Raw genomic sequence first — 55,409 nt, 5'->3', positions numbered from 1 at the left:
GCACAGATTTTAGCCGACGTGAGTTCACGTTGACCGGTCGAGATGTGCACTTCACCACGGCCAATAGCAGCTCGCAGGCGGGTGGGGATGCAGATGCGGACGACGTAGATACCGCTGGGGCGGCGGTAGAGATATCCGGGCTTGGCGGCCATACGGGCTACGCTTTCGTAGTAGCCTTGCGTGCCGTTGCCCCGGTGGCAGCCAAGTTCCTTGCGGAATCAGGCGCTTAGATGCAGTTTGGAGCGGGCGATGGGAATCGAACCCACGTCTTTAGCTTGGGAAGCTAAGGTAATAGCCATTATACGACGCCCGCCATGGCTTACTGGGGGCGGATTGTAGCATGGTTGTGCGGTGGAACTCGCCCGGTGGCCACGCCGCCCCAACCGGCGCACAATACCTGGTCCCAACACGAGACGCCCCCGCCCGTGCACCCCGTTCCCGCCCAACGATTCAATTCCGACCTGTTGCCGCGCATTGTCGAGCGTGTGCAGCGCCTGTCCCGTGGCACCTTGCATGCGGAAATCCAGACGCCGGCCGCGTCGGACCTACCCGCCTGCCTGCGCGTCTGGGCGGAGTCCAGGCCGAACGGCGGCCGCTATGCCTATCCGATCGACATCACGCTGTCGTGGGACAGCTTCGAGGTCGATCGCCTGTTTGCCTCGGGCGGCGTCGAGCGGTTCGACGCGTATCTGGATGCCTTGCCGGCCAAGCTCGATGCCTGGCAGGAACCCCGGCAGATCGACTTCCACTCGCGCACGCAGGCCGAGGCCACGGTGCTGATCGGCGGGCTCGATTTCGAACATCTGGTGCGATGAGCGCCGTGTGAGCGTGGCCGACGGCTACCGGACGGTCAGCCGGCACGTGGCGGTGTCTTCCGCCCCGCCCGGTATCCATCGCAATCCCTGCCCATGGTGGATGGCATTTGGCAGGCCGAGCCAAGGCTCGACACAGTAGAAGTCGGAATCGTCGCGCTCGGTCCAGGTGGTCACGGCGTACCAGGGCGCCGTGTTGGCGGCATCGAGTCCGATTTCGATGGTACGCGTCGGCAGTTCGACGCAGACAGACCAGGCATCGCCATTCCCGCGGGCTTGCAGCACATGGAAGGTGTCCTGCAGCCGCGGATCGTCCAGGCGATAGGCGGGCTCGCCCGGCTCGGGCGCCGTCAGGCCGCCATCGGCCTGCTGCCGAACACGGGATGCCGGCGGCATGACGATGCGGCTCTGCGCGCGCGCCGGATGGGGCAGGGCGAAGTAGAAGTGATGGCCGGCGTAATACGGCAACGGGGGCAGCGCGGCGTCGCCGGTATTGCGCGTGCGCAGCGTGACCGCGATGCCATCCGGCACCAGCCGATAGGTGGCCGTGAACACGAATTCATACGGATAGCCGGGCCGGGTCTGGGCCGATGATGCCAGCGACAGGCTGACCGCGTCGGCCGACAGTTCGCAGACGGAAAACGGCAGGTCACGGGCAAAGCCATGCTGGGGCAGTTCGTGGATCGCGCCCGCACTGTCGCGCCAGCGGCCCGCTTCGCCGTCGACGAAATGCCGGCCGATAAACGGAAATAGCAGCGGATTGCCGCCACGTATCTTGGCGACGCGGGTCCAGTCGGCATCGTCCGGCCAGTACAGGATGTCCTGCCCGCGATGCACCCAGCGCACCAGCCGCCCGCCGTGCGCGGGCGCCAGCAGCAGGTAGTTGTCGTCGTGGCCGACCCGGAGCAGGTCCTGGCCCTGGAATCGTTGAGTCGTGGTCATCGTCGGCATCCGTGGCGCGTCGAAAACCGCAAGCGTAGCGCATGTGGGCCGTCGGGCTTGTGCGGCAGGACGCGCGCGGGCGTCTTACCGTCGCATCTCGTCGCTCGTGTAGATGGTTTCGCGCACCAGCGGATACACCTGCGCCTCCCAGTGCTTGCCGTTGAATACGCCATAGTGGCCGACCCCGGTCTGGATGTGATGCATGCGCAGGTACGGGCGCAGGCTCGAACACAGGTCCTGTGCCGCCATGGTCTGCCCGATGGCGCAGATGTCGTCGCGCTCGCCTTCGATGGTCAGCAGCGCCGTGCGGCGGATGGCACGCGTCGACACCCGCCGCCCGCCCACGTCCAGCAGGCCCTGCGCCAGCAGGAACCGCTGGAATATCAGGCTGACCGTTTCCAGGTAAAACTCGGCCGTCAGGTCCATCGTGGCGAAGTACTCGGTGTAGAACGCCTGGATGGCATCGGCCTTGGCGTGTTCGCCACGGGTGCGCAGTGCGTACAGGTCGCGCAGTGCCTGCTCGTGCCGCTCGCGGTTCATGCTCATGAAGGCAATCAGCTGCACGAAGCCCGGATACACGCGCCGCATGGCGCCCGCAAACCGCCACGGCACATAGCCGATCAGCGTGTTTTCGAACCACTCGATGGGGCGGCTGGTGGCCAGTTCGTTGACGCGGGTGGGGTTCACGCGGGCGTCGATCGGGCCGGCCATCAGCGTCAGGCTGGGCGGCTGCATCGGGTCGCCGTCCTCGGCCATCAGCGCGGCGGCCGCCAGTGCGGCCACTGTCGGCTGGCAGACGGCTACCACGTGGGTGTTGCCGCCCAGTGCGTGCAGGAAGGTGACCAGGTGCTGCACGAATTCGTCGAAGCCGAAGCGGCCGCGTGACAGCGGGACGTCTCGCGGGTTGTGCCAGTCGGTAATGTAGACGTCATGGTCGCGGAGCATCGTTTCCGCGGTGCCGCGCAACAGCGTGGCAAAGTGGCCGGACATCGGCGCCACCAGCAGTACGCGCGGCTGCGGCGGCACGCCTTCGCGGCGAAAGCGCAGCAGCGTGCAGAACGGCGTGCGCGTGACCACTTCCTCGACCACCGGCACGTCCTGGCCACGAATGCGCACGCTGTCGATGCCGAAGGGCGGGCGGTAGTGGGTCAGTCGGGCCAGCGCCAGCACTTCGCAGGCGCCGCGCAGAGAGCGCAGCGGCTCGGATTGGTCGCCGTGGCGCCATGCGCTCAGCAGCGTGGCCGTGATGTCGGCGAGCGAGCATGCTGGCTGCATCAAGTCTGCGTATGTCTGGTAGGCCTGGTAAAGCATCGCTCGATCTCCCCACTTCCGAGCCTTGGCACCGCAATTTATGTGCCATCGTGGTTCATGTTGGCACGCAGGTTGCGAATCGGGAATCGGTTCGGTGCGCCGGATCACACGCGGTGCACCGAGTGGCGCAAACACCGCGCGCCCATCGTGCGCGAAGCAGCGGGCGCTTCGGACTGGTGCCGGACGTGCCCGCCGGCCGCACCGCCCGGGTGCGTACTGGCGGAACGCGTCCCGGGCACCGATACTGCAAGCGGACGTCACGCCCCGGGGGCGGAGGAGGCAAGATGGCCAAGACAACGCTGACGATCAGCAGCAAGACCTATTCATCGTGGTCGCTCCGGGGCTGGCTGCTGGCGCGCTTTGCCGGGCTGGAGTTCGAGGAGGTGCTGGTGCCGCCCGACGATCCCGCCGTGCGCGCCGAAATCCTGCTGCTCTCGCCGTCGATCCTGGTGCCGTGCCTGCGGCATCAGGGCGTCACGGTATGGGACACGATGGCGATTGCCGAATACCTCAACGAGATCAAGCCGAAAGCCAGGCTGCTGCCCGAGGAACTGGCCGCGCGTGCACACTGCCGCGCCATCTGCGGCGAAATGCACTCGGGGTTTGCCGCCCTGCGCGCGGCGTTGCCGATGAACCTCAAGGGCCATTTCCCCGGCCTGAAGGTCTGGTCCCGGGCGCAGGCCGACATCGATCGCATCACCGCGATCTGGACCGAATGCCTGGAACGCTACGGCGGCCCATACCTGTTCGGCAAGCATCGCACCGTGGCCGATGCGATGTATGCGCCCGTGGTCACGCGCTTTGTCACCTATGGCGTGAAGCTTGACGCGCCGCTGGTGGAATTCTGCAAGACCATCCTGGCCATGCCCGAAATGCAGGAATGGATTGGCGCGGCGCGCGAGGAACCCGACGAAATCAGCGAACTCGACGTGGAGTTCTGACGCCGGGCGCCCCTGGCTGGCATCACCGTTCAGGCCTCGCGCGGCTGGCGCGCCAGATAGTCGGCGGCGTAGGCGAAGTACCACGCCAGGCAGTCCGGATTCGCCATCGCGTCGGGATTGGCGATCCGGTCCGGCGCGTGGCCCAGCAGCAGCTTCTTGATCGGGACTTCCATCTTCTTGCCCGACAGCGTGCGCGGCACGCCGGGCACCTGCACGATCTCGTTCGGCACGTGGCGCGACGACAGCGCCGCGCGAATGCGCGCGCGCATGGTGTCGCGCAGGGCATCGTCCAGCGCCATGCCGTCGCGCAGCACCACGAACAGCGGCATGTACGATTCGCGGCCCAGGTATTCGAGATCGACCACCATGCTGTCGAGCACTTCGGGCAGTTCCTCCACCACGCGGTACAGCTCGCTGGTGCCCATGCGGATGCCGTGGCGATTGATCGTGGCGTCCGAGCGCCCGTAGATGATGGCCCCGCCGCGCGGCGTGATGCGGATCCAGTCGCCATGGCGCCAGGCGTTCGGGTACACGTCGAAATAGCTGTCGCGGTAGCGGCTGCCATCGGCATCGCCCCACAGGAACAGCGGCATCGATGGCATCGGCTCGGTGCAGACCAGCTCGCCCACTTCGTCGATCACGGCATGGCCGTGCTCGTCGAACGCTTCCACCTTGGCGCCCAGGCAGCGGCATTGCATCTCGCCGGCGTAGACCGGCAGCACCGGGCAGCCGCCCACGAACGACCCGGCAAAGTCGGTGCCGCCCGACATCGGCGCCAGCCAGACGTCTTCGCGGACGTGGGCGTAGATCCATGCGTAGGCATCTTCGGATAACGGCGAGCCGGTCGAGCCGATGCCGCGCAGCCGCGAGACATCGGCAATCCGCGCCGGCTCGACGCCCGCCTTCATGCAGCTGGTGAAGAACGCGGCGCCGGCGCCGAACATCGTCACGCGGGCATCGTCGACGAAACGCCAGAGCACGCCGGCGTCTGGCCAGGCGGGGTTGCCGTCGTACAGCGCGATGGTCGTGCCCAGCAGCAGCCCGGCCACCTGGGCATTCCACATGATCCAGCCGCTACTGCTGTACCAGTGGAAGACGTCGTCGGCGCCCAGGTTGTTGTGGAACGCCATGAGCTTGAGCTGCTCGATCACGATGCCGCCATGGCCATGCACGATGGGCTTGGGCATGCCCGTGGTGCCGGACGAGTAGACGATCCACAGCGGATGGTCGAACGGCACCGGCTCCACCTGGAGCGGCACATCGTGCGCCAGCACATCGGCCCAGGCGTGGCGCCGCAGGCTCGCGCGGCGGCCGGCCACTGCGCCGTCGAGGGCAGCCTCGACCTGGCTGCCCAGCGTGGGCACGATCACGATATCGGTCAGCGAGGGCAGGGCGGCCACCAGATCGGCGATGACCGGCGCGCGGTCGTACGACTTGCCGCCATAGCGGTAGCCGTCCACCGCGATCAGCGCCTTGGGCTCGATCTGCCGGAAGCGGTCGATCACCGCCACCTGGCCCATGTCGGGCGCGCAGCCGGACCAGATGGCGCCCACGCTGGCGGTGGCCAGAAAGGCCACGATGGTCGCCGGGATGTTCGGCAGATAGCCCGCCACGCGGTCGCCGCGTGTCACGCCCATCTGACGCAGCGCGTGCGCCAGCGAGGCCACCTGGGCCTCCAGGGTATCCCAGCTGATATCGGCCAGCGGTTGCGCCTCGCCGGCATGGCGGATGGCGGTGCGTGCGCGGGCCGGGCCCGTGCCGGCGTGGCGGAAGACCTGCTGCACGTAGTTGAGCGTGGCGCCCGGGAACCAGCGCGCGCCGGGCATGGTGCGCTGGGCCAGCACGGCACTGGCCGGTGTGTCGAAGCGCACGTCGAAATAATCGACGATGGCTTGCCAGAACGCTTCGATATCGGCGACCGACCACTGCCACAGGCTGGCGTAGTCGCGGAAATCCAGCGCGCGCTCGCGGCGCAGCCATTGCATGAAGGCGGCCAGCTGGCTGCCGTCGGCGAACGCCTGCGTGGGCGTCCACATCAGTTTCCCTGCAAGGGTCATGTGTCTCCTCCGCGGCCCGTCTGACGCGGGCCCTTGGCGTGATGGGCGGTCCGCAAATGATAGCGGACCGCCGCGCCGTGGGTGCGCGGCTGGCTGAACGGCTACTTCGGGGACGCGAAGAGGGTGCCCCACATCTCGTCGACACGCGTCTTCACGGCCGGGTCCATCCTGATCGGGGTGCCCCATTCGCGGGTGGTTTCGCCGGGCCACTTGTCGGTGGCGTCGATGCCCATCTTGGAGCCCAGGCCCGACACGGGCGACGCAAAGTCGAGATAGTCGATGGGTGTGTTGTCGACCATCACCGTGTCGCGGCTCGGGTCCACGCGCGTGGTGATGGCCCAGATCACTTCCTTCCAGTCGCGCGCGTCGATGTCGTCGTCCACCACGATGATGAACTTGGTGTACATGAACTGGCGCAGGAAGCTCCACACGCCGAACATCACGCGCTTGGCGTGGCCGGCGTACTGCTTCTTCATGCGCACCACCGCCATGCGGTAGCTGCAGCCTTCGGGCGGCAGGTAGAAGTCGGTGATCTCCGGAAACTGCTTCTGCAGCAGCGGCACGAACACTTCGTTCAGGGCCACGCCCAGCACGGCCGGCTCGTCGGGCGGCTTGCCGGTGTAGGTGGAGTGGTAGATCGGATCGCGCCGCATGGTGATGCGGTCGATCGTGAAGACCGGAAACCAGTCCTGCTCGTTGTAATAGCCGGTATGGTCGCCGTACGGACCCTCCAGCGCGTGCTGGTAGCCGGACGGGTGGTTCGGATCGGGCTGGATATGGCCTTCGAGCACGAACTCGGCGGACGCCGGCACCGACAGTTCGGACAGCGTCGGCGTGATGCAGCTGGCCAGCGCGGTGCGGCTGCCGCGCAGCAGGCCGGCAAACTGGTACTCGGACAGCGTATCGGGCACCGGTGTGACGGCGCCCAGGATCGTGGCCGGGTCGGCGCCCAGTGCCACGGCGATCGGGAACGGCTTGCCCGGGTTGGCCAGCGCGTGCTCGCGGAAATCGAGAGCCCCGCCGCGATGCGCCAGCCAGCGCATGATCACCTGATTGCGGCTGATGACCTGCTGGCGGTAGATGCCCAGGTTCTGGCGCTTCTTGTGCGGACCCTTGGTCACCACCAGGCCCCAGGTAATCAGCGGCGCGGCGTCGCCGGGCCAGCAGGTCTGGATCGGCAGGCGCGCCAGATCGACATCGTTGCCTTCCCAGACGATCTCCTGGCAGGCGGGGCTGCTGACGCGCTTGGGCGCCATGTCCCACACCGACTTGGCCAGCGTGAACAGCTTGCCGGCCTCGCGCAGCCCGCGTGGCGGCTCGGGCTCCTTGAGCGCCGACAGCACGCGGCCAATATCGCGCAAATCTTCCAGGTTCGACGCGCCCATGCCAAGGGCGACTCTTTGTGGCGTCCCGAACAGATTTGCCAGGACCGGTATTTTATAGATATCCCCGTCGTCCCGGCGCGGCTGCTCGAACATGACTGCCGGGCCTTCCGCGCGCAGGAGGCGGTCGCAGATCTCGGTCATTTCGAGGTTCGGCGATACCGGCGCGGTCACGCGCTTGAGGTCTCCGCGCTGCTCCAGCTGACCGATGAAATCGCGCAAATCTTTGTATTGCATAGTGAATTTGGTTCAGGGATGTGGCATCGCGCCATGCCCGGGCGCGCTGCTTCGATGTGTGTGACGATACACACGCCACCTCAAAGGCGCAAAAAAATCGTGCCTGCGGACGCAGCGAAATTGTAAGTAACTGATGACTTGAGTCATTTGTTCAGACAATTGCGAGGCTAGGCGTGGCTTGCGATTGAAGGACAGTGGTCGGCCCCGGAGTGGCGTAAAAGGCGTTGTTACATATTGCTGAAAGTATTGATATTTTGCTTTCTTATGCTTGACGGGTTATAAAAGCGTTCCTACAATCCGGTCTGCTCTAAGGAGTGTTGCGTTGCAACATGGCTTCCACCCTGGTGTCAAGTGGGTGTGGCGAAAAAAGCAACGCCGACATTTCCGAATCGACTGTCCATCAAGCGGCCCCAGGGAGGAGCCCGGTGCGCAGTCCTCTGGCGGGATGCCGGAGTCGATGAGTGATCTTAGTGGCAGGGTGCGGCTCCCCAGGCGGTGCCCTGTTTCTCGTTGGGCGCATGGGGAGCGCCCGCCAACAGATGCTGGACACCCCTGCTAGGTGGCGCAGCATCCTTACTTGAATACGTTGAGATCGGGCACGCGCAGTTGTCGGGCGCGCGCAGCGGGCGACGGATGGAGGTAAGCATGAGCGGTTGGAAAACCCTTCATCTTCCCGGCATCGGGCGGGCATTGCAGGTCCGCCTCAGACAGCCGGTACCCGGTGTGAGCCGCGCACTGCAAGTGCGACTGGCCCATCCGGTGGCAGGTCGCGCGTTGCTGCGCGGCGGCCGCACAACCTTGAAGTACACCCTGAACAGTCTCGGGGTGCTGTCGGTGGCCGCAGCGGTCACCCTCACCGTCAGCCAGCAATGGCGGACGTCGCTTGCCGGGGCACTGGCGGGCAATGAAGCGCCCGCCGTGCTGGTGGACGCTGCCGTGGCCAACGCCGAAGCTGCCAACACGGTTCACGCCGTGGCCAGCGCGTCGGTACCGGCGATCTCGGCCGACGCGGCCGCAGCAAGGCTGCTGGCTACCGCGACGCCCAAGGCCAAGGGCCTGCCGACCGTGTCGGGCGTCGACGAATGGAGCCAGACCCCTGCGGGCAAGGTTCCGTCAGTGGCGCACCTGGCTGCCCAGATTCCGGTGCAGCGCGTGGCGCTGGACGCGCGCAACACCAGCGCGCTGGGATCGGCGCGCGAGCAGGCCGCCGTGGCGGAGTACATTGCACGCAAGTACCGCGTCGCGAGCCAGGCTACCGCCCAGCTGGTCAAGGCTGCCTACATGACCGGCCGCGAGGTCGGTATCGATCCGCTGCTGATCCTGGGCGTGATCGCCATCGAGTCCAGCTTCAATCCGTACGCCGAAAGCGGCGTCGGGGCGCAGGGCCTGATGCAGGTGATGACCAAGGTCCACCAGGACAAGTACGAAGCCGTGGGCGGCGTGACCGCCGCGCTGAACCCGTACGCCAACATCAAGATCGGTGCGCTGGTGCTGAAGGACTGCATCGCCCGCGCCGGTTCGATCGAGGGCGGCCTGAAGTACTACGTGGGTGCCACGACCAACACGGACGGCGGCTATGGCGCCAAGGTGCTGGCCGAGCGTGGACGGCTGCGTGCCCTGCTGGGCCTGCCGGCCGCCGACAAGGCGGGCGACGCCAAGACGCAGGCCGAGCATCACCAGAACGGCGAAAAGCTGGAAGCCTCCGGCAATACCGCGCAGGCGGCCTGACCTTCGGGACGGGTTCGACCAGCACGAAGAAAGGCACCCCTCGGGGTGCCTTTTCTTTTTCGTTTTCCGTTTCCGGCTGTCGGGCCGACGCCCGTGTCGCCTTGGCGCCTAGCGCAGGAAGTGGTGCATGCGATCCATGGCCTCTTCGATATTGGCCATCGACGTCGCGTACGAGATGCGGATGTAGTCATTTGCCGTGTGCGGGCCGAAATCCGTGCCGGGCACCATGACCACGCCGGCATCGTGCAGGATCGCCTGGGTCAGTTTGTCGGCGTTGCCGGCGGCCGGGTGGTTCACGTGCCGGCAGTCGGCATAGACATAGAACGCGCCGTCGGGCTTGACCGGTACGCGCAGCCCCAACGCTTCCAGCGCGGGCAGGATCGCGTCGCGGCGGCGATGGAACTCGGCCTTGCGCTCGTCGTAGATCGCCAGCGCCTCCGGCGAGAAGCAGGCCACGGCCGCATGCTGGGCCACGGCCGACGCGCAGATGAACAGGTTCTGCGCCACCTTTTCGAACGCCGGCACCAGCGCATCGGGCACTACCAGCCAGCCCAGCCGCCAGCCGGTCATGTTGAAGTACTTCGAGAAGCTGTTGACGGTGATCACGTTGTCGTCGAGCGCCAGCGCCGAGACGGGCGGGGCATCGTATGACAGCCCCTGGTAGATCTCGTCAAGGATGGCAAAGCCGCGGCGCTCGCGCACTTCGGCCAGGATCGCCTTCAGTTCGTCAGGAAGGATCGACGTGCCGGTCGGGTTCGATGGCGACGCCAGCAGTACGCCGCGCGTCTTTTCGCCCCAATGGGCCGCCACCTGGGCCGCCGTCAGCTGGAATCGCTCCGCCGGGCCGCTCGGGATCATTTTCTCCTGCCCGTCGAACGCCGCCACGAAATGGCGGTTGCACGGGTAGCTCGGGTCCGGCATCAGCACTTCGGCACCGATTTCCACCAGCACCGCGCAGGCCAGCAGCAGCGCGCCGGAGGCACCGGCCGTGACGATCACGCGCCGCTCGGGAATGTCCAGCCCGTAGGCGGTCTTGTAGTAACCGGCAATGGCTTCGCGCAGGGCGTGGATGCCCAGGGCGCCGGTGTACTGGGTGACGCCGCGTCGCATCGCGGCTTCGGCCGCATGGATGACCGGCGCCGCGGCGGTGAAATCGGGCTCGCCAATACCCATGTGGATGATGTGCCGGCCGGCACGTTCGAGTTCGGCGGCCTGCTTGGCCAGTTCCATCACGTGGAAGGCCTCGATGTTGGCAAGTCGGGAAGCGGTGGCGATACGCTGGTAGTCCATGGCGATGGGGACAAAAGCACGGGGTGGAAACAAAAACACCCGCCGGAGCGGGTGTCATGCCGGTGACTGGCATCATGGGATGCCGGACGCCGGATTGCAACATCCAGTCAGTGGATGCGGGTCAGCGGCGCGCGGCGACCTCGGGTGCGCGCACCTGGGCGGCCAGCTTGTCGAGCACGCCGTTCACGTACTTGTAGCCTTCCACGCCGCCGAAGGTCTTGGTCAGTTCCACGGCTTCGTTGATGACGACCTTGTACGGAATGTCCAGGCAATGCACCAGCTCATAGCTGCCCACCAGCAGCGCGGCGCGCTCCACGGGCGACAGTTCGTCGACGGTGCGGTCCAGGAACGGCTCGAACGCGGCGGTCAGGCGCGCTTCCTCGCGCACGGCACCGCCCAGCAGCGCGTCGAAATGTTCGCGATCGGCCTTGTTGAAGCCTTGCGCGTCGTGCAGGTGGGCCTGAATTGCACCGATATCGTTGCGATTCAGCAGCCACTGATACAGGCCTTGCAGGGCCAGTTCCCGGGACCGGCGGCGCGCGCTCTTGGGCGGAGCCTTGGGTTCGGTGCGCGCCTTGGCGCCGGCCGGCTTGCCGGCGGCGTCTTGCGCGTCGCCGTTGTCGGGGGCATTACTCATCATCTTCCTCGTCATCTTCATCGCGGCCGTCGTTCTCGCGCAGGGAATCCAGCGCGACGACCAGGTTGGCCATTTCCACTGCGGTGCGGGCGCAGTCACGGCCCTTTTCGCGGGTGCGGGCATGGGCCTGCGCGTCGGTGTCGACCGTCAGGATGCCGTTGGCGATGGGCACGTTGAAGTCCAGGCCCACGCGCGTGATGCCGGCTCCCGATTCGTTCGAGACCAGCTCGAAATGGTAGGTCTCGCCGCGCACCACGGCGCCCAGCGCGATCAGTGCGTCGAACTGGCCGCTTTCGGCCATCTTCTGCAGGGCCAGCGGCACTTCCAGTGCGCCGGGCACGGTCACGAGCAGCGTGTCTTCGCCCTCGACGCCGAGCTTTTCCAGTTCTGCCGTGCAGGCTTCGCGCAGCTCGTCGCATACGGGCTCGTTGAAACGGGCTTGCACAATACCGATGCGCAGGCCTTCACCGTCCAGGTTGCTCTCGTAGAAGCCGTGATCCATTGTCAGTTCTCCATTCATTCGGTCAGGCACCGGCAGGAATGCCGGCGCCGTGTGATGCCGTACCGCAGGCGGGTGCCTGGTTCAATCCCGTTCCAATCGCATCAATCGCAGTTCGGCTCGCCGTCCATGGGCTGGCAGCCGACGATTTCCAGATCGTAGCCGGTCATGCTCGGCATCTTGCGCGGCGAGCCCAGCACGCGCATCTTGCCCACGCCGATATCGCGCAGGATCTGGGCGCCCACGCCGTAGGTGCGCAGGTCGGGCTTGCGGCGGGGGCGGTCCTGCGGGGCGTCCAGTGCGGCAAACTGTTCGAAAATCTGTTCCGGCGCGTCGCCGCAGTTCAGCAGCACCATCACGCCTTGTTCGGCGCCGTGCAGCACTTCCAGGGCGGCCGGCAGGCTCCACGAGTGCGTCGTGCGGCCGGCTTCCAGCAGGTCCAGTACCGACAGCGGTTCATGCACGCGCACCAGCGTGGCGGTATCCGGACGCGGCTGGCCCTTGACCAGCGCCAGATGCGCGCGGCCCGACGGCTTGTCGCGGTACATCACGCTGTGGAACTTGCCCCACGGCGTCTGCATGTCGCGCTCGCCCGTGCGTTCGATGATGCTCTCGGTGCGGCTGCGGTAGTGGATCAGGTCGGCGATCGTGCCGATCTTCAGGTCGTGCTCGCGTGCGAATTCGATCAGGTCGGGCAGGCGGGCCATCGTGCCGTCGTCCTTCATGATCTCGCAGATCACCGCCGCCGGGGTCAGGCCGGCCAGCGCACCCAGGTCGCAGCCGGCTTCGGTGTGGCCGGCGCGGATCAGCACGCCGCCGGGCTGGGCCGTCAGCGGGAAGATATGGCCCGGCTGCACCAGGTCCGAAGCCTTGGCGTCGCGGGCCACGGCGGCCTGCACGGTGCGCGAGCGGTCGGCGGCCGAGATGCCCGTGGTCACGCCCTCGGCAGCCTCGATCGATACCGTGAAGTTGGTGCCATGCACGGTGCCGTTGCGCGACACCATCGGATACAGCTCCAGCTGGCGGCAGCGTTCGGCCGTCAGCGTCAGGCAGATCAGGCCGCGGCCATACCTGGCCATGAAATTGATGGCTTCGGGCGTCACGAAGTCGGCCGCCAGCACCAGATCGCCTTCGTTCTCGCGATCTTCCTCGTCAACGAGGATGACCATGCGGCCGGCGCGGATGTCGGCAATGATGTCTTCAGTACGGGCGATAGTCATGGCTTGGAACGGCGTTCAATGAGGGCGGGCGCGGGATGCGAGCAATCGGACAGGCAATCAGGCGGGCAGGGCCGGCGCGGATGTCGCGAGACCGGCGAAATCAAGGCCGCTATTGTACGCCATGCCGTTCGACGATGCCCCGAGTTCGGGGCCGGACCGCGCGGCCGCCGACAGGGCCCGGGTTCGCCCGGGTTGCGAGAATGTGAATGAGGCGGCATATCGGAACCGTTGCGTTGCCATACGCCGCTTCCGCCGGGACAGCCGGCCAGACCACGGAGAGATATCAGATGCATCCCCCTCTGCAGGGCATCCGTATTGTCGAGTTCGAGGGCCTTGGTCCCGGGCCGCTGGCCGGCCGGATGCTGGCCGACATGGGCGCCGAGGTCACGGTCATCGCCCGGCGCCAGCGTACGGCCGTGGCCGACCGGCTGGGTGGCAGCAAGCCCAGCCCGCTTCAGCGCGGCAAGACGACCGTCCCGCTGGACCTCAAGCACCCGGCCGACCTGGCCGAGGCCTTGCGCCTGGTTGCCACGGCCGATGGGCTGATCGAAGGGAACCGCCCCGGCGTCATGGAGCGGCTGGGGCTGGGCCCGGCCGACTGCGCCGCCCGCAATCCCGCCTTGGTCTACGGGAGGATGACTGGCTGGGGCCAGACCGGACCGCTGGCGCAGACTGCTGGCCATGACCTGAACTATGTGGCGCTCACCGGCATGCTGTCGCTGTCCGCCCGGCCGGGACAGGCGCCAATCACGCCGCCCACGGTGCTGGGCGATGCCGGCGGCGCACTGGGCCTGGCCTTCGGCATGGTCTGCGCCATGCTCGACGCCCGCGCCACGGGGCGGGGCCGCGTGGTGGATGGCGCCATCGTCGACATGGTCGGCATGCTTGGCAGCATCGCGCTCTGGGTCCGTAACAACGGCCAGCTGGACGGAGACGAGCCAAGCCCGTTCCACCAGTCACCGTTTTATGACGTCTATGCCTGCGCTGATGGCGGTTTCATCACGATTGGCGCGCTGGAGCCGCAGTTCTATGCGCTGCTGCTGACGAAGCTGGGCCTAGACGATGTCGATCCCGCCAGCCAGTATGACCGCACCGCGTGGCCGTCCCTGAAAGCGCGCTTCACGGCGCTGTTCCTGAGCCAGCCACGCGCCCACTGGGACAGCCTGCTAGGCGGTACGGACGTGTGCTATGCGCCGGTGCTCAGCATCGCCGAGGCGGCCCACCATCCGCACAACGTGGCGCGGGGCCTGTTCGTCGAGCGGGAGGATGGCACGCTCGATACCGCTGGCGCGCCCAGGTTTCTGGCGCCCGACGCCTGACGCTGCGTTTGTCGATCGGACTGTCGATCAAAACCAAGAAAAATACGTCGAGGAGGGGACTTATGCTGCGTGCCATCCGATATGCCCTGGCCATGGCTGGTCTGGCGCAACTCTGCCTGGCGCAAGCGGCAACCGCGAGGAGGCGGCCCTGGACGAGGGCATCGCCACCGTCAGCCTGCCGCGTGGCACGGAACTCAATCTCGTGCTCAGCAAGAAGCCCGCGTCGAAGCCGCTGCATCAGGCCCGGAGGGGCTGCCGGAGCGTCAGCCGGCGCAGCGGCCCGCGCTGGCGGCGACGCGCACCGGTCAGAGCGCCGGTCTGGCCACGCCGTCGGACGCCGACAGCATCCGCTCCACGTACCGCGCGATCAGGTCGATTTCCAGGTTCACGCGCTTGCCCGGAGCCAGTTCGTTGAGCGTGGTCACTTCCACGGTATGCGGAATCAGGTTGATCGAGAATACGCAGCCGTCGGCTTCGTCGCTGACGGTGTTGACGGTCAGCGATACGCCATTCACCACCACCGACCCCTTGTAAGCCAGGTAGCGGCCCAGCTCGCGCGGGGCACGGATGCGCAGTTCGTGCGACTCGCCCACCGGGGCGAAACGGACCACTTCGCCCAGGCCATCGACATGACCGGACACCAGATGGCCACCCAGGCGGTCGGCCAGGCGCAGTGCCTTTTCCAGATTGACGCGGCCCGGCTGGTCCAGCCCGACGGTCTTGTCGAGCGATTCGCGTGAGACATCCACGTCGAAGTGGCCCGCTTCCAGCGTGACCACGGTCATGCAGGCGCCCTGGATGGCGATACTGTCACCGATGCCCACGTCGGACAGGTCCAGGTCGCCGGCGGCCACGCGCAGGCGCACGCCCGCATCGGCATCGCCCAGCGGCGAAACGGTTTCGATGCGGCCCACGGCCGCCACAATGCCTGTAAACATGCTTGCCTCTGTCTGAATACGATAAATACGGTTGTCAGTCCTTGCTGTCGGCGCGGCGGGCGATCAGGCGCAGGTCGTCGCCGATCTGCCGCACCTCGTGCCAGCGGAATTGCGCGGCGTCTTCCAGCCGGGTCAATGGCGGCAGGTTGAACATGCCCTGCGCGTCCCCCAGCAGCCGGGGCGCCATGTAGACCAGCAGTTCGTCGGCACAGCCTTCGCGAATCAGCGATCCGTTGAGCTTGTAGCCGGCTTCCACATGCAGTTCATTGATGCCGCGCTGGCCCAGCGCTTCGAGCATGCGGCGCAGTTCCACCTTGCCGTGCCGGTTGGGCAGCACCACGACTTCGACGCCCCGGTCTTCCAGCGCGCGCTGGCGGGCCTTGTCCTCGACGGCGCAGAACACCAGAACCGGTTTGGCGAAATCGCCCGTGTCGCGATGCAGGATCTGCGCGTCGAGCGGCACTTCGAGCCGCGAGTCGACCAGTACGCGTTGGGGTTGGCGCGGCGTGTCCACGGCCCGCACGGTCAGCGCGGGGTTGTCGTCCCGCACGGTGCCGATGCCGGTCAGGATGGCGCACGCGCGGGCGCGCCACGCATGGCCGTCGTCACGCGCGGCCTGGCTCGTGATCCATTGGCTGGTGCCGTCGTGCAAGGCCGTGCCGCCATCGAGCGAGGCCGCCACCTTGACGCGCACCCACGGCAGCCCGCGCGTCATGCGCGAGACAAAGCCGATATTGAGGTCGCGGGCTTCCTTTTCGAGCAGCCCGCAGCGCACGTCGATGCCCGCGTCGCGCAGCCGCTGCAGGCCCCGGCCCGACACGCTCGGGTTCGGGTCTTCCATGGCGGCCACCACGCGGGCGATGCGCGCGCGTACCAGCGCGTCGGCACACGGCGGCGTGCGGCCAAAGTGGCTGCACGGTTCCAGCGTGACATAGGCGGTGGCACCCGCCGGGTCATGACCGTGCGCAATCGCGTCCTTCATGGCCTGGATTTCGGCATGATCCTGGCCGGCCGGCTGCGTATAGCCCTGTCCGATGACCTGTCCGTCCTTCATCAGGACACAACCGACGCGAGGATTTGGCGTGGTGGTGTACATGCCCCGTGCGGCGAGTGCCAGGGCCTGCGCCATGGCGGTGTGGTCGGAATCGGAAAACATGGTGTGGCGAGTCGGGCCTGAAGTGGTATGTCCGGTCAATCGAAAAGCGGGGAAATCAGGAGCGTCGGACCGGTGCCCTGGCGCCTGCGGCATGGTCAGTCGCACTCGGCATCGGTGCCGGGCCGGCAGATCCGGATGCGTCCCTGGGCGCCAAGCCGTACCTGGCGTTGCGCCTGGTGGCAACGCACCAGGAAAGTGGCGGCCAGAAAGCCGCCACGCTCCGACCGTGAGTATCCCACAGGTGTCAAGCGCAGGCTTTGGGTGGCTGCAGTGCCGGCCGTGGCGCGCAGCGTGATGCGCAAGCAGCGTTCATGCAATGCCACCACCGAAAACGGCGGGGTTTGCTCGCCAGCGGTGTCTCCCAGGGCCGTCAACTGCCAGCCGCGATCCAGCGTGTCTGCGCCGTGGATCGGCGCCAGCCGCACGTCGGCCCGCCGCGCCGACGCCGTTGTGCGTGCCAGCGCCAGCGACGCCGCCAGGCGGTCTGCGGCGTGGCTGGCGCTCTGTTCGGCGACAAGCGTGCCGATGGCGGGCCATGCGACCACCGCAAGCACGGCCGATACGGCCAGCGATACCAGCAGTTCGGTCAGCGTCACGCCATGCTGCTGCAACCGCTTTCGCCTCGGCATGATGTTCAGCATTCCGGCGGCAACCGCTTTGCGCCACCATCGGGCGTGGGCAGAAAGAGCCACTCCCCGCTGCTGCGAAGCACCAGGGTGCCGCAAAGCGGGTCGGGCCGTACCGGGACGGCGCGCACTTCCACGCAGCGTGACAGCGAGATGCCGTCGCAGCTGGTGGCGGTAAGCCAGTGACGGGTACGCGCCGGTGGCGGTGGGACGGCTTTCGGCCAGTCGCCGGCCGGTGTCGCGTCATCGGTTGCGCTGGCGAACGTCAGGTTCACCAATGCATGGCGCTCTAGTGCGAGCATGGCCGCGACCAGTTCCGCACGTGCCTGCATGCGCCAGCCGCGCTCGGCCTGACGCTGCCAGGCCGGCACGGCCAGCATCGTCAGTATGGTGACGATGACCACCACGACCAGCAGTTCGGCCAGGCTGAAGCCAGCGGTCCGGGGCGCGCGATTGGGTCGATGTGACATCATTGCGGCGACCTCACCAGTTCCCGCCAGCCCAGGCGTCCTCGCCGCCTGTGCCAGCGTGCCTGCTGCAACAGCGCGGCCGTGTCGCCGTCCACCTGCCAGAGATCGAGTCCGAATGTGTCACGCGTGGCGGTAGCAGGGGTGGTCGGCTGGCCGGTGGCGAGTGTCGACGTGATGCCGATGGGTGCCGGCATGCCGCCGGCCCATGGCAGGCCGGTCACGGCGTGGACCGGCTTGCCGTCGCCGTCCAGGGTGGTCACCGACTCGCCGCGGGCGGCATCGACAAGATAGCTGCGCCATGTTCCCGCCTCGTCCACGGTGGTAAATCCCAGGTGGACCGGGCTGGCGCTGTAGAGCGTGTCCACGCGTTCGCCGGGGCGGGGCAGGGTCAGCGTCCAGCCGTTTGCCGAAGCGGCGTCGGGTTGTGCCGACCGGAGGACGACGCCTTCGCCCTTCGCCAATGCCGCGATGCTGGCCGGTGCCTGCGAGCTGCCGGGGGAATCTGGTATCGCGGACACTTCGTTGCCGGTGCCGTAGACGATGAGCGGCGTTGTGCCCGTCTGCACGACCACCGGGGCGTCAGTGTTGTCACCGGCGATGCCTCGCTGCCGATGCATGCAGGTGGCCGACCGCGCCGGGGCACCGGTGGACAAGTGGCCAAGGTCGAAGCGCCAGAGCCTGCCGGCCGCATCGGTGGCATACGCCGCCTGCGCCATGCCGCTGGCCGTGCTACGGATGGCCACGGCCAGCAAGGGGATCGATGCGGTGGTCGCCGCGCAGCCCGCATCGGGCAACGTGATGCGTGGGACGTCTGCGGATGCCGACCAGTTCTGCGCGGGCCGGTCGAGCGGCAGCAGCGCCAGCGCCGCGCGCGCATGCGTGCCGGTGTCGGGGGAAACGATTGCGGCTGCCGCCCAGCGGCGCTCGCCGCGTGCCATCCACATGGCCGCGCCGATGGGGCCGCTGCCCGACAGCCGTAGCATGTTGTTCGCTTGTACTTCCCACACCAGGCGGATTGGCGTTGGCGCGTCGGGCGCCGAGACATCGAGCACGAATACCGCGCCGGGTTGGACAAACGACGACGTCTGGCGCGCCGGCATTCCACACAGCAGCAGCGTGCGCCATGTGCCCGACGGGTCGGCGTCGATGCTGACGGGGCGCGGACATGGCGCGGATGGCATAGTCCCGATGGGTCGGGTCAGCAAGGCGGCGCCTGCGAGGGCGGCGCGCGGCAGGTAGCCGACCCGTTCCTGCCCGGTTACGGCGTCGAAGCCATGCAACAGGCCGTCACGGGTGCCCAGCCAGACCATGGTCGGCCGCTTGGCATGGCGTTGACGGAAATCCGTGTGGCCCGGCTGCATCGGTAACCAGGCCGGCGGCGCCACGACATGCACGCGCGCGCCCGCAGCATTGCCCAGACGGGTATCGCGCTGCCGCAGGGCAGCATTCCGCAGGTCGCCTTGCAGCCATGCCAGCCGCGCTTGCCCGGCGCCCTCGGGTGTGACGCCATCGAGTACGGACCGGGCCTCGTCATCGATGGCTGACCAGCGCAACGGAACGATCTGGCTGCCGCTCAGGTAAAGCCGCCGCGCGTGCAATTCCTGGCGATCGAGCTGATCGCCGGCTTCCCAGGGCATCTGTACGGGCGCGGCAGGAAGTGCCGCCGTCCGGAACGCCAGGGCATGCAGCCGGCCTGTCCAGGGATAGTTGCCACTGGAGACGCGATATCCCAGCGGAAGCTGACCGGGCGTTGCGAAGCTTGCGGGGATCGAGCATGCCGCCAGGACCAGGGTGAGAAGCAATCGAACGACACGATAGGCGATGCTCATGGCTGAAACTCCGTCTGCAGCAGCACGCGGACTTCCGTGTCCCGTCCCATGCCCAGCGCAACGATGCGCATGCGTGGCCACATGCCGGCCGCCGGCGGGTCGTCGCGGATCTCTATCAGGTAGCGGGGCAATGTCGTGGCGCCGATCACGGCTGCCGGCAGTACCGGCAGTTGTGCGCCCGTGAAGGTGCCCAGCGCGACACCGATGATGGCAGCCGCACCGCCCACGTCGCCGTCCAGCCATGCCTGCCACACGCGGTGATCCCCGTCGGCCATGCAGATCCCACCCTGCGCGCCATCCGCGCAGGTACCCGGCGCGGGCCAGCTGGCCAGACGCGCGCTGCCCGATGCGATGGCGGCGATCAGGTCGGCTTCGGCATCGTGCAATGCCGCTTCGGCGGCGCGGAAGGCGATCTCGCGGTCGAGCGGCTGGCTTGCCAGTTGCCGGCCTGCCAGCAGAAAGTGTGTGGCAGCGGCGCAGATGCCACCCATCAGCAGCATCAGCGTGGCGACGAACGCGAGTAGCGCGGCACCTGTAGGCCTGCGACGACTTAGCATATGATCCCCTGGCACGGTGACGGGTTGCGAAGCCGAACCGTGGTGGCGAACACCCGGCGCCTCAGGCGCGGATGTCTGGCCGGCATGAAGACCTGGTCGTCGGCGTGGCTGGCGCCGTCGCCTGGAAACAGCGTGAGCCGTTGCGTGGTGCCAGGCGCGAGCGTAGGGCGCTCGCCACGTATGACCACGGCGATCTGCACTGCATGCACGCGATGCCAGCCGGCGGAGCCCTGTGTGGGCAATTCACGCGCCGGCACGAATCGGTCGATCCGTCCATCGCCGTCAGAGTCGATGCCGTAGCGCAGCTGCAGCATCTCCACGCCACGCACCAGCGTGCCGGCCGTGTGGGCGCCCGCCAGCAGGCGGCTGCCCTGGCGGGTCGGATAGCGACACAGCAGCTGTGGCACGCCGTCACCGCCCGTGCCCACGTAAAACAGGTTGGTCGAGGCGTGGTGAGGCAGGGCCGCTCCGCTGGCCCGGACGATGGCGCGGGCCGGCAGTGCATAGCCGCCGCAGTCGCTCATGGTGCCGTCAGGCAAGGTGGGGTCGGCGGCAAGGCCGCTGCCGGATACGCGCACAAGCAGCGCATCGCTGCCGTTCACACCGCCCCGCGCGCACTGCATCGGGGATTGCGTCCGCGATGGTGTCTGCGTTTGCGTGTGGAGCGATGGCTGCGCGCAGTCGTCGCGGCCTTCGATGGGCGGCACCGGCGCCGGATGCGCCGGCGCGAGCGCGACATGCGCGGGAATCCATCCCGCCTGTCGAATGGAGTGGGCCAGGATGAACAATGCGCGCTGCCCCCGTTCCTCGATCAAAACGCCGTCAACCACGGTGGCGTACGCGGTGCGCATGACCTGGAAGGTGGCCAGTGCGGCAAAGGTGGCGATCAGGCCCAGGGAAATGCCTACCATCAGGCTCGCGAGCGTGAAGCCTCGTGCGTTCCCATGTGTCAGGCGGCGGCACGTCATGGCCGCACCCACAGGGCAATGTGCGTCACGGACATTGCCCGGTCCTGCGGGCGCGTCAGCGCATCAGGCGGCAAGGTGGCCAGTGCGATGCGGTCGCCGTGCAGGCAGCCACCATCGGCGAAGGTGGCCCCGCACAGCGCAGCACGGTCTGCATCGCCGCTGACCAGCCGCCAACCTTCGTCGCGCGCCTCAGCCTGTTCCGCCGCCAGCCGCAGCGTGGCGCCGAGCCGCTCGTGCTGGCCGCCCCAGCGCAACCAGGCACTGCCCAGCGTGGCCAGCGGTACCGCGCCCAGGCCCACGATGGCCAGGCAGACCAGTGATTCGACAAGAACGTCGCCCCGGGCCCGATGACGCGAAACGCCAAGGACCGCAGGGGGGCGGTGGATCAGTCGAAACGGAAAACAGGAAGCCGAGGAAGGCATGGCGCATCGGTTCGTCGGGAACGGATGGCCACGATAGCGGCAGGAAGGGGGTTAAAACGTGTCCGGATGTGACGGAGTTGCGTCAATGTGTGTCCGAGCGGCTCTCCGAAATCTCCGACGCCGCCCGGCAGCCTTGCTGCCAGTCCGCTACCAGCAGGTGCCGGCTGCACCCGTGCCCGTCGACGTCTTGACGTTCAGGTTGTCGACCGTGAAATTGCCGCACACGGGGTCCTGGCGATTGGCCACTGGTGTGGCGGTCAGTTGGAAACCGGTGGCGATGGAGCCGCCGGATGGCGCGATGGTGATGATGTAGTTGGTGGATTCGCAGGTGTCGCCAGACGGCGTCTTGGCGTCATCGCACTTCGTCAGTTTGAGCGCCGACGGATCGACGGTGTAGGTGTTGTTGACCGTGAAGTACCGTTCCAGCGCCCCCTGCACGCGGGCCAGGCCGGCCTTGGCCTCGGCGCGCCGCGACTTGGTCACGAACTGCTGGTATTGCGGGATGGCGACCGCCGCCAGAATGCCGACGATCATCACCGTGATCATCAGCTCTATCAGCGTGAAGCCCCGGGCGCCGGCGTGGCGCCCGCCCCTGGTCTTCTCAAATTTCATCATCGCAGTTCTCCTGTCATCCTCGTCCTGCCCAGGCATCAGCGCTGGATCTGCCGCCATGACACGCGGCCGGTCGGATAGCCGGTGTTGATGGTGTTCTTGCTGATACCACCGCCGGCGCTGCTGTTGGATCCGCTTCCGCTGGTGTACGAATTGTTGCCGATGACGGTCGAATTGGTCAGGATGCCGTTGTTCGATTTTTTGCCGTTCACTACCTGGCCAGCGGTGTTACCGCTGCCGCCAACGGCATCCGATCCGTCGAACTTGCCGTCGCCATTGGCGTCGAACATCGCGACCGTCTGACCGCCGGTCAGGCCGTCGATGAGCATTTCCCAGCCTGTCCCGCCGTATTCGCAAAGATCGGTCGAAGGTATCAGCGTGGAGAACAGCAGTCGCGTACCGCTAATCTGCGGGTCGTAGGCCACACGCTCGCCCTGCGAGTCCGCGTTGGGGGATGCCAGGTTCAGGTACCAGCCCATGGCGCCGCCGCTGTAGTTCACCGGATTCTTGCTGAGCACCCGATACCAGTCACCGCCCTTGTACTGGGCTTCCATCATGATGGACTGCTGTACCAGCTGGGAGCGCGTGATTGTGGGCTGCGCACTGCTGTTCTTGTCCCAGATGCCGTAGACCGCCTGCATGCCCGTGCTTGCGGGATCACTGACATCCACGTACCGGCCGGTGCCGAACATCATGATGTAGCCGCCCCAGCGATTGCGCACGCCGCCGAACGACGTTGTGATGGGCTGGGCATTGCCGCTGGCATCGGTCGCCTTGAACAGCAGTTGCCGGGTACCCTGATAGGCCGACGGGGTCTTGCCACTGACGTCGAACTTCCAGACGTTGCCGAGCAAATCACCCGCGTAGATGGCGTCGGCCACATAGTCGCCATTGGTATCGGTGACGTACACCTGCATGATGCCGTTGGACTTGGTCTGGGCGTCGGTGGCGTCGTCGACCGTCAGCTTGAGGTAGTCTGTGCCGAGGCGCCAGGTCTTGCTGCCAGCTGGGCGGTCCAGGAAGACGACGAAAATCGAGCCGCGTGCCGCAGTACTGTTCAGGCCGTTGCCGAAGACCGCAGCCCATTTGCCGTTGCCCAGCCGCACGATCTTCGGCCGGCCATAGGTGTAGCCCAGGTCCGCGTCATTGGCGCTGGTGAATTCCCAGAGTGCGGTTGACGCCGCGGTGGACTCGTTGATTGCCGTCGGGTTGGTCACATCGAGTGCATAGATGCCCTTCCCGCCGCCGCCCAGCCCGCCCACCAGCACGGTCTTCCAGGCGTTGTTGACGTAGGCATCGGTGATCGTCGGCGTGCTGTCGACGTAGTAGCTATGGGCATATTTGGGGCCCGTCAGGTCGGCCAGCTTGCCATACAGGGCTGATGGCACGTAGGCGAACAGTTCCTTGCCGCCGTCGCTGGCCGGGTCGCTGCTCATGTCCGCCGAGAACGCGTGCAGCATGCCGTCATTGGCGCCGACATAGATCATCGGCTTGCGCTTGCTCTGGGCGGCGACGAAATCCACATAGGTGGCATCGCCATAACCGGCGCCGGGCGCTCCCACGTACTGCGGACTGGAGTTCACGATATCGCCCAACGCTGTGGACCGGGGTCGGAACAACGTTTTTTCATTACTCTTGTCACCGCGCAGCCAGAGCAGCCGCTGGCTGCCCAGCTTGTCGCTGCCATTCAGTGCTGTCTGATACGCCGTCGGCAGGCTGTTCCAACGGAACGGAATGCCGGCGCTGTTCGCATCCGCGGTGTTGTAGGTCAGGATTGCACGGCTGTCCGGGTCGATGTTCTTGAGCTTGGCGCCCGCATCCCACTTTTCCGGGGTGGCGAGGTTGCCATTCTTGTCCAGGCTGTAGGCCAGCACCTGACCCGACCAGTCAGAACCATTGAAACGAGCCTGGAAGATGCTGGAATCGATTTTCAGCGATGCGGTGCTTGCTGCCACCGCTGCCGCCGACGACGTCTTCAGAATTGACAGGAAGGCGTTTTTCAGCGCCGCGGCGAGGGCGACGGGATTGGTGGCGTAGAAGTAATTGTCGGGTACGCCATCCGAGCCTGCATTGCCGTTCGACAGGATCACATCCCATTCGGCCGTCTGGTCAGGGGTGCCGCTACCGTTCTGATCGGTGAAGCCGCCCCACTTGGCGGCATACAACAGCGGATCCTGGAACTGAGAGCCGGCCTTGCCGTTGGCCGTGTAGACGACGCTGGTTTCCGGATCGCCGAAATTGCACTTGTTGCAGCCACCGGTGGAATTGATGGGTGCGCTACTCGGTGTCACCTTGATATTGGTGGGATCGGCATACTGGAAATCGTAGATCCCCGAGTGGAAGTGCGGGCCGTCCTGCGAGGTGCCCGAGATCGTATAGCCGAAACCCTGGCCGTTGGCCGATGAGCCCGACACGACGCGCGTGGACACCGTGATGGTGTCGCCGCTGACGTTGTAGCTCAGGATGCCCCAGACGTCCTGGTCATAGTCGCCGCCGGCAATCGAATCTTCCCAGTTCACGTAGAACTTGCCGCTGGTGGCGGTCTGCGAGATGACCTTGAAGTCCACCAGCGTACCCGTGCTGGCATCGGCGGTCACACTATTGGGCGACTGCGGATGCAGCTGGTACGCCGGCATGATCGTCACGGTCTTGCCGTTTACGTTAACGCTGATCTTGGGCGTGTTCGTCGCCAGTTGCACCGCGTAGGTGCTCATCTTCAGCGACGTGGTGTCCTGCGCCGGAACACCCAGCGTGTTTGCGTCGTCATCCGATCGCAGACGGTTGAGCCTGGCGAACAATGCCGCCCCTGCAATCTGGAACGTACCCTTTTGCGAAGGGCCTTCCGGGCAGATTCCCAGTACATCGCTGAGGTTGTTGACCGCCTTGGCCGAGCACAGGTTGTCGATCGTCTTGCCGTAGATGCCGCCCGCGAACCAGGAGTTGCCGGATATGTTCTCTCCAACGCCGACCTTGTTTGTATAGGTGCTGATATCCGGCGAGCCTTTCAGCGCGCTCATGCCGCTGAGCTGGTCGTTGTCGTACGAGGACACGCTCGAATTGAAGACCAGTGCATTGAGGGGCGAGCAGTACGGCGCGCGATTCGGATTCGACTTGGGCAGGTCCATCGGGTTGGCCCAGGCCGGCTGTGTCAGACCCAGTGTGGCGTCCTTGCCGTTACTGGCGGGCTGGAAGGAGGCCGTTGCAGTCTTGCCCCCGAAATAGCGTAGTGTTTCGACGAAAATTTCGGATATCGGATTGCCCCAGGTGGAGCAGTTGCCTTCCGACGCCGGCTTGTTCTGGGCGTTTGTACCCCCGCTCGGCTGAATGCCGGTCTGCTGGTAGTTGCACTGGTCAGCATTCAGGTAGGTGCCGTCACTGTAGCTGTAGCCGTAGGGGCGCAGCTTGTCGATGTTCCAGACGATGCCTTTTACCGGGTTGGTGGCGGCCGAGTAGGTGAATATGCCGGTATCGGGATTGAATTCCGACGCGAAGTTGGTCACGTTGCGTCGCAGAACACCGCCGGAGATATTTTTGTCATAGCTGCCGGTCATCAGGCCGAACAGCATCTGGCCAGGGCCGCCGAACTGCTGCAGGAGCCCGGTCGGCTTGTTGTTGTTCTGATCGCAGGTCTCGGAGCCGATCAGGCCAGGCACGCAGACTTGCACGCGCGCGTTGTAGACGCCGACGTCCTGGCCCATGCCTAGGCCCCGTGCCGATTGCAGAGGATTTTCGGCCGACGAGTTGATGCCCGAGAGCGCGGCGCGGTTGCCGTTCGACGAACCCGACACCGTGGTGCCATTGATCTTGGGCAGGAATGACCCTTGCGTATTGTTGGCTTCGGTATACCAATTGCACTGCCATTTCTCGGAGGCACCCCACGTGGCGTAGTTGCCTGCTACCACGCGGATCTGCGGCGCCTGCTGATTGGTCTGCGAGTTAAGGTTGCTGGAGTCCTTCGGCGTGACGTTGCACAAGGTCAGGCCGCCGCGCGTCAGATTGGTGACCTTCCACGACGAGAACTGTGTGCTGGTGTTGCCCGGGTTCGACACGCCATCGGCATAGAACGCCATGTTGACCGAACTGGTGTTGACCTTCATTACCCAGCCTGTCATCGAACTGCCAGCCGTGGCGCCAGAGGTCGGCTCGAACCGCAGTTGGTCGCCGATCTGCACCTTGCTCACGTCATTGAGCGCGATATTCGATGCCGCGGCTGCGGCCAGCGCCATTTTGGTGTTCGACGTTAGCGTGCCGATGGCCGAGGCTACTTCCACGGACACCGGCACAAGTTTCGCGACGTCGGCGCCGTTGTAGAACTTGGCCCAGGCGTGCGCGTCCATCGGCAGGAAAGCACGTTCCAGCACCGTGGTGGTCGTGGTATCCGTCGAGCGCATGCCACCGTAGAGGATCTTGCGAACCTCGTCGATGCGGCTCATCGTGGCCCAGTTCAGGAAGTTGCCGCTCCAGGTCGAGCCATCGCAGTACTTGTCCTTGTCCACAAGGGCCTTTGGTACGAAACCCTTGATCGTCGTCTTGTCGTACGTGTAACACTTGGCTGAATCGAAGTAGCCGGCGTACTCGATGCTGTTTGTGTACGTCGTATCGAGCTTGCCGTCGCCGTCCAGATCCGTATAGTCGTTGTACGCCTTCTGGTGCAGCGTGTGATCCTTGGTCAGGTCGATCATGACCATCGGCGGTACATTGCCACCGGCGAAGAGCGGCCGCTGGGTCAGGGTGAGCTGGGGGCCGGCGGCCGAGGCCGTGGCGATAGCGAGCATGCTCGACACAGCCAGCAGGGCAGCCTGCACGCGGCTCGCGAAGCGTCGGGAAGAGTGGGGATAGGTCATGGTGCGCCTGACAGTAAGGGTTTGCGCAAGACAGTGCTGAGTCGTCAAAGGGTCGTCGTCAGAAGCGGACGACTTCCTGCACCATTACCTTGGTGCCAGGGTTCACGCCGTAGCCAATCGCCGTGATGCGGTACACATACTTGTTGGAGCCGAACTCAATGTCGCCGGGCTCCTTGAGTGGCTCGATCAGGTAGCGCGGCTGCTTTGATACGCCATTGGCGCCAGCGGTATCCACCGTGGCCATCTTCTGGGTGGCCGTCAGGCCGGTCATCTCGCCCAGTTCCACCGATCGCTTGGGATCCTCGATGTAGAGTTCCCAGACCTGCTGGCCGGACGTGGCGTACTGGCAGTAGCCCTTGTATCCCTCGATGTCGCAGGTCGGCGACGAGCCCGTCAGGCCGTTCAGCTTGCGGGACGTGGTGATGTCCATGCGCGCATCGCGCAGTGCGGATTCCGCCGCCTGGAGGGCCACGCTCTCGTCCCGGGTGTTACGGGCCAGGCGCTCGGAGTTCAGGCTCATGGTGCTGGCGGCCAGCGCGGCAAGTGTCAGGATGACCAGGAGCAGCAGGACCAGGATCAGCGACATGCCACGCTGCCCGGTGCGGTGGGACGTTGGGTGAATGCGGTGTTTCATGGCCGGCCTATGTCAGTCGGTTGCGAAGGGCGATGTAGAACGTGAAATGCCTGTGAAGACGGCCGTCGGCGGCCAGTTGCATCACGCTGCCAGCATCCCCGTTGGGCGCCAGGTCACCGGGTGCGTACGTGGTGCCGAAATGGTTGATCTTCGTCTTGACCATGTCGGGGTTGGTGGTGCTGTTGCCGCGCAGCACGACGGACACGCGTACGGCCAGCACGTTGTCCATGTTTGCGGCCGCTCCAGGCCGCACAAAGCGGTTCACCACCATGTCGTTGTCGGTGTCCTCGCCCAGCAGGATCTGGAGCGCCTCGACATTGCGGAAGAGAGGCGTGGGGGTGCCATTTACCTCGCACTGCAGCCATGGAACACCGTCCGCGTCCTTGACGATCGAATAGATCTCGGTGGTCTGCACGTTGCCGTTCACGTCGTTGCCGCTGCAATCGACCGAACTGCCGTCAGCCTTCGGGAATGTCGGGCTGCCCGGTGCGGCGAACGGATCGCCGCCGGCCATCGATGAGCCGTAGTAGCGCAGCGTCAGCGTGTCGCTGGTGTTCGCGCCACCGTCGTTTGTGGCTTCCAGCGTGGGGGACACGAAGTCGTTATTCGTGTACAGGAAATCGGAGTAGCCGATCTGCCGCGCCTGGCGCTGCAGCAGCTGGGCAATGGCGCGGGCGTTCTCCTGGATCTCGCCCACATCGCCCTGCGTGCTGTTGGTGCGGCGCTGCGAGATATAGAGCGAGCTGGCTGCGAGGATCAGCAGCATGCTGATCACCATGCCGACCATCAACTCGACCAGCGTAAAGCCGCTGGCCGCGCGGCGGCGGAATTGACGGTTTGGCGTAGTCATGGGATGAGCGCGGTCGAGAAATGCTGAGGGGTACCACCGTTGTCTTCGCTCCAGAAAATCTTGATGACATACGGAGCATTGGCGTCCTTTTCGCAGCCGTTCTTGTCTTCTGCTGATCCGGAGCCGTCGTTGGGCGTGCTGTCCGTGCAGACGATGCCGTCGCCACCGGGCATGCTTTCCCGGACGTCCGCGAGCCATGTGGCATAGGCCGTGATAGCCATCTCGTCAGGCGTGCAGCCTGCCGCGGTATAGCACTTGGCCACCGCATCGGATGACTTGGGGACGTTGAACGTGCCGTTCGTCACGGCGGTGCTGTTGCTGCGAATCTGGTCCGCCAGGTTGTAGGCCATCAGCGCGGCATAGTTGCGCATCGCGGCCGTGCGCGAGTCCACCAGCGTCTGCAATTGCAGGTTGGCCAGCGCCAGCATGCCGATCGACAGGACGATCAGCGTGACCAGCGCCTCGATCAACGAAAAGCCGCGCGCCGGGTTCCGCGCACGCGACAGCCGGCATCGATCCGCCATCGGAATAGGGGAGGAGTAGGGCGTCATGGCGTCAGGGACACGTCGACTGCAGCTGGGTGGAGGGCCGGCCGCTGCCGGTCATTGAAACCGTCTGGCCGGCTTCCGTGGAACTGCGCTCACAGAATTTCCAGCTTGCGGTGGGCGTGCTGGAACTGCCCGTGGATCGCATGCGTACGCGATCCGGCGTGGCGCCGAGATTGGCGGCGGTGACTTCCGTGGTGGCTTGCAGCGGATCGCTGTTCCGCACCAGTTCTTCGGTGTTTGCGTAGACGCCGTCATTGTCCGCATCGACAAATACGATGCGGGGCAGGGTCCAGTCGTCGGAGCAGGTATTGCCAGCACCGAGCGGGCAGACCGTTACCGTGGTGTTGCGGCGCGCGGCCTCGCTGCGGGCGAGTTCCAGGTCCGCGAACAGCCGCGTGGCATCGGCCGACAGCCGGCTGTTATGCAGGAATGACTTGAAGTTCGGTGCGGCTGCGGCGGCCAGCACGGCCAGTACCGCAATGGTCACCATCAGTTCGATCAGCGTGACCCCTCGCGCGCGCCGACGGTATCGTTGACCTGCGCGCGCGTGTACAGCCCCTGACGCCACTGCAGCCACGCCGGCATTGACCCCAGGCTTAGGCAGCAAAGGCGTCAGCAAGCCCGCTGCCTTCCGGCAGAAAGACTGACCCATTTGTGACTCCCGTCCAAAAAAACGACAGTTCTTTTTTGTTCTTTGCGCGGCGCGCTGGAATTCTGTGCGTCCGGGCCTCTGATGGGTCCGGTTCCGCGTGTGGCGACGCTGCTGTGTCGCAGCGTTTTTTTATGCGATTGAAACGCGCGCTCGTCCGCCTGCCTCCTAACCCGAAGGAGGTTAGTGCAGATTAGACAGCTTTTTTGGGGAAGTGGCTACCCCTTTCGTGGGGTAGGGGTGGAAAATTCGTCGAGTACGTCGCGGAATTCAGACACATCCTCGAAGCTTCGATAGACCGAAGCAAAGCGGATATAGGCGATCTTGTCGAGCTTGCGCAGTTCACGCATGACCAGTTCGCCCACCTGGCTGCTCGGGATTTCCTTTTCGCCCAGCGCCAGCAGTTTTTCTTCGATGCGCAGGATGGCTTCGTCGATGGCTTCGGCGGAAACCGGCCGCTTGCGCAGGGCCAGCCGCATCGAATCCTTGAGCTTGGCCCGGGAATAGTCCACGCGCGAGCCGTTCTTCTTCACGATGGCCGGGAAGAACAGCTCGATGCGCTCGTAGGTGGTGAAACGGCGGTCGCAGGCTTCGCAGCGCCGGCGCCGGCGCACGGCTTCGCCGTCCTCGGAGACGCGACTGTCAAGGACCTGGGTATTGGAATGACCGCAGAAGGGGCATTTCATGCCTGACCACCTGAAGAAATGTGCCAGCCCGCATTTTGCATCTTTGAGTTCTGCTGCGGGGGTGTGGCGGGTCAACCGGCGCCGCCGATCCGGGGGAGGGCGGCGCCGTTTTGTGCGTACTAACTATAGATACGCTTCGGATCGCCCGGGGGCGATCCACGCCAGCGGTCCGATCAGCCGTAGACCGGGAAACGGCGGGTCAGTGCGGACACCTGCTCGCGAACCTTGGCGATGTTGGCTTCGTCGTGCGGGTTGTCCAGCACGTCGGCGATCAGGTTGGCCACCTGACGGGCTTCTTCTTCCTTGAAGCCGCGCGTGGTCATGGCCGGCGAGCCCAGGCGGATGCCCGAGGTCACGAACGGCTTTTCCGGATCGTTCGGGATGGCGTTCTTGTTCACCGTGATATGCGCGTCGCCCAGAATCTTCTCGGCTTCCTTGCCGGTGATCTGCTTGGCACGCAGGTCCACCAGCATCACGTGGCTTTCGGTCTTGCCCGACACGATGCGCAGGCCGCGCGCGATCAGGGTCTCGGCCAGCACGGCGGCATTCTTCACCACTTGCTGCTGGTATTCCTTGAACGCGGGCTGCAAGGCTTCCTTGAACGCCACGGCCTTGCCGGCGATCACGTGCATCAGCGGGCCGCCCTGGATACCCGGGAAGATGGCCGAGTTGATGGCCTTTTCGTGCTCGGCCTTCATCAGGATCACGCCACCGCGCGGGCCGCGCAGGCTCTTGTGGGTGGTGGTGGTGACGAAGTCGGCGTGCGGCACCGGGTTCGGGTACACACCGGCGGCGATCAGGCCGGCGTAGTGAGCCATGTCGACCATGAAGTAGGCGCCCACTGCCTTGGCAACCTTGGCGATGCGTTCGAAGTCGATGCGCAGGGAGAATGCCGAAGCGCCGGCGATGATCATCTTCGGCTTGGTTTCGTGCGCCTGCTTCTCCAGCGCGTCGTAGTCGATGTCTTCCTGGGCGTTCAGGCCGTAGCTCACGACGTTGAACCACTTGCCGCTCATGTTCAGCGCCATGCCGTGGGTCAGGTGGCCGCCTTCGGCCAGGCTCATGCCCATGATGGTGTCGCCCGGCTTGAGCATGGCGAAGAACACGCCCTGGTTGGCCTGCGAGCCCGAGTTCGGCTGCACGTTGGCGGCGTCGGCGCCAAACAGCTGCTTCACGCGGTCGATGGCCAGCTGTTCCACGACGTCGACGTACTCGCAGCCGCCGTAGTATCGCTTGCCGGGATAGCCCTCGGCATACTTGTTGGTCAGTTGCGAACCCTGGGCGGCCATCACGGCCGGCGAGGTGTAGTTTTCGGAGGCGATCAGCTCGATATGATCTTCCTGACGCTGGTTCTCCTTCTGGATAGCGGCGAAGACTTCGGGGTCGATCTGTTCGATCGTGAAACGGCTGCGTTCAAACATGGCGTGACTCGTCTGTAAAAAGGAAAGCGGACGGCAAAAACGATAGGAGCATCGGTTGCAGGTCGGCGCAATCGTATTAAAGCGGGAATTACTTCGCGGATAGGGCGCGCGGGAAGGCACTGGCGTCCAGCACCGGGCCGCGCAATGCGGCTGACCGGTACAGGGCGCACCCTGCTTCCCATTCGCTGCCCAGGCGAGCGGCAGGCGCATTTTTACTTCACGCCCAATGAACTTGCGCTTCCTCGTGGTAGTACCCACTGACTTCGCCAGTCGCGCAAGGTGGAATGGTTGCGGCAGAGTTTATGCGAACGCGCCGCGGGCCGCAACCCGGCAGCGGCCCGGCCCGGAGCGCGCGTCGCCTGCGCCGTCAAGGCCTTGTGGCGTATGGCTCGCAACTTGCTGTTGCAAACTCGCCTACGGGTTAACCAGTGCGCTCCGTTACAATGCGGCCCATGCCAAATTTCGTGTGGCCGCTGCGCGTGTATTGGGAAGACACCGACGCAGGCGGCGTGGTGTTTTACGCCAACTATCTCAAGTTTTTCGAACGGGCGCGGACCGAATGGCTGCGCTCGCTCGGCATTGAGCAGCAGACCCTTGCCGATACGTCCGGCGTGGTCTTCGTCGTACGCAGTACCGCTGTGGAATACAATGCGCCCGCCCGGCTGGACGACCAGCTGGAAATCCGTACGCATATCGAACGGGTTCGGCCGGCATCGGTCCAATTCGCCCAGGAAGCCTGGCGCGGGGACTTGCTGCTGGCCAGCGGTAACATCCGCGTGGGATGTGTCGATAAAGGCACTTTCCGTCCGGCCCCGATTCCTGCCCCTGTTCTCGCTACTATTAAAAACGCTCGATGAATCCGGTGACCGTCACACAAGACCTGTCGATCATTTCGCTGGTCCTTCACGCCAGCCTGCTGGCACAGGCCGTCATGGCGCTGCTGCTGGTGATGTCCCTGTTCTCGTGGACCTACATCTTCCGCAAGCACCTGGCGCTGCGCTCGGCGCGCACCCAGACCGAAGGCTTCGAGCGCGACTTCTGGGCCGGCGGTGACCTGCAGGCGCTCTATAACAGCGCCGTGAACAACCGCCACAACACCGGCGCGCTGGAACGCATCTTCGAATCGGGCATGGGCGAATTCCTCAAGGCCCGTGAACGCAGCAACGACGCCGGCGCCCTGCTGGACGCCGCCCGCCGCGCCATGCGCGCCGCCTATCAGCGCGAGATGGACGTGCTGGAATCGCACCTGCCGTTCCTGGCGTCGGTGGGTTCGGTGAGCCCGTACATCGGCCTCTTCGGTACGGTGTGGGGGATCATGAACGCATTCCGCGGCCTGTCGAATGTGCAGCAGGCAACACTTGCGTCGGTGGCGCCCGGTATCGCCGAGGCGCTGGTCGCCACCGCGATCGGCCTGTTCGCCGCCATCCCGGCCGTGATTGCCTACAACCGCTACGCCACGGAGATCGATCGCCTGGCCATCCGGTTCGAAAGCTTCATGGAAGAATTCCTGAACATCCTGCAGCGCCAGACGCGTTAAACAGACAGGGGAGCATCAGACATGGCAGCCATCCAGCGCCGCGGCGGTTCGCGCCGCCGGGCCAGCGCCGAGATCAACGTCGTGCCGTATATCGACGTGATGCTCGTGCTGCTCGTCATCTTCATGGTGGCGGCACCGATCGTGAGCCCCGCGGTGGTGGACCTGCCGTCGGTGGCCAACGCCACGCCGCAGCAGCAAACGCCGCCGATCGTCGTCACCGTGCATGAAGACGGCCAGCTGACCGCACGCGGCAAGGACAGCTCGGGCGGATCGTTCGAGCGCAAGCTCGACAAGCGCGGCCTGACCGATTTCGTGCGCCAGCGCCAGAACGAGAATCCGGACCAGCCGGTGGTGATTGCAGCCGCCAAGACGGTCAAGTATGAAGCCGTACTGGACGTCATGTCCGAGCTCAAGGCCGACGGCGTGAAGCGCGTCGGGCTGATGGTCAAGTCCAAGTAAGCATTATTGCGTCCCAAAGTGGCCAGCCTCTCGTCACGTCATCCGCAGCCAGGGCCTTCGCGCACGAAGGCCGCCGCCTATCCGTATCAGCCGGTCAAGGAACGCGGCACGATGCGGTCGTTCCTGCTCGCGCTGCTGATGCACCTGTTGCTCGGCATCGTGCTGTACTACGGCGTGCATTGGCAGAGCAGCACGCCGGTGGGCGCCGAGGCCGAACTTTGGGAAGAGGTTCCCGACGTCACACCCGCGCCGCCGCCGCGTCCGGTGGAGCAGCCGGTGCCGACGCCGCCGCAGCCGGCCGTGCGCAGCAAGGTTGAGGAAGCGGCAGACATCGCACTGGAGCAGAAGAAGCGCAAGCAGGCCGAGGAGGCCGCTGCACGCGAGGAAGCCGCCCGCCGCGAACGCGAGCGCAAGGAACAGGAACAGAAGGAAGCCCAGCGCAAGGAAGAGCAGCGCCAGCAGCAGCTCGACGCGCAGCGCAAGGAAGACGCGAAGAAGAAGGCTGACAAGGACAAGGCTGACAAGGCAGCGCAGGAAAAGGCCGCCGAAATCGCCCGGGAAAAGGAGAAGGAAAAGGCCGAGCAGCAGCGCCGGGAAGCCGACGCGAAGGCCAGGGCCGAAGCCGACAAGCAGGCCAAGGCCAAGGCGGATGCCGAGAAACAGGCGAAGGCCAAGGCGGATGCCGATGCCAAGGCCAAGCGCGATGCCGCGGCCAACGCGCAGCGCAAGAGCGAACTGGCGCGCCTGCAGGCGCTGGCAGGCGGTGGCAGCGCGTCGTCGAGTGGCGGCGGCGTTGGCAATGCGGCAGGCTCGGGCGCCGGTTCGGGCGGCAAGGCGTCGCCGGGCTATTCGGACCGGGTGCGCCGCCGCGTGAAGCCGAACATCATCTTCAGCGGCACCGTGGAAGGCAATCCGCCGGCCGTGGTGGCGGTCCGGCTGGCGCCGGACGGCTCGATCCTGTCCAAGCGGCTGGCCAAGTCCAGCGGCGACGCCGACTGGGATAATGCCGTGATGCGCGCCGTGGAGCGTTCGGACCCGCTGCCGACCGACGAGGGCGGCAAGGCCCCGTCGTTCGAATTCACGATCACGTTCCGCCCCAAGGACTGACCAGCCAGGGGTCGAGAGCGCCATGATTTGCAACATAATGCAACCTTCATCGTTGGCCGCCAGTCCCATCGCTACCATGAACGGTTGCCTGACGCGGCCGGCAGTGTGCAAGACGTACACGCACGGAGCATGCGCCAAGCTGCATGCCGTTCCTGTGCCCGACTTGCTGTGCCCGCCGTACCGATGAATCCCAAAATCGACTGAGGAGCAGCATGCGAAAGCTTTGGGTCCCTAACTGGCTGTCCCGGCGCCAGACCACCAAGATCACCCGCGACCAGGGCCGCCACGCGCTGATGGCCTGGCTGGCGGTGGCACTGATGTCGGCCGGCGCCGCGCACGCGCAACTGAACGTGGAAATCACCGGCGTGGGTTCGAACCAGTTCCCGGTGGCCACGGCCAACTTCCAGGGCGAAGGCCAGGGCGCGCAGAACCTGACCGCCGTCATCCGTTCCGATCTGACCAACAGCGGCCGTTTCCGCAATATCGATCCGGCCGGCGCCACCGTCGCCGAATCGGCCCAGGTGGACCTGGGCAGCTGGAAGGCCAAGGGCGCGGACGCGTTCGTGGCAGGCAGCGTGACCCCGTCCGGCAATGGCCAGTACGAGGTGCGTTTCCGCCTGTACGACACGGTCAAGGGCCAGAGCCTGGGCGGCCTGGCCTTCAATGTCAGCCAGAGCCAGCTGCGCGTGACTGCGCACAAGATCGCCGACTACATCTACGAGAAGCTGCTGGGCGAACGTGGCGTATTTGCCACGCGCCTGTCGTATGTGTCGAAGGTGGGCAACCGCTACCAGTTGCTGATTTCGGATTCGGATGGCCAGAACGCCCAGGTGGCGCTGTCCAGCAGCGAGCCGATCATCTCGCCGTCGTGGTCGCCCGATGGCCGCCGCGTGGCTTATGTCTCGTTCGAGGCAAAGAAGCCGGTGGTGTACGTGCATGACCTGGCCACGGGCAAGCGCACGCTGGTGTCGAACCAGAAGGGCAACAACAGCGCGCCGTCGTGGTCGCCCGACGGGCAGCGCCTGGCCGTGGCGCTCTCGCGCGATGGCAACACCCAGATCTACCTGGTCAACGCCGACGGCTCCGGCCTGCGCCGCATCTCGCGCAGCAGTGCGATCGACACCGAGCCGCAGTTCTCGCCGGACGGCCGCAGCATCTATTTCACCAGCGATCGCGGCGGTGCGCCGCAGATCTACCGTATGCCGGCCTCTGGCGAGGAATCCGGCGCAGCACAGCGCGTGACCTTCAAGGGCAACTACAACGTCAGTCCGCGCGTTTCGCCGGACGGCAAGTACCTGGCCTACATCTCGCGTTCGGGCGGCTTCCGCCTGCAGCTGCAGGACCTGTCCAACGGTGACGTGACTTCTCTCACGGATACGTCCAACGACGAGGCCCCGAGCTTCGCCGCCAATGGAAAATACATCCTGTATGCCACCCGCGTGGGCGGCCGCTCGGTACTGGCGGCAGTCTCCACGGACGGCCGAACGAAACAGGTTCTGTCACTCCAGTCCGGCGAGGTTCGCGAGCCGTCCTGGGGTCCTTTCATGCAGTAGAAAAAGAGGAGTCTCTCGCCATGTCCCAAATGATGACCAAATCGCTCGCCCTGGCTGCACTGCTGGCCCTGGGCGCCTGCAGCTCCGGCGTGAAGCTGGACGACGCATCGAAGTCGGGTGCCAACCAGGGCGGCGCCCAGACCGATCCGCGCGCCGTGGCGCCGGTGGTTGCGGCCGACCCGCTGAACGACCCGAACAGCCCGCTGGCCAAGCGTAGCGTGTATTTCGACTTCGACAGCTACTCGGTCAAGTCGGAATACCAGGGCACGCTGCAAACGCACGCGCAGTACCTCACGGCCAACAAGGGCCGCAAGATCCTGATCCAGGGCAACACCGACGAACGCGGCACCAGCGAGTACAACCTGGCCCTGGGCCAGAAGCGTGCCGAGGCCGTGCGCCGCTCGATGTCGTCGCTGGGCGTGCCCGAGTCGCAGATGGAAGCCGTGAGCCTGGGCAAGGAAAAGCCGAAGGCCACCGGCCACGACGAAGCCTCGTGGGCTGAAAACCGTCGCGCCGACATCGTCTACTGATCCACGGAATAATCCTTCATGAAAGCTCGCGTTTCCACCCTGCTGTGGCTGGCCGCTGTCTCCGGCGGTCTGCTGGCAGCCAGTTCCGCGCACGCCGGCGTCTTTGACGACGACGAAGCGCGCAAGGCGGTGCTGCAACTGCGGGACCAGTTCAACGGTTTCCAGGCAACGGCATCGCAGCGTATCGACCAGAACAGCCGCCAGCAGCTCGACATGCAGAACCAGCTGGAAGGTCTGCGTCAGGAAGTGGCCCGGCTGCGTGGTCAGAACGAGGTGTTGCAAAACACGGTGGACACGCTGCAGAAACAGCAGAAGGATTACTACGCGGACCTGGACGCGCGCCTGAAGAAGTTCGAGCCGCAACAGGTGACCGTCGATGGCAAGGAAGGGCTTGCACAGCCGACCGAAAAGCCCGAGTACGACGCCGCGCTGAAGCAGTTCCAGTCGGGCGATTTCAAGGGCGCGGGCAACGCGTTCTCGGCGTTTGCGAAGAAGTATCCGCAAAGCCCGTACTTGCCGCTGGCGCAGTTCTGGCTCGGCAATTCGCTCTACGCGCAGCGTGACTACAAGGGTTCGACTTTCGTGCTGCAGAACATGGTGCAACAGTTCCCGACGCATGCGAAGGTACCGGACGCCATGATCGCCATTGCCAACAACCAGATGGAATCGGGCCAGAAGGCAGCGGCCAGGAAGACGCTGGAGACGGTGGTGTCGAAGTATCCGGGTACCGAAGGCGCCCAGGCCGCCAGCAACCGGCTGAAGACGCTGAAGTGACCCACCGGGGTACGAAAGCCAGGAAAGAGCCCGCAACCTTGCGGGTTTTTTCTTTTTTGGGCCGGGGGAACCGCGCATGGTGCCGACGCATCGCCATGGCGCCCATCACCCCCGCCTGATCCTTTCCGGGGCGCCGGCGCGCTAAAATACGCGATTCGCCCAGCGCGGCGTATTTGACAGCGCGCTTGTTCCGCGCGCACCCCATCATGACCCAACGTGCAATCGTCCTGCTTTCCGGCGGCCTGGACTCCGCCACCGTGCTTGCCATGGCCAATGCGGCCGGCTTCGAAACCTATGCGTTGTCGATGCGATACGGCCAGCGCCATTCGTCCGAGCTGGATGCCGCGAAGAAGGTGGCCGCCGCGCTCGGCGCCAGGCGCCACGAGATCATCGACCTGGACCTGCGCCGCTTTGGCGGATCGGCCCTGACCGACGACACGCTCGACGTGCCCGTCGACGGCGCCACCGGCGGTATTCCGGTGACCTATGTGCCGGCACGCAATACGATCATGCTGTCGCTGGCGCTTGGCTGGGCCGAGGCCATCGGCGGTCGCGACCTGTTTTTTGGCGCCAATGCGGTGGACTACTCCGGCTATCCCGATTGCCGCCCAGAATACGTCTCGGCGTATGAAACGCTGGCCAACCTGGCCACCAAGGCCGGTGTCGAGGGTGACCGCTTCCGCGTGCACGCCCCGATCATCGACATGACCAAGGCCGAAATCATCCGTGCCGGCGTGAAGCTGGGCGTGGACTATGGTCTGACCGTGTCGTGCTACAAGGCCGATGACGAAGGTCGCGCCTGCGGGGTCTGCGATTCCTGCCGCATCCGCAAGGCCGGCTTCGAGCAGGCCGGCGTCGCCGATCCGACGCGTTACCAGCCGGCTGACTGAGCGCCGCAACAACCGGCCGGCCAGGACGAGAGGCGCCGCCCACGAGCGCCTCCGCCCAGAAAAAATCAGAAATCTACGAGCCCCCCAGTTACGACATGCCCGAAATCGACATCCCCGCGCTCACGCATACCGTACTGCTGAGTACCTTTGTGCTGACCTTCCTGTTTGGCGCCGTGCTGCAGCGCACGCACTTCTGCACGATGGGCGCCATCTCCGACATCGTCAACATCGGTGACTGGAGCCGTATGCGCATGTGGATCATGGCGATTGGCGTGGCGATGATCGGCACCGGCGTGCTGGCGTGGGCGGGGCTGATCGACCCGACCCGGACCATCTACACGTCGGCGCGGCTCGGCTGGCTGTCGGCGGCGGTGGGCGGGCTGATGTTTGGCTTCGGCATGGTGCTGGCGTCGGGCTGCGGCAGCAAGACGCTGGTGCGCATTGGCGCGGGCAACCTGAAATCGCTGGTAGTGTTCGTGTTCCTCGGCCTGTCGGCGTACATGACCTTGCGCGGCCTGTTCGGGGTCGTGCGGGTGAATACCGTCGATGCAGTGGGGGTGGCCCTGCCGTCCACGCAGGATCTGCCCTCGCTGGTGGCGCAGGCTACCGGCATGGCGCGCGGCACGCTGCAACTGGTGCTCGGCGTGGCGATCGGCGCGGTGCTGGTGCTCTGGGCGCTGGTCGGCAACGGCTTCCGGACGTTTGACAACCTGCTGGGTGGCCTGGCCGTCGGGCTGATCATCGTCGGCATGTGGTACGTGTCGGGCCACCTTGGCTATGTGTCCGAAGATCCGAATACGCTCGAAGAACTGTTCGTCGGCACCAACAGCGGTCGCATGGAAAGTCTGAGCTTCGTGGCGCCGTATGCGTACACGCTGGACTGGCTGATGATGTTCAGCGACAAGAGCAAGGTGCTGACCATCGGCATCGTCAGCGTCTTCGGCGTGATCGCGGGCGCGTGCGTCTATGCGCTGGTGTCGCGCACGTTCCGCTGGGAAGGCTTCGGCAATGCCGAGGACGTGGCCAACCACATGGTCGGCGGCATCCTGATGGGCGCGGGCGGCGTGACTGCGCTGGGCTGCACGATCGGGCAGGGGCTGTCCGGCGTATCGACGCTGGCCATCGGTTCGTTCATCGTGTTCGCGACCATCATCGTCGGCGCGATCCTGGCCTTCAAGTATCAGATGTGGCGTCTGGAGCGTATGGCATGAGTGGCGCTCGACGTGCCTGAAGCTTGACACCCCATAGGGTGCTCCCTATAATCGCGGATTCAGTTTTTCCGGGTCGTTAGCTCAGTCGGTAGAGCAGCGGACTTTTAATCCGTTGGTCGCGTGTTCGAGTCACGCACGACCCACCAGTATTCCCAGAAGGGCCTGTGGCGAAAGTCACGGGCCCTTTTGTTTTGCCTGCGATTTATCCACACTTGCCAGCGCGATCTTGTGTTCTATCCTTCGGTCCATGCGCAAACGCACGTAACAGATCAGGCAGCGTGCGCCGCCGCTGCCTAGAATGAATTCCCCGGTTCCCGAAAGGCCGATGCGCAGACACCATGCAGCGGATTGCAGGCCACCTGGCACTCTTCGTCGTCCTGACTTTGTGGGTTGCTCATGCGACGTGGGCTTCCGACATATCATGCCCGCACAGCTATCGACCCCGTTGTGATGTTTCCGCCCCGGCGGGCGCGTCCTGTGCGGAGCCCGTGCGGCAGCATGTGCGCGGTTCGCAGTTGATCTGCGACTACGCGATGCTGCACGAGACCTATGAAGGCATCTATGCCGACCAGCAGCGCAGGCGGTATGCCGGGACGTTGCGCAAAGGTGATCTCGACGCGTGGCGCAGGGCGCGTGACGCGTGCACGACGGTGCGGTGTCTCGACCAGCTGTTCGCGGATTGGCGCAGGGCGTCGCCCGGGGCGGCCTCGCGCGAAGCGGCGACACATAAGCCACCAGCGATGGCCGACAACCGGGCGATCAAGCGAACGCAGCCGCCATTGCCGGCGCCGGCACATCGCGTCCTGCCCGGCAGGGATGCGGAACTGTCGCCGGTGAGCGCCACGGACGACCTGCATCCTCCCGCTCCGGTGTTCGAATCCGTGCCGCTGTCGCTGCGCGAGTCGCTGCAGCCATTGCCGCCGGTCGCCCCACGCGCGCCGGGCCGGGCCAACAATGCGCCGGCGCCATTCGGATGGCTGGCGTGGCTGTCGTGGGTCGTGGTCCTCCTTGCAGCCGGTGGCGGCTATTATTGGCTCGTCGTGCGCAAGCAGGCCACGCGCTATCTGGACGCGGCCTTCGCATCGGCTTCGGCCGGGATGTCGTGGCTCAAGACGCTGCCGACGCTGGCCTTCATCCTCACCGGACTTGCGCTGTTGAACGGCGTTTTACTCGTCGTTTTGCTAGGTGGTTGGCCGATGCATATTCCCGGCATCAATTAACCAGTCTGAGTTAGAGACACCCCGTAACGCCTCATTGACAATGCAACCAGACAAGGCTGGCCACCCCAGGCCGGCCATGGTGCATTCATCGACAGGGCCGGGCCCATGGCCTGGCGCGGGAAGTCTCATATGCAGCAAGCTGGTGGCGGCGATAGCCTGCCGGCCAATGAGCACGTACTGCGTGTCGTCTGGCCGTTTGTCCCGGTGGTTCTGGCGCTGGCATTGTTCTGCATCGCCAGTGTGGACGTGTTGTCCGCCGCCCGGGGCTTCGTGGCCGGCGAGAGCCTCTGGAGCAAGGGCCAGAAGGCGGCGGTCTCTCACCTGCTGCGCTACGCCGAAAGCCGCGATCAGGCCGACTACGACGCCTATCTGGCCGGCATTGCCGTGCCGCAGGGCGACCACCTGGCGCGGCTCGAACTCGAAAAGCCCGACTACGACCGCACCCGCGCGGTGCAGGGACTCCTGACCGGCGGCAACCACCCCGACGATGTACCCGGCATGATCCGGTTGTTCCGGTATTTCCGGCATGTGCCGGAGATCGATGAGGCGATTTCGATCTGGGCGGCTGCCGACGCGGAGATCGCACGGCTCGATGTCATGGCGCGTCGGCTGCGCGAGCGCGCGAGCGAGCATGGCTGCGCGGCAGCCTGCGTCGCGCCGCTGCAACGCGATATTGCCGACGTCGATGCATTGCTGACGCCCATGGAGGAAGCCTTCTCGGCCGCACTGGGCAAGGCATCGCGGCGCGTGCGGGCGTTGCTGATGTGGGGGACGGCGGGTCTGGCGCTGGCGCTGCTCGGCTGCGCCACATGGATGTCTACCCGCGCGATGAGTCGGTACCGCCAGTTGCGGCAGGCGCTGGCAGTCAGCGAGGAACGGCTGCAACTGGCCGTGGCCGGCAGCACCGATGGCTTGTGGGACTGGCATCCCCATCGCGGCGAACTGTATTTCTCGCCACGCTGTGCCGAAATGCTCGGCTATGGCCCCCATGAACTGCCGCATGCGCGCGAGACCCTGCTGGCGCTGATGCACCCGGCCGACGTGGCCGAATTCGACCGGCGCCTGGTGGGGCATGTGCGCAAGGGCGCGCCGTACGACGTGGAACTGCGCCTGCGCCGCAAGAGCGGCGGCTATCTGTGGGTCAGGGCCAGGGGCCGCATGGTGCGCAGCGCCATCGGCAAGGCGACGCGCATGGCTGGGTCGCTCAGCGATATTTCCGACCGCAAGCGTTTCGAGGCACAGCTGTTCGCCGAAAAGGAGCGCGCGCAGGTCACGCTACAGGCAATCGGCGACGCGGTCATTACCACCGATGTCTGGGGGCGTATCCAGTCGCTGAACCCGGTGGCTGAGACCATGACCGGATGGACGGACGCCGAGGCCGCCGGCTGCTTCCTGCAACAGGTCTGCCGGCTGCATGACGAAGCCACCCGGGAGCCGGTTGCCGATCTGGTGCCGCGCGCGCTGGCGGGTAACTGGCCCGGCCAGATGGTGATGCTGCTCGAGCGCCGCGAGCCCGCCACGCAGGGGTTCACGCTGGCCGTCAAGCCATCGGTGGCGCTGATCCGGGACAAGGGCGAGCAGGCGATCGGCATCGTGGTCGTCCTGCATGATGTCAGTCTGGAGCGGGCCCACGCCGCGCAGCTGGCGTACGAGGCCAGCCACGATCCGCTGACTGGCCTGGTCAACCGGCTGGAATTCGAGCGGCGGCTCGGGGCGGCGGTGTCGCGCGCCCAGCATGAAGGCTGTACGCACACGCTGATGTATCTGGATCTCGACCAGTTCAAGGCCGTCAACGACACCTGCGGGCACGCGGCCGGAGACGAGCTGCTCTGCCAGATCGCCGAGGTCATGCGGCATCAGCTACGGCGCAGCGACACCCTGGCCCGGCTGGGAGGCGACGAATTTGCGGTGCTGCTGGAGTATTGCGCCGCCGCCGATGGCGAGCGCGTGGCCGAAGGGCTGCGCAATGCCATCGCGGCCTATCGGTATCGCTGCCACGATCATGAATTCTCGATCGGGGTCAGCATCGGCCTGGTACGGGTCGACGAACGCACGGCCAAGCGCGAGGATGCGCTCGACGCGGCCGACCTGGCCTGTTACCAGGCCAAGCGCGAGGGCCGCAATCGCGTGCAGGTTGGCTGATCCGGCTTGCCGGATCAGGGCTGGGCGGCCGGCGGCACCGCCGTGGGGGGCGACGGCACCAGCGGGTCGCGGAAGCCGGTATCGACCGGTACCGCTACCGCCCGCGCGGCCGACACCGCGTGCGCATGCACCTGCGGCTGGGCGCCGTGCCAAGTCTTGTAGGCCCAGTATCCGGCGCCGGCCAGCATGCCAAGCTTCGACACCTTCCAGGCCACGCGGCCGATCGGGGTCTTGCGCAGCAGCGGCAGGGCCAGTGTGATGGCCGTACTCAGCATCGGATAGTCGCGCGTCACGCCGAACAGCTTGAGCCAGCCAGACGGCCGTGTCATGCGCGGCAGCCACGCGCCCAGGCTGGTCATGCGGCGGGCGCCACCCTTGACCTGGCGCAGCGCCTGCACGGCGTCGTAGCGTTCCAGCGCGGCGCGCGTCACCAGCAACTCCTTGCGCACGGCCAGCGGCAGGCGAACTTCGCGCGTAAAGCGGACCGGACGGGGGTGCTCGTGGCGCGGGCGGCTGTCGATCGAATCGTCTTCGGGCGTGGTCATTGGCGCAGCATCTCCCGGTCCTTGTCCAGCTGGGCCAGCGTGGATTCAAACAGCGGCGGGGCGTGGCGGACCTTGTTGCGAGCCACCAGCAGGCAGACGCCGGCGCAGATCAGGTAGAACAGCACGATCGCGCCCAGGGCCTGCCAGCGATAGCTTTCCCAGAACAGGATGGCGACCAGCAGCGTGAAGGTCATCAGCGCCATGCTGAAGAACACCAGCCCGAACAAGGCCAGCAGCGCAACCTTCATCAGCCGTTCGCGTTCCTCGGCCAGTTCCACGCTGGCCAGCTCCAGGCGAGTCTGCAGCATCGACACCACGGAACCGACGAGGTTGCGAAGGGATTCGAGGAACTTGGGGGAATGGGATTCGCTCATGCGGCTCCGGCGAAAAAACGATGCGCCGGCATGGGCGGCATCTGCGAGGGATGGACCGGCAGCGGCATGATGGGGGCCGCGCCGGACCGTCTTCAAGACTGCATGCACCCGGCGCAGATGCGCAGCCGGGGCTGGTAATGCGTATTGCTACAGTACTACAGGGCTGCTTACTTGCGGTTCAGCAGCAGACCGATCAGCAGGCCCACGCCGGCTGCCACGCCCACGGCGCGCCACGGATGGTCATGCACATAGTCGTCGGTGGCACGGGCGGCCGCCTTGCTCTTGGTCACGACGGCATCCTGCAAGTCCTGGGCCTTTTCCTTGGCCTGCTTCAGCAGGCCCATGCCACGCTCGCGCAGTTCGGCGGCTTTCTCGCCGGTGGTCGAGGCCGCTTGCTTAAGCAGTTCTTCGGCGTCGGACAGAACGGTCTTGACATCGCTCATCAGTTTCTCCTGTTGCGGGCGGTTAGGTTCAAGTGGTGACATTTTGCCTTGCCCGCTCGGGCTTGTGGCATTTCTTGTCGTCCACCTAGCATATGTGGCGGCTGCCCATCGTTTCAAGCTCGCCGACACAATGCCGTATCACTGTCACCAAACGTGCCATCGGCCCCGGGGCAGGGTTGCCACAAGGAACCATGGCCCGATCACCCGGTCTTTATGACTTCGAGTGATTTTGTAGTGACTTTATATTCGTTTGGGTTGGATGGCAATCCAACTAAGCTGGTTCACCGGTTTTTACCTTTCCTTACTTTCGTTTATTTTCCGTTTCTCTGGAGACTTCACTCATGGCACTGCGTCTTGGCGATACCGCACCGGACTTCGAGCAAGAATCGAGCGAGGGCCGCATCCGCTTTCATGAATGGCTCGGCGAAGGCTGGGGTGTCCTGTTCTCGCACCCGGCCGACTACACCCCCGTTTGCACGACGGAACTGGGCCTGACCGCCAAGCTGAAGGAAGAGTTCGCCAGGCGCAACGTGAAGGCCATCGCCCTGTCCGTGGACAGCGTGGAGTCGCACAAGGGCTGGATCCAGGATATCAACGACACCCAGTCGACCTCGGTCAATTTCCCGATCCTGGCGGACAGCGACCGCAAGGTGTCCGAGCTCTACGACATGATCCATCCGAATGCGAATGAGACGCTGACCGTGCGCTCGCTGTTCGTGATCGACCCGAAGAAGAAGGTGCGCCTGATCATTACCTATCCTGCAAGCACAGGTAGAAATTTCAATGAAATCCTGCGCGTCATCGATTCGCTGCAACTGACCGATCACCACAGCGTGGCCACGCCGGGCAACTGGCAGGATGGCGACGACGTGGTCATCGTGCCGTCGCTGAAGGACGAAGAGGTGATCCGCCAGAAATTCCCGAAGGGCTACAAGGCGGTGCGTCCGTACCTGCGCCTGACGCCGCAACCGAACAAGTAAGAAAAAGCCGGGCGCGGGGGTGGGTCCCCGGCCCGGCTCGGTATTGCTTTGCCGATGTCGTAAAACGGCGGGGTCGTGCCCGTCGTCTCCTTGGTAGTGTGCTTCAGCCCGGCTTTCCAGCCGGGCTTTTTTACGTCCGGACGCTCAGAAGAATGCCTGCAGGCCGGTCTGGGCGCGGCCCAGGATCAGCGCGTGGATGTCGTGCGTGCCTTCGTACGTGTTCACCACTTCCAGATTCACCACGTGGCGGATCACGCCGAATTCGTCCGAAATGCCATTGCCGCCCAGCATGTCGCGCGCCACGCGGGCGATGTCCAGCGACTTGCCGCACGAATTGCGCTTCATGATCGAGGTGATTTCCACCGCGGCGGTGCCTTCGTCCTTCATGCGGCCCAGGCGCAGGCAGCCCTGCAGGCCCAGCGTGATCTCGGTCTGCATGTCGGCGAGCTTCTTCTGTACCAGCTGCGTCTGTGCCAGCGGACGGCCGAACTGCTTGCGGTCCAGCGTGTACTGGCGCGCGGTGTGCCAGCAGAACTCGGCGGCGCCCAGCGCGCCCCAGGCGATGCCGTAACGGGCCGAGTTCAGGCAGGTGAACGGACCCTTCAGGCCCTTCACGCCCGGCATGATGTTCTCTTCGGGCACGAAAACCTGGTCCAGCACGATTTCGCCGGTGATCGACGTGCGCAGGCCCACCTTGCCGTGGATGGCCGGGGCGCTCAGGCCCTTCCAGCCCTTCTCCAGGATGAAGCCGCGGATGTCTTCCTTGCCGTCTTCACCAGCCAGCTTGGCCCACACCACAAAGACATCGGCGATCGGCGAGTTCGTGATCCACATCTTGGCGCCGCTCAGCTCGTAGCCGCCGTCCACCTTTTTGGCGCGCGTGACCATCGAGCCCGGGTCCGAGCCGTGGTTCGGTTCGGTCAGGCCGAAGCAGCCGATCCATTCGCCGGTGGCCAGCTTGGGCAGGTACTTCTGCTTCTGCGCCTCGCTGCCGAATTCGTAGATCGGCACCATGACCAGCGACGACTGCACGCTCATCATCGAGCGATAGCCCGAATCCACACGCTCCACCTCCCGCGCGATCAGGCCGTAGCTGACGTAGTTCAGGCCCGGGCCGCCGTACTGTTCGGGGATGGTCGGGCCGAGCAGGCCCAGTTCGCCCATCTCGCGGAAGATCTCCACGTCGGTCTTCTCGTTGCGGAACGACTGCAGCACGCGCGGCATGAGCTTGTCCTGGCAATAGGCCGCCGAAGCGTCACGGATCATGCGCTCGTCGTCGGTCAGTTGCTGGTCCAGCAGCAGGGGGTCGGCCCAGTGGAATTCGGCGTTGGCAGCCATGGAGGTCTCCTTCTTTGGTGGCGCGGTGAAGGCAGTGCCGCCTTCATTCGATCCGGTCGATCAAAAAGTTTTGGTTCCGCATTGCGGAACCTTGTTCCGATGAGCTAGTATAGCTGAACCGATTCGCGCTGCAACAGGGGGAAATCCGGCCCCCGGTGATTAGCGTTCGGCAATCGACCACTTCCACAGGAGCTGTCTCTTGACCCCATCCACTGTCGCGGCCGCCGAGCCGGTCCAGAAGGAACGCGAGAGCGACCCCAATTTCGTGACGGCGCTGGCGCGCGGGCTGGAGCTGCTGCGCTGCTTCCGCACCGGCGAGGCGATGCTGGGCAACCAGGATTTCGTGCGCCGTACCGGGTTTCCGAAGGCAACCGTGAGCCGGCTGGCCGGCACGCTGGTGCAGCTGGGCTACCTGCGCTACGACGACAGCCTGGGCAAGTACGCGCTCGATGCCGGCGTGCTGGCGCTGGGGTTTTCCTACCTCGCGGCGTCCGACGTGGTGACGCTGGCGCGGCCGCACATGCTGGCCTTCGCGCAGTCGTATGGCGTGTCGGTGTCGCTGGGCAAGCGCGAGCGCATGGAAGTCATCTACATGGAATCGATCCGGAACGATGCCGGCGTGATGCTGGGTCTGGGGGTGGGCTCGCGCCTGTCGCTGGTGTCGAGTTCGATGGGGCGGGCCTACCTGGCCGCGCTGCCGGCGGCGCGGCGCGACAAGGTGCTGGCCGAATTTGCCCAGACGTATCCGGAACAATGGAAGCAGCAGGAGGCCCCGATGCGCGCCGCGCTGGCGCAGGCCGAGCGCGACGGCTATGCCGCGTCCTTCCGCGACTGGCACCCGGCCATTCACGCCTGCGCGGTGGCGTTCAAGCCGGTGGGTGAGAAGGATCTGCACATGCTGAGCTGCAGTGCGTCCTACGGGGCCGTCAGCGAAGAGACATTCCACGAGAAGCTGGCGCCCGCGCTGCAGGCGCTGGGGGCAAGGCTGTCCGATCCGGCAGGGCGGTAGGGCAGGCGTCGCTCCGCGCTCCCGCCTTGCGGCTGCGCGGCGCCTGATACCGCCGGATCAGAGATCCGTCCGCAGCTTCCACAGTTCGGGGAACAGCACCACATCGAGCATCCGGCGCAGGTAGCTGACGCCTTCGGTGCCGCCGGTGCCGCGCTTGAAGCCGATCACGCGCTCCACCGTGGTCACATGGCGGAATCGCCATTGGCGGAAGGCATCCTCCAGGTCGACGAACTTTTCGCCCAGTTCGTAGAGTTCCCAATGCGCCGACGGGTTGCGATACACCTCCAGCCAGGCCGCCTCCACCGACGCGTTGTACTGCGTCGGCTGGGTCCAGTCGCGTTCCACCACGTCGGCGTCGATCCGGAACCCGCGCCGCGCCATCAGCCGGATCGCCTCGTCGTACATCGATGGCGTATGCAGCGCCGTTTCCACCAGTTCCAGATGTTCGGCCCGGTGCGCGTGGGGCCGCAGCATGGCCGCGTTCTTGTTACCGAGGATGAACTCGATCTCGCGATACTGGTACGACTGGAACCCGGACGATGCGCCCAGGTACGGGCGCATGGCCGAGTATTCGGGCGGCGTCATGGTGGCCAGCACGTTCCAGGCCTGCACCAGCTGGTCCATGATGCGCGATACGCGCGCGAGCATCTTGAACGCCGGACGCAGCTGGTCGGTCTTCACCCCATCGCGTGCGGCGCGCAGTTCGTGCAGCATCAGCTTCATCCACAGCTCGGTGGTCTGGTGCTGGACGATGAACAGCATCTCGTTGTGGTCCGGCGACAGCGGGTGCTGCGCGCTCAGGATCTGATCCAGGCCCAGATAGTCGCCGTAGCTCATGTCGCGGGCGAAGTCCATCTGCGCGCCATGCCAGCCATCCTCGCCGGCCGCATCGGCCGGCTGGCTGCCGTGCCCCATCGGGCATCCCTTGAATTCGCTCATGATGCGCTCCGTTCAGGTCACCGCCGTGCGCACCGCAAAGCGGGCGTCGCGATAGGCGCCGCTGTCTAGCACATCCCGCATGATTTCCACGGCATCCCAGACTTCGGTGAAGGTCGTGTACAGGGGCGTGAAGCCGAAGCGGGCAATGCCGGGTTCGCGATAGTCGCCAATCACGCCACGCTCGATCAGCGCGGCCACCAGCGCGTAGCCGTCCGGATGCGCAAAGCTCACCTGGCTGCCGCGCCGGGCATGCGCGCGCGGCGTGACCAGCGTCAGCGGGTGCTTGGCGCATCGTGATTCGACGAGTTCGATAAACAGGTCGGTCAGCTTGAGCGACTTCGCGCGCAGCGCGCTCATGCTGGTCTGGGCGAAGATGTCCAGGCCGCATTCGACCATCGCCAGCGACGTGACCGGCTGCGTGCCGCACAGGAAGCGGCCGATGCCCTTGGCGGGCGCGTACTGCGGGGACATCGCGAACGGCGCGCCGTGGCCCCACCAGCCCGACAGCGGCTGCCAGAACTGGTCGCGCAGCGCGGGCGCCACCCAGACGAAGGCCGGCGAACCCGGACCGCCGTTCAGGTACTTGTACGTGCAGCCGATGGCGTAGTCTGCGCGGGCGGCGGTCAGGTCCACCGGCACGGCGCCAGCGGAGTGGGCCAGATCCCACACGGTCAGCGCGCCGCGGGCGTGCGCGAGTTCGGTCAGGCCGGCCATGTCGAGCATCTCGCCGGTCTTGTAGTTCACGTGCGTCAGCATCAGCACGGCCGTATCGGCGCCCACGGCGGCGTCGATCTCGTCGGGACTGTTGACCAGGCGTACCTCGTAGCCCTGCTGCAGCAGGTCGGCCAGGCCCTGGGCGATATAGAGATCGGTCGGGAAGTTGCTGGCTTCGGACACGATCACGCGGCGCGCCGGATCGCGCTGCTGCTGCACGCGCAGTGCGGCGGCCAGCACCTTGAACAGGTTGATCGACGTGGTGTCGGTCACCACCACCTCGTCGTGGCCCGCGCCGATCAGCGGCGCCAGGCGGTTGCCCAGCCGGCCCGGCAGGTCGAACCAGCCGGCGGTATTCCAGCTGCGGATCAGGCCATCGCCCCATTCGCTGCTGACCACCTCGGCGGCACGCGCCGCGGCGGCGCGCGGGCGGGCGCCCAGCGAGTTGCCATCGAGGTAGATCACGCCGGCAGGCAGGGCAAACTGTTCGCGCAGCGCGCGGAGCGGGTCGTCCCGGTCCAGCGCCTGGCAGCGTTCACGTGTCAGGTTGGTCATGCTTTCAGTGTCCAGAGGGTTCGGGAGGATTCAGAGCGCGCGCAGCACCGCGCGGACCGGGCTCGCATCGAGCGTGGCCAGGCGCAACGGCAGCGCGATGAGTTCGTAGTCGCCGGCCGGCACGTCGTCGAGCACGATGCCTTCGAGAATGGCCAGCCGGTGGTCGCGCACCGCGTGGTGGGCGTCCATCGTCTTCGAGGTTTCGGGGTCCAGCGACGGCGTGTCGATGCCGATCAGCTTCACGCCGTGGCGGGCCAGCAGCGCGATGGTCTCGGGGGCGACAGCGCAGAACGCGGAATCCCACGCCCCCAGCGGCGCCTGCTGGTAGGTCCGCAACAGCACGCGCGGCGGCACGTCAGCCAGAGCGGCTTCGATGTGGTGGGGCTCCACGCGTGGCGCCGCGCCGATGCAGTGGATCACGCGGCAAGGGCCCAGGTAGGCGTCGAGCGGGACGGCGCCGATCGGCGCGCCGTCGGCCGCGTAGTGCAGTGGCGCATCGGCATGGGCGCCGGTGTGCGGCGACATCGTAATACGGCCAACGTTGACCGGACAGTGCTCGTCCAGTTGCCAGGCGGGCTCGTGCCGGAACGGTGTGTCGCCGGGCCAGACCGGCGTGGCGTTCGACACCGGCGGGCTGATATCCCAGATCTGGCGCGTGGCGCGGCTGGGTGCGTTCGTAGGGGCGTTCGGCATGGTGACTTGCAATCTCCGGGGCGCGTTTCTGAAGACGCGGTGCGTGTGGGGATCATAGTCAAAAGCGCCGAGAAGAGGCTTGCGAAATGGTCCGTCGATCGCGCCATCTTTCGCATAAAATTGTGTGAATCGAATAGAAATACGTGGATTCTCCGAAATGACCCTCGATCCGATAGATTTACGCATCCTGACTGCCCTGCAGGAGAACGGTCGCATCAGTAATCAGGACCTGGCCGACCGTGTGGCGTTATCGCCATCTGCCTGCTTGCGCCGCGTGCGTCTGCTGGAAGAAAACGGGGTGATTGGCGGCTACAAGGCGTGGTTCGACGCCGAGCAGCTGGGGCTGGAGATCGAGGCGATCGTGCAGGTGTCGATGCGGCACGACGTGGAAGGCTGGCACGACACGTTCAACGCCGTGGTGCAGACCTGGCCGGAGGTACTGACCGCCTATGTGATCACGGGCGACAGCAACTACATCCTGCGGGTGCAGGCGCGCAACCTGAAGCACTACTCCGATTTCATCGTGAATCGGCTATATCGCACGCCTGGCGTGATGGATATCCGCTCGAACATTGTCCTGCAGCGGATCAAGACGGACGGATCGCCACTGGCGATCCTGAAGGACAGCAAGGACGCCAAGCCGTGACCTACCGCTTGTGCGGCGCGATCTGATCGAGCGGTTCGAGCGGGCACAGCGTGGAAAATTGCGCGCCCTGGAACACCAGCGGCTCGCCGCCGGCGTCAAGAATGCCGCAGCGTTCCACTTCGCCGACGAAGATCACATGGTCGCCCTCGTCATAGCGGCTGCGGTTGTGGCACTCGAACCAGGCCAGCGCATTGGCCAGGATTGGCAGGCCGGTCTCCGACAACCGGTAGTCCACGCCGGCGAAGCGGTCGCCCTTGAGCGTGGCAAACCGCTGGCACAAGTCCAGCTGTGAGGCAGCAAGCACGTTGATGATGTAGTGCGAGCCATCGCGGAACATCGGCAGGCTGTTGGCGCGCGTGGCCATGCTCCACAGCACCAGGGGCGGATCGAGCGAGACGGAGTTGAACGAGCTGGCCGTGATGCCGACGAACGGCACGTCGTTGGCGTGCGAGTGGCCAGCGGCGCGCGTGGTGATGACCGTCACACCTGTGGCGAACTGCGACAGCGCGCGCTTGAAGTGGCCGCTGTCAAAGTCGGGGGCGGCGGCCTTGCGGCGCTGGGGGGCGGGGGCGGCGGCCTCGGGCATGCCCATGTCTCGGGCTCCACACATATCCATGATCTTCATATCGGGATGGCCGGCGCGCATTCAACACGCCAAACGTAATCCTGGGGGGCGGCAATTTCAGTGGCCTGGCGCACACATTTGGCGGGCCGAAGCGGTCTGGCGGGCGCTTTGGGGTGACGCGCAGCCCAATCACGTGCGCCAACGGGCGCCAGTACCAGTGCGATTGTAGCGGACTCCGGACATTGCACTCTGAGGTGGTCCCTGCGTTACATCGGACAGTCTCTGTGCCAGCCGGATTGCACTTGTTTCATTTTTCACGGCAGTGCGCGGCGCCATTGCTTATGCTGGAAATCGATGCCGCCAGAGCCGGCGTGGTATCGGAACCCCCTGAAGGCGGGAAAGGGAGCGCGCAGATGGATCACGAACTTGAGATTGCCACGCTCGGTGGCGGGTGTTTCTGGTGCCTGGAAGCGGTGTTCCAGCAGGTGGATGGCGTGCGTGCCGTGGAGTCGGGCTACACCGGCGGCCATGTCCACAATCCCACCTATCGCCAGGTATGCGAGGGCGACACGGGCCACGCCGAAGTGGTGCGCGTGACCTTCGATCCGGCCACGATCACTTTCCGCGAAATCCTGGAGATCTTCTTCTCGATCCATGATCCGACGCAGCTCAATCGGCAGGGCAACGACGTGGGCCCGCAGTACCGCTCGATCATCTTCACCCATTCCGAGGCCCAGCGCGCCGTGGCCGAGTATGTCATGGGCGAACTGGTCGTCAACAAGGTGTTCGACGCGCCGATCGTGACGCAGCTCGAACCCGAGCAGCCGTACTGGCGCGCCGAGATGAGTCATCAGAACTACTATCAGGAGCATCCCGCGCAGGGCTACTGCGCGTTCGTGATCACGCCCAAGCTGGCCCAGTTACGGCGCGATTTTTCACATCGGATGCGCCGCTAGGCCGGCAAGGCCGCGTTTTCCAGCCGATCGGCAATGGCCGCGGCCAGCCGGGCAATGCTCTGCGGTGCGCAGCCTTCGGCATTGTTGCTGACGATGACATAGGCCGGCTGGCCGGCGCGCAGCGTGCCCGCCACCACGTCGGCAATGGCGTCGCGCGTCGCGTCGTCGGGGTCCACGAGCTTGTCGAATGGCATGTAGGCCTTTTCGGCCATCGCATACGAGCGGCCCTCGCGCAGCATCCAGCGCAGCACCAGCGGGCCGGGGGCGCCGTCGTCCATCAGCGTCTGCGCGTGGGCCTGGCGCGATACCGGCGGCAGGCGGTCGCGCGCGGCCAGGCAGAAGCGCACGCCGCGTTCACGCAGCAGGCGGATATAGCGCGGCGTCAGCAGCGCCGGATCGCGCATTTCCACGGCATAGCAGGCGTGCGGGGTCAGGCTGGGGTCCAGCGGCGGCATCGCGGCCAGGAAGGCGTCGAGCCGCGCGAAGAAAGCCGGGCCGTCGTCGGCCACGCTTTGCAGCGGCGACAACTGGAACAGCAGCGGTCCGCAGCGTTGGCCAAGACCAGCCGTGGCCGGCACGATGAAATCGCGGATCGCGATCCCGGCGTCCAGGAACGCCGCGTTGGCCAGGCGCCCGGCGCCATCGGGGCCGCGCAGCCAGGCATCGCAGACACTGGCCGGGGCCTTGACCAGGAAGCGGAAATCTTCCGGCACCTGCGATGCGTAGCCCAGGTAGTCGGCCAGCGGAATCGGACCATAGAAGCCACGGTCAATGCCCGCCGCGCGCAGCAGCGGATGCTGGCCGCAGGCGCGCAGCCCCTTGCGGGACAGCAGGCTTTCCGTGTACTGGCCGTCGTACACCATGCCGTGCCAGCCGGGGTACGACCACGAAGAGGTGCCGAAATACAGGTTGGGCGGCAGCCGGCCGGCAAGCGCGGTCAGCGCGGCATCGGGCGTCCAGGGCTGGACGATCTTGCCAACGGGGGTCTTCCTTGCGGGAGTGCCGGCCGCGGCGGGCCGGGGCGAGGCGTCCGGCGATGCCGGGGCATCGCCGAACAGGTCGAGGTTGTCAGTCAAGCGTCAGACGGTATTGCCAATCGGAGACGCGTAAATATAGCGCCGCGAGACCGGGAACGTGTCGGCGGGGCGATTCGCCTTCTGACACACCACCTGGTGCAGCGACATGATGCTGTTGGTGAACGCGTGCTCGCAGCCGGCCAGGTAGACCCGCCAGATGCGGTACTTCTTCTCGCCCACCATGGCCCGGATCGCGTCGGCGTTGGTCTCGAAGTTGTCGGCCCAGTGCCGCAGCGTCTGGGCGTAGTGCCGGCGCAGCAATTCCACGTCGAACGCCTCCAGCCCGCCCTTGGCCATGGTATTGAGCACCATGCTGATGTGCGGCAGTTCGCCCTGCGGGAACACATAGCGGTCCATGAAGCCCGAGCCGTCGAGCGGCACCGCGCCGCTGTCGGGGTCGGTGGCCGTGATGCCATGGTTCATTGCCACACCATCGTCCTTGAGCAGGTCGCGCATGCGGCTGAAGTAGCCGATCAGGTTGTCCTTGCCCACGTGCTCGAACATGCCGACGCTGGTGATGCGGTCGAACTGGCCCTGGATGTCGCGATAGTCCTGCAGCCGGATCTCGATGCGGTCCTGCAGCCCGGCGGCCTTCACCCGCTCGGTGGCCAGGTCGAACTGGTTCTGCGACAGCGTGATGCCCACGCAGCGCGCACCGTACTTCTGCGCGGCGCGGATCACCAGTGCGCCCCAGCCGCAGCCGATGTCGAGAAGCGTCTGGCCCGGCTGCACGCGGATCTTGGTCAGGATATGGTCGATCTTCTTGAGCTGCGCGGTGGCCAGGTCTTCGGTGCCTTCCTCGAAATACGCGCACGAGTACACCATGCGCGGATCGAGCCAGAGCTGGTAGAACGCGTTGGAAACGTCGTAGTGATACTGGATCGCCGCCTTGTCCTCGGAGCGGCTGTGCGTGAAGTGCTGCGCCACGCGGGCCAGGGCGCCTCCTGCACTGCGCGCGGCGGCTGCCGACAGGCCGTAGGCCATCTTGATGATGTCGGCCAGGCGGCCGTCGAGGTCGATCTTTTCCTGGACATATGCCTCGCCGAGGTTGTCCAGGCTTGGCGTGAGCAGCAGGGGCAGCGCCGAGGCCTCGCGTACGGTCAGCGTGACCTCGGGTTGGTCGAAGTTGCCCAGCTGGTATTCGCTGCCATTCCACAGACGTAGCCTGACAGGCAGGTTGGCGTGCTCGCGCACGTCGGAAATCCAGCTATCCAGCTGCTTGTCGATTGCTTGCTTGAAGAACATGCGGCTTTCTCCCGATTGGTTGATGATCCCTCTCGAAATGAAATGCCCCGTGGTCGGCTGCGCAGACTGCGTGGTGTCACGCAGCACTGGCCCTGGGGGCGCACCGATGCATGGCCGGTGCGGCAACCCAACAACTTTACGCCAATTCGCCGAATTGTGCAGTGTGGGGCGCCGCGGTCAGCGCCTGTCAGTACAAGCAGACATTGACGATGCAGCGATCGCGCGCCCCGTGCCGCGATTTTCCCGCGGCCCCAGCGTCAGGGCGACAGCCGGACGATCTGCCAGCTGCCGTCGGCCTGTTGCCGGAATGCGATACGGTCGTG

55 protein-coding genes, 2 tRNA genes and 1 riboswitch (2 of these 58 cut by a window edge) are annotated in these 55,409 nt (G+C 65.6%); of the genes, 20 read left to right on the top strand and 37 right to left on the bottom strand.

Annotated features, from left to right (window positions below):
- Positions 1–152: the 5' end (the start) of a site-specific integrase gene (locus tag D9X30_RS28435; protein WP_153945646.1), read on the bottom strand. Its footprint begins 1,774 nt before the window's first position; 152 of the gene's 1,926 nt are visible here — the first part of the coding sequence; its start codon is at positions 150–152; its stop codon lies beyond the left edge, outside the window.
- Between the two features lie 86 nt (positions 153–238).
- Positions 239–313, bottom strand: a tRNA-Gly gene (locus D9X30_RS28430).
- Positions 314–425: 112 nt separating this feature from the next.
- Here D9X30_RS28430 and D9X30_RS28425 point away from each other — a divergent pair.
- Positions 426–815, top strand: a complete 390-nt coding sequence (locus tag D9X30_RS28425; RefSeq protein ID WP_249641106.1) for a DUF5594 family protein — start codon at positions 426–428, stop codon at positions 813–815.
- Between the two features lie 24 nt (positions 816–839).
- Here D9X30_RS28425 and D9X30_RS28420 read toward each other — a convergent pair whose 3' ends face one another.
- Together D9X30_RS28420 and D9X30_RS28415 are read right to left on the bottom strand one after the other, a co-directional pair.
- Positions 840–1,763, bottom strand: coding sequence for an aldose epimerase family protein (locus D9X30_RS28420; protein WP_153945643.1), 924 nt, complete (start codon positions 1,761–1,763; stop codon positions 840–842).
- Positions 1,764–1,838: 75 nt separating this feature from the next.
- The gene (locus tag D9X30_RS28415) at positions 1,839–3,065 is read right to left on the bottom strand and encodes a polyhydroxyalkanoate depolymerase (protein WP_153945642.1); all 1,227 of its coding nucleotides are present in this window, start codon (positions 3,063–3,065) and stop codon (positions 1,839–1,841) included.
- A 284-nt stretch (positions 3,066–3,349) separates the two neighbouring features.
- On the opposite strand from D9X30_RS28415, the gene D9X30_RS28410 reads away from it, so the two are divergent.
- Positions 3,350–4,006, top strand: a complete 657-nt coding sequence (locus D9X30_RS28410) for a glutathione S-transferase family protein (RefSeq protein ID WP_153945640.1) — start codon at positions 3,350–3,352, stop codon at positions 4,004–4,006.
- A gap of 29 nt (positions 4,007–4,035) precedes the next feature.
- Here D9X30_RS28410 and D9X30_RS28405 read toward each other — a convergent pair whose 3' ends face one another.
- Positions 4,036–6,063 carry an acetoacetate--CoA ligase gene (locus D9X30_RS28405; protein WP_153945638.1) on the bottom strand — a complete coding sequence of 676 codons (2,028 nt, stop codon included), beginning with the start codon at positions 6,061–6,063 and terminating at the stop codon, positions 4,036–4,038.
- A gap of 101 nt (positions 6,064–6,164) precedes the next feature.
- Entirely contained in the window at positions 6,165–7,682 is a 1,518-nt protein-coding gene (gene ubiD / locus D9X30_RS28400) for a 4-hydroxy-3-polyprenylbenzoate decarboxylase (RefSeq protein WP_153945637.1), read from the bottom strand.
- 645 nt (positions 7,683–8,327) lie between these two features.
- Here ubiD and D9X30_RS28395 point away from each other — a divergent pair.
- Positions 8,328–9,410, top strand: coding sequence for a lytic transglycosylase domain-containing protein (locus D9X30_RS28395; protein ID WP_153945635.1), 1,083 nt, complete (start codon positions 8,328–8,330; stop codon positions 9,408–9,410).
- Positions 9,411–9,518: 108 nt separating this feature from the next.
- Here D9X30_RS28395 and D9X30_RS28390 read toward each other — a convergent pair whose 3' ends face one another.
- The 4 genes from D9X30_RS28390 to ribBA all read right to left on the bottom strand — a co-directional run bounded on the left by D9X30_RS28390 (position 9,519) and on the right by ribBA (position 13,056).
- Positions 9,519–10,700 (bottom strand): pyridoxal phosphate-dependent aminotransferase, encoded by a 1,182-nt coding sequence (locus D9X30_RS28390; RefSeq protein ID WP_153945634.1) that lies wholly within the window; start codon positions 10,698–10,700, stop codon positions 9,519–9,521.
- Positions 10,701–10,821: 121 nt separating this feature from the next.
- Complete coding sequence (gene nusB, locus D9X30_RS28385) at positions 10,822–11,337, bottom strand: transcription antitermination factor NusB (protein WP_029051082.1); 516 nt, start codon at positions 11,335–11,337, stop codon at positions 10,822–10,824.
- The gene (gene ribH, locus D9X30_RS28380; protein WP_029051081.1) at positions 11,330–11,839 is read right to left on the bottom strand and encodes a 6,7-dimethyl-8-ribityllumazine synthase; all 510 of its coding nucleotides are present in this window, start codon (positions 11,837–11,839) and stop codon (positions 11,330–11,332) included. Before ribH ends, nusB begins: the two co-directional genes overlap by 8 nt.
- A 101-nt stretch (positions 11,840–11,940) precedes the next feature.
- Positions 11,941–13,056: a bifunctional 3,4-dihydroxy-2-butanone-4-phosphate synthase/GTP cyclohydrolase II gene (gene ribBA / locus D9X30_RS28375; protein WP_153945633.1), complete on the bottom strand. Its 1,116-nt coding sequence runs from the start codon at positions 13,054–13,056 to the stop codon at positions 11,941–11,943.
- Between the two features lie 287 nt (positions 13,057–13,343).
- On the opposite strand from ribBA, the gene D9X30_RS28370 reads away from it, so the two are divergent.
- The gene (locus D9X30_RS28370; protein WP_153945631.1) at positions 13,344–14,375 is read left to right on the top strand and encodes a CaiB/BaiF CoA transferase family protein; all 1,032 of its coding nucleotides are present in this window, start codon (positions 13,344–13,346) and stop codon (positions 14,373–14,375) included.
- Between the two features lie 305 nt (positions 14,376–14,680).
- Here the strand turns inward: D9X30_RS28370 and D9X30_RS28365 are convergent, their stop codons facing one another.
- From D9X30_RS28365 to glyA, 16 genes are all read right to left on the bottom strand, one after another.
- Positions 14,681–15,313, bottom strand: coding sequence for a riboflavin synthase (locus D9X30_RS28365; protein ID WP_153945629.1), 633 nt, complete (start codon positions 15,311–15,313; stop codon positions 14,681–14,683).
- Positions 15,314–15,347: 34 nt separating this feature from the next.
- Entirely contained in the window at positions 15,348–16,469 is a 1,122-nt protein-coding gene (ribD, locus tag D9X30_RS28360; protein ID WP_153945628.1) for a bifunctional diaminohydroxyphosphoribosylaminopyrimidine deaminase/5-amino-6-(5-phosphoribosylamino)uracil reductase RibD, read from the bottom strand.
- Between the two features lie 95 nt (positions 16,470–16,564).
- Positions 16,565–17,098: a GspH/FimT family protein gene (locus tag D9X30_RS28355; protein WP_153945627.1), complete on the bottom strand. Its 534-nt coding sequence runs from the start codon at positions 17,096–17,098 to the stop codon at positions 16,565–16,567.
- A gap of 5 nt (positions 17,099–17,103) precedes the next feature.
- The gene (locus D9X30_RS28350; protein ID WP_228770720.1) at positions 17,104–17,568 is read right to left on the bottom strand and encodes a type IV pilin protein; all 465 of its coding nucleotides are present in this window, start codon (positions 17,566–17,568) and stop codon (positions 17,104–17,106) included.
- A complete protein-coding gene (locus D9X30_RS28345; RefSeq protein ID WP_153945625.1) occupies positions 17,565–19,394 on the bottom strand; it encodes a pilus assembly protein in 1,830 nt (609 codons plus the stop codon). The genes D9X30_RS28350 and D9X30_RS28345 overlap by 4 nt, the downstream gene beginning before the upstream one ends.
- On the bottom strand, positions 19,391–19,951 hold the full coding sequence (locus tag D9X30_RS28340; RefSeq protein WP_153945624.1) for a pilus assembly PilX family protein: 561 nt from the start codon (positions 19,949–19,951) through the stop codon (positions 19,391–19,393). Before D9X30_RS28340 ends, D9X30_RS28345 begins: the two co-directional genes overlap by 4 nt.
- The gene (locus tag D9X30_RS28335) at positions 19,945–20,862 is read right to left on the bottom strand and encodes a PilW family protein (RefSeq protein WP_153945622.1); all 918 of its coding nucleotides are present in this window, start codon (positions 20,860–20,862) and stop codon (positions 19,945–19,947) included. The genes D9X30_RS28340 and D9X30_RS28335 overlap by 7 nt, the downstream gene beginning before the upstream one ends.
- A 53-nt stretch (positions 20,863–20,915) precedes the next feature.
- Positions 20,916–21,341, bottom strand: a complete 426-nt coding sequence (locus D9X30_RS28330) for a hypothetical protein (protein WP_153945621.1) — start codon at positions 21,339–21,341, stop codon at positions 20,916–20,918.
- 147 nt (positions 21,342–21,488) lie between these two features.
- Positions 21,489–21,956 carry a type IV pilin protein gene (locus tag D9X30_RS28325; RefSeq protein WP_283780999.1) on the bottom strand — a complete coding sequence of 156 codons (468 nt, stop codon included), beginning with the start codon at positions 21,954–21,956 and terminating at the stop codon, positions 21,489–21,491.
- 35 nt (positions 21,957–21,991) lie between these two features.
- Positions 21,992–26,797 carry a pilus assembly protein gene (locus tag D9X30_RS28315; protein WP_153945618.1) on the bottom strand — a complete coding sequence of 1,602 codons (4,806 nt, stop codon included), beginning with the start codon at positions 26,795–26,797 and terminating at the stop codon, positions 21,992–21,994.
- A gap of 58 nt (positions 26,798–26,855) precedes the next feature.
- Complete coding sequence (locus tag D9X30_RS28310; RefSeq protein ID WP_194946430.1) at positions 26,856–27,383, bottom strand: pilus assembly PilX family protein; 528 nt, start codon at positions 27,381–27,383, stop codon at positions 26,856–26,858.
- Positions 27,384–27,438: 55 nt separating this feature from the next.
- On the bottom strand, positions 27,439–28,281 hold the full coding sequence (locus D9X30_RS28305; RefSeq protein ID WP_153945721.1) for a PilW family protein: 843 nt from the start codon (positions 28,279–28,281) through the stop codon (positions 27,439–27,441).
- Positions 28,278–28,832 carry a type IV pilus modification protein PilV gene (pilV, locus tag D9X30_RS28300; RefSeq protein WP_153945616.1) on the bottom strand — a complete coding sequence of 185 codons (555 nt, stop codon included), beginning with the start codon at positions 28,830–28,832 and terminating at the stop codon, positions 28,278–28,280. Before pilV ends, D9X30_RS28305 begins: the two co-directional genes overlap by 4 nt.
- A 4-nt stretch (positions 28,833–28,836) precedes the next feature.
- On the bottom strand, positions 28,837–29,481 hold the full coding sequence (locus D9X30_RS28295; protein ID WP_153945615.1) for a GspH/FimT family pseudopilin: 645 nt from the start codon (positions 29,479–29,481) through the stop codon (positions 28,837–28,839).
- 215 nt (positions 29,482–29,696) lie between these two features.
- A complete protein-coding gene (gene nrdR, locus D9X30_RS28290; protein ID WP_029051311.1) occupies positions 29,697–30,164 on the bottom strand; it encodes a transcriptional regulator NrdR in 468 nt (155 codons plus the stop codon).
- A 173-nt stretch (positions 30,165–30,337) separates the two neighbouring features.
- Complete coding sequence (glyA, locus tag D9X30_RS28285) at positions 30,338–31,585, bottom strand: serine hydroxymethyltransferase (RefSeq protein WP_153945614.1); 1,248 nt, start codon at positions 31,583–31,585, stop codon at positions 30,338–30,340.
- Between the two features lie 180 nt (positions 31,586–31,765).
- A riboswitch (ZMP/ZTP riboswitch) is annotated at positions 31,766–31,869 on the bottom strand.
- 168 nt (positions 31,870–32,037) lie between these two features.
- Between glyA and ybgC the strand changes: the two genes are divergently transcribed.
- From ybgC to D9X30_RS28225, 12 genes are all read left to right on the top strand, one after another.
- Positions 32,038–32,442, top strand: a complete 405-nt coding sequence (gene ybgC, locus D9X30_RS28280) for a tol-pal system-associated acyl-CoA thioesterase (RefSeq protein ID WP_153945613.1) — start codon at positions 32,038–32,040, stop codon at positions 32,440–32,442.
- Entirely contained in the window at positions 32,439–33,122 is a 684-nt protein-coding gene (tolQ, locus tag D9X30_RS28275; RefSeq protein WP_066731701.1) for a protein TolQ, read from the top strand. Before ybgC ends, tolQ begins: the two co-directional genes overlap by 4 nt.
- A 21-nt stretch (positions 33,123–33,143) precedes the next feature.
- Entirely contained in the window at positions 33,144–33,581 is a 438-nt protein-coding gene (gene tolR, locus D9X30_RS28270; protein WP_153945612.1) for a protein TolR, read from the top strand.
- Positions 33,582–33,599: 18 nt separating this feature from the next.
- Positions 33,600–34,688, top strand: a complete 1,089-nt coding sequence (gene tolA / locus D9X30_RS28265; protein WP_249641111.1) for a cell envelope integrity protein TolA — start codon at positions 33,600–33,602, stop codon at positions 34,686–34,688.
- A 212-nt stretch (positions 34,689–34,900) separates the two neighbouring features.
- On the top strand, positions 34,901–36,241 hold the full coding sequence (tolB, locus tag D9X30_RS28260) for a Tol-Pal system beta propeller repeat protein TolB (protein WP_153945610.1): 1,341 nt from the start codon (positions 34,901–34,903) through the stop codon (positions 36,239–36,241).
- 20 nt (positions 36,242–36,261) lie between these two features.
- A complete protein-coding gene (gene pal / locus D9X30_RS28255; RefSeq protein ID WP_029051318.1) occupies positions 36,262–36,771 on the top strand; it encodes a peptidoglycan-associated lipoprotein Pal in 510 nt (169 codons plus the stop codon).
- Between the two features lie 18 nt (positions 36,772–36,789).
- A complete protein-coding gene (gene ybgF, locus D9X30_RS28250; RefSeq protein ID WP_153945609.1) occupies positions 36,790–37,545 on the top strand; it encodes a tol-pal system protein YbgF in 756 nt (251 codons plus the stop codon).
- Between the two features lie 206 nt (positions 37,546–37,751).
- On the top strand, positions 37,752–38,435 hold the full coding sequence (gene queC, locus D9X30_RS28245; protein ID WP_153945608.1) for a 7-cyano-7-deazaguanine synthase QueC: 684 nt from the start codon (positions 37,752–37,754) through the stop codon (positions 38,433–38,435).
- Between the two features lie 95 nt (positions 38,436–38,530).
- Complete coding sequence (locus D9X30_RS28240) at positions 38,531–39,646, top strand: YeeE/YedE family protein (RefSeq protein ID WP_153945607.1); 1,116 nt, start codon at positions 38,531–38,533, stop codon at positions 39,644–39,646.
- Between the two features lie 70 nt (positions 39,647–39,716).
- Positions 39,717–39,792 (top strand) — tRNA-Lys (locus D9X30_RS28235).
- A 192-nt stretch (positions 39,793–39,984) separates the two neighbouring features.
- Positions 39,985–40,866, top strand: a complete 882-nt coding sequence (locus D9X30_RS28230) for a hypothetical protein (protein ID WP_153945606.1) — start codon at positions 39,985–39,987, stop codon at positions 40,864–40,866.
- A 129-nt stretch (positions 40,867–40,995) separates the two neighbouring features.
- Entirely contained in the window at positions 40,996–43,008 is a 2,013-nt protein-coding gene (locus D9X30_RS28225; RefSeq protein ID WP_153945605.1) for a diguanylate cyclase domain-containing protein, read from the top strand.
- Positions 43,009–43,022: 14 nt separating this feature from the next.
- On the opposite strand, the gene D9X30_RS28220 is transcribed toward D9X30_RS28225, so the two are convergent.
- The 3 genes from D9X30_RS28220 to D9X30_RS28210 all read right to left on the bottom strand — a co-directional run bounded on the left by D9X30_RS28220 (position 43,023) and on the right by D9X30_RS28210 (position 44,412).
- Positions 43,023–43,553, bottom strand: coding sequence for a DUF3318 domain-containing protein (locus D9X30_RS28220; protein ID WP_153945604.1), 531 nt, complete (start codon positions 43,551–43,553; stop codon positions 43,023–43,025).
- Positions 43,550–43,927 (bottom strand): phage holin family protein, encoded by a 378-nt coding sequence (locus D9X30_RS28215; RefSeq protein ID WP_153945603.1) that lies wholly within the window; start codon positions 43,925–43,927, stop codon positions 43,550–43,552. Before D9X30_RS28215 ends, D9X30_RS28220 begins: the two co-directional genes overlap by 4 nt.
- 167 nt (positions 43,928–44,094) lie before the next feature.
- Positions 44,095–44,412, bottom strand: coding sequence for an ElaB/YgaM/YqjD family protein (locus tag D9X30_RS28210; RefSeq protein ID WP_349632244.1), 318 nt, complete (start codon positions 44,410–44,412; stop codon positions 44,095–44,097).
- Positions 44,413–44,711: 299 nt separating this feature from the next.
- Between D9X30_RS28210 and D9X30_RS28205 the strand changes: the two genes are divergently transcribed.
- Positions 44,712–45,350, top strand: a complete 639-nt coding sequence (locus D9X30_RS28205; RefSeq protein ID WP_153945602.1) for a peroxiredoxin — start codon at positions 44,712–44,714, stop codon at positions 45,348–45,350.
- 144 nt (positions 45,351–45,494) lie between these two features.
- Here the strand turns inward: D9X30_RS28205 and D9X30_RS28200 are convergent, their stop codons facing one another.
- On the bottom strand, positions 45,495–46,688 hold the full coding sequence (locus tag D9X30_RS28200; protein ID WP_153945601.1) for an acyl-CoA dehydrogenase: 1,194 nt from the start codon (positions 46,686–46,688) through the stop codon (positions 45,495–45,497).
- A 199-nt stretch (positions 46,689–46,887) separates the two neighbouring features.
- Here D9X30_RS28200 and D9X30_RS28195 point away from each other — a divergent pair, with 199 nt between their 5' ends.
- Entirely contained in the window at positions 46,888–47,697 is an 810-nt protein-coding gene (locus D9X30_RS28195; RefSeq protein WP_153945600.1) for an IclR family transcriptional regulator, read from the top strand.
- A 57-nt stretch (positions 47,698–47,754) separates the two neighbouring features.
- Here D9X30_RS28195 and kynA read toward each other — a convergent pair whose 3' ends face one another.
- Genes kynA through kynB form a run of 3 tightly spaced genes read right to left on the bottom strand, consistent with a single transcriptional unit; the run spans position 47,755 to position 50,598 of the window.
- Positions 47,755–48,636 (bottom strand): tryptophan 2,3-dioxygenase, encoded by an 882-nt coding sequence (gene kynA / locus D9X30_RS28190; protein WP_153945599.1) that lies wholly within the window; start codon positions 48,634–48,636, stop codon positions 47,755–47,757.
- A gap of 12 nt (positions 48,637–48,648) precedes the next feature.
- Positions 48,649–49,905: a kynureninase gene (gene kynU / locus D9X30_RS28185; protein ID WP_153945598.1), complete on the bottom strand. Its 1,257-nt coding sequence runs from the start codon at positions 49,903–49,905 to the stop codon at positions 48,649–48,651.
- Positions 49,906–49,935: 30 nt separating this feature from the next.
- Positions 49,936–50,598, bottom strand: a complete 663-nt coding sequence (gene kynB, locus D9X30_RS28180) for an arylformamidase (RefSeq protein ID WP_153945597.1) — start codon at positions 50,596–50,598, stop codon at positions 49,936–49,938.
- Between the two features lie 157 nt (positions 50,599–50,755).
- On the opposite strand from kynB, the gene D9X30_RS28175 reads away from it, so the two are divergent.
- Positions 50,756–51,244, top strand: a complete 489-nt coding sequence (locus tag D9X30_RS28175; RefSeq protein WP_153945596.1) for an Lrp/AsnC family transcriptional regulator — start codon at positions 50,756–50,758, stop codon at positions 51,242–51,244.
- Position 51,245: 1 nt separating this feature from the next.
- On the opposite strand, the gene D9X30_RS28170 is transcribed toward D9X30_RS28175, so the two are convergent.
- A complete protein-coding gene (locus D9X30_RS28170; RefSeq protein WP_153945595.1) occupies positions 51,246–51,836 on the bottom strand; it encodes a flavin reductase family protein in 591 nt (196 codons plus the stop codon).
- Between the two features lie 386 nt (positions 51,837–52,222).
- Between D9X30_RS28170 and msrA the strand changes: the two genes are divergently transcribed.
- Positions 52,223–52,765: a peptide-methionine (S)-S-oxide reductase MsrA gene (msrA, locus tag D9X30_RS28165; protein ID WP_153945594.1), complete on the top strand. Its 543-nt coding sequence runs from the start codon at positions 52,223–52,225 to the stop codon at positions 52,763–52,765.
- Here the strand turns inward: msrA and D9X30_RS28160 are convergent.
- The 3 genes from D9X30_RS28160 to pdxH all read right to left on the bottom strand — a co-directional run.
- The gene (locus D9X30_RS28160; protein ID WP_153945593.1) at positions 52,762–53,841 is read right to left on the bottom strand and encodes a DUF72 domain-containing protein; all 1,080 of its coding nucleotides are present in this window, start codon (positions 53,839–53,841) and stop codon (positions 52,762–52,764) included. The genes msrA and D9X30_RS28160 overlap by 4 nt on opposite strands.
- Before the next feature lie 3 nt (positions 53,842–53,844).
- Positions 53,845–55,086, bottom strand: a complete 1,242-nt coding sequence (locus D9X30_RS28155) for a class I SAM-dependent methyltransferase (protein WP_153945592.1) — start codon at positions 55,084–55,086, stop codon at positions 53,845–53,847.
- A gap of 257 nt (positions 55,087–55,343) precedes the next feature.
- Positions 55,344–55,409: the end of a pyridoxamine 5'-phosphate oxidase gene (pdxH, locus tag D9X30_RS28150; RefSeq protein ID WP_153945591.1), read on the bottom strand. Its footprint extends 573 nt past the window's final position; 66 of the gene's 639 nt are visible here — the last part of the coding sequence; its start codon lies off the right edge, out of view; the stop codon is at positions 55,344–55,346.

It is taken from the genome of Cupriavidus sp. U2, from assembly GCF_009663685.2.
Lineage (GTDB): Bacteria > Pseudomonadota > Gammaproteobacteria > Burkholderiales > Burkholderiaceae > Cupriavidus > Cupriavidus necator_C.
The sequence above is the reverse complement of the archived record's forward strand: the minus strand, read 5'-3'. Positions and strand labels throughout refer to the sequence as shown.

Bases quoted from the DNA above. Each gene is read 5' to 3' on its own strand.
- D9X30_RS28155 (WP_153945592.1), bottom strand. From the start codon at position 55,086: ATGTTCTTCAAGCAAGCAATCGACAAGCAGCTGGATAGCTGGATTTCC.
- D9X30_RS28370 (WP_153945631.1), top strand. From the start codon at position 13,344: ATGCATCCCCCTCTGCAGGGCATCCGTATTGTCGAGTTCGAGGGCCTT.
- D9X30_RS28315 (WP_153945618.1), bottom strand. From the start codon at position 26,797: ATGACCTATCCCCACTCTTCCCGACGCTTCGCGAGCCGCGTGCAGGCT.
- D9X30_RS28390 (WP_153945634.1), bottom strand. From the start codon at position 10,700: ATGGACTACCAGCGTATCGCCACCGCTTCCCGACTTGCCAACATCGAG.
- ubiD (WP_153945637.1), bottom strand. From the start codon at position 7,682: ATGCAATACAAAGATTTGCGCGATTTCATCGGTCAGCTGGAGCAGCGC.
- glyA (WP_153945614.1), bottom strand. From the start codon at position 31,585: ATGTTTGAACGCAGCCGTTTCACGATCGAACAGATCGACCCCGAAGTC.
- D9X30_RS28225 (WP_153945605.1), top strand. From the start codon at position 40,996: ATGCAGCAAGCTGGTGGCGGCGATAGCCTGCCGGCCAATGAGCACGTA.
- D9X30_RS28345 (WP_153945625.1), bottom strand. From the start codon at position 19,394: ATGAGCATCGCCTATCGTGTCGTTCGATTGCTTCTCACCCTGGTCCTG.
- D9X30_RS28340 (WP_153945624.1), bottom strand. From the start codon at position 19,951: ATGCTAAGTCGTCGCAGGCCTACAGGTGCCGCGCTACTCGCGTTCGTC.
- tolQ (WP_066731701.1), top strand. From the start codon at position 32,439: ATGAATCCGGTGACCGTCACACAAGACCTGTCGATCATTTCGCTGGTC.
- ybgC (WP_153945613.1), top strand. From the start codon at position 32,038: ATGCCAAATTTCGTGTGGCCGCTGCGCGTGTATTGGGAAGACACCGAC.
- D9X30_RS28220 (WP_153945604.1), bottom strand. From the start codon at position 43,553: ATGACCACGCCCGAAGACGATTCGATCGACAGCCGCCCGCGCCACGAG.
- ribD (WP_153945628.1), bottom strand. From the start codon at position 16,469: ATGTTTTCCGATTCCGACCACACCGCCATGGCGCAGGCCCTGGCACTC.
- D9X30_RS28350 (WP_228770720.1), bottom strand. From the start codon at position 17,568: ATGATGTCACATCGACCCAATCGCGCGCCCCGGACCGCTGGCTTCAGC.
- D9X30_RS28215 (WP_153945603.1), bottom strand. From the start codon at position 43,927: ATGAGCGAATCCCATTCCCCCAAGTTCCTCGAATCCCTTCGCAACCTC.
- ybgF (WP_153945609.1), top strand. From the start codon at position 36,790: ATGAAAGCTCGCGTTTCCACCCTGCTGTGGCTGGCCGCTGTCTCCGGC.
- D9X30_RS28355 (WP_153945627.1), bottom strand. From the start codon at position 17,098: ATGCCGAGGCGAAAGCGGTTGCAGCAGCATGGCGTGACGCTGACCGAA.
- tolR (WP_153945612.1), top strand. From the start codon at position 33,144: ATGGCAGCCATCCAGCGCCGCGGCGGTTCGCGCCGCCGGGCCAGCGCC.
- pal (WP_029051318.1), top strand. From the start codon at position 36,262: ATGTCCCAAATGATGACCAAATCGCTCGCCCTGGCTGCACTGCTGGCC.
- D9X30_RS28420 (WP_153945643.1), bottom strand. From the start codon at position 1,763: ATGCCGACGATGACCACGACTCAACGATTCCAGGGCCAGGACCTGCTC.
- D9X30_RS28305 (WP_153945721.1), bottom strand. From the start codon at position 28,281: ATGACTACGCCAAACCGTCAATTCCGCCGCCGCGCGGCCAGCGGCTTT.
- D9X30_RS28325 (WP_283780999.1), bottom strand. From the start codon at position 21,956: ATGATGAAATTTGAGAAGACCAGGGGCGGGCGCCACGCCGGCGCCCGG.
- D9X30_RS28405 (WP_153945638.1), bottom strand. From the start codon at position 6,063: ATGACCCTTGCAGGGAAACTGATGTGGACGCCCACGCAGGCGTTCGCC.
- D9X30_RS28240 (WP_153945607.1), top strand. From the start codon at position 38,531: ATGCCCGAAATCGACATCCCCGCGCTCACGCATACCGTACTGCTGAGT.
- D9X30_RS28170 (WP_153945595.1), bottom strand. From the start codon at position 51,836: ATGGGCATGCCCGAGGCCGCCGCCCCCGCCCCCCAGCGCCGCAAGGCC.
- D9X30_RS28175 (WP_153945596.1), top strand. From the start codon at position 50,756: ATGACCCTCGATCCGATAGATTTACGCATCCTGACTGCCCTGCAGGAG.
- ribBA (WP_153945633.1), bottom strand. From the start codon at position 13,056: ATGACTATCGCCCGTACTGAAGACATCATTGCCGACATCCGCGCCGGC.
- msrA (WP_153945594.1), top strand. From the start codon at position 52,223: ATGGATCACGAACTTGAGATTGCCACGCTCGGTGGCGGGTGTTTCTGG.
- kynA (WP_153945599.1), bottom strand. From the start codon at position 48,636: ATGAGCGAATTCAAGGGATGCCCGATGGGGCACGGCAGCCAGCCGGCC.
- pilV (WP_153945616.1), bottom strand. From the start codon at position 28,832: ATGACGCCCTACTCCTCCCCTATTCCGATGGCGGATCGATGCCGGCTG.
- D9X30_RS28310 (WP_194946430.1), bottom strand. From the start codon at position 27,383: ATGTCGCTGATCCTGGTCCTGCTGCTCCTGGTCATCCTGACACTTGCC.
- kynU (WP_153945598.1), bottom strand. From the start codon at position 49,905: ATGACCAACCTGACACGTGAACGCTGCCAGGCGCTGGACCGGGACGAC.
- D9X30_RS28410 (WP_153945640.1), top strand. From the start codon at position 3,350: ATGGCCAAGACAACGCTGACGATCAGCAGCAAGACCTATTCATCGTGG.
- D9X30_RS28395 (WP_153945635.1), top strand. From the start codon at position 8,328: ATGAGCGGTTGGAAAACCCTTCATCTTCCCGGCATCGGGCGGGCATTG.
- nusB (WP_029051082.1), bottom strand. From the start codon at position 11,337: ATGAGTAATGCCCCCGACAACGGCGACGCGCAAGACGCCGCCGGCAAG.
- D9X30_RS28200 (WP_153945601.1), bottom strand. From the start codon at position 46,688: ATGGCTGCCAACGCCGAATTCCACTGGGCCGACCCCCTGCTGCTGGAC.
- D9X30_RS28330 (WP_153945621.1), bottom strand. From the start codon at position 21,341: ATGCCTTCCTCGGCTTCCTGTTTTCCGTTTCGACTGATCCACCGCCCC.
- ribH (WP_029051081.1), bottom strand. From the start codon at position 11,839: ATGGATCACGGCTTCTACGAGAGCAACCTGGACGGTGAAGGCCTGCGC.
- queC (WP_153945608.1), top strand. From the start codon at position 37,752: ATGACCCAACGTGCAATCGTCCTGCTTTCCGGCGGCCTGGACTCCGCC.
- D9X30_RS28295 (WP_153945615.1), bottom strand. From the start codon at position 29,481: ATGGGTCAGTCTTTCTGCCGGAAGGCAGCGGGCTTGCTGACGCCTTTG.
- D9X30_RS28210 (WP_349632244.1), bottom strand. From the start codon at position 44,412: ATGTCACCACTTGAACCTAACCGCCCGCAACAGGAGAAACTGATGAGC.
- tolB (WP_153945610.1), top strand. From the start codon at position 34,901: ATGCGAAAGCTTTGGGTCCCTAACTGGCTGTCCCGGCGCCAGACCACC.
- D9X30_RS28415 (WP_153945642.1), bottom strand. From the start codon at position 3,065: ATGCTTTACCAGGCCTACCAGACATACGCAGACTTGATGCAGCCAGCA.
- D9X30_RS28230 (WP_153945606.1), top strand. From the start codon at position 39,985: ATGCAGCGGATTGCAGGCCACCTGGCACTCTTCGTCGTCCTGACTTTG.
- nrdR (WP_029051311.1), bottom strand. From the start codon at position 30,164: ATGAAATGCCCCTTCTGCGGTCATTCCAATACCCAGGTCCTTGACAGT.
- D9X30_RS28335 (WP_153945622.1), bottom strand. From the start codon at position 20,862: ATGGTAGGCATTTCCCTGGGCCTGATCGCCACCTTTGCCGCACTGGCC.
- D9X30_RS28205 (WP_153945602.1), top strand. From the start codon at position 44,712: ATGGCACTGCGTCTTGGCGATACCGCACCGGACTTCGAGCAAGAATCG.
- D9X30_RS28365 (WP_153945629.1), bottom strand. From the start codon at position 15,313: ATGTTTACAGGCATTGTGGCGGCCGTGGGCCGCATCGAAACCGTTTCG.
- kynB (WP_153945597.1), bottom strand. From the start codon at position 50,598: ATGCCGAACGCCCCTACGAACGCACCCAGCCGCGCCACGCGCCAGATC.